Annotated in this window: 44 protein-coding genes and 1 pseudogene; 22 read left to right on the top strand and 23 right to left on the bottom strand. The window is 67.0% G+C overall.

Annotation, left to right across the window (positions count from 1 at the left end):
* Positions 1 to 1,022, top strand: a 1,022-nt coding sequence (locus MMB92_RS09795; protein ID WP_253602171.1) for a sigma 54-interacting transcriptional regulator, incomplete at its 5' end; no start/stop codon positions are given.
* 19 nt (positions 1,023 to 1,041) lie between these two features.
* Here MMB92_RS09795 and MMB92_RS09790 read toward each other — a convergent pair.
* Together MMB92_RS09790 and MMB92_RS09785 are read right to left on the bottom strand one after the other, a co-directional pair.
* On the bottom strand, positions 1,042 to 1,476 hold the full coding sequence (locus MMB92_RS09790; RefSeq protein ID WP_034201641.1) for a carboxymuconolactone decarboxylase family protein: 435 nt from the start codon (positions 1,474 to 1,476) through the stop codon (positions 1,042 to 1,044).
* A complete protein-coding gene (locus tag MMB92_RS09785) occupies positions 1,460 to 1,921 on the bottom strand; it encodes a MerR family transcriptional regulator (RefSeq protein WP_006484054.1) in 462 nt (153 codons plus the stop codon). Before MMB92_RS09785 ends, MMB92_RS09790 begins: the two co-directional genes overlap by 17 nt.
* A gap of 287 nt (positions 1,922 to 2,208) precedes the next feature.
* Between MMB92_RS09785 and MMB92_RS09780 the strand changes: the two genes are divergently transcribed.
* Together MMB92_RS09780 and MMB92_RS09775 are read left to right on the top strand one after the other, a co-directional pair.
* Positions 2,209 to 2,820 (top strand): helix-hairpin-helix domain-containing protein, encoded by a 612-nt coding sequence (locus MMB92_RS09780; RefSeq protein ID WP_006496393.1) that lies wholly within the window; start codon positions 2,209 to 2,211, stop codon positions 2,818 to 2,820.
* A gap of 88 nt (positions 2,821 to 2,908) precedes the next feature.
* Positions 2,909 to 3,340 (top strand): YidB family protein, encoded by a 432-nt coding sequence (locus tag MMB92_RS09775; protein ID WP_006484058.1) that lies wholly within the window; start codon positions 2,909 to 2,911, stop codon positions 3,338 to 3,340.
* 129 nt (positions 3,341 to 3,469) lie between these two features.
* On the opposite strand, the gene clpB is transcribed toward MMB92_RS09775, so the two are convergent.
* Positions 3,470 to 6,067, bottom strand: coding sequence for an ATP-dependent chaperone ClpB (gene clpB, locus MMB92_RS09770; protein WP_006496391.1), 2,598 nt, complete (start codon positions 6,065 to 6,067; stop codon positions 3,470 to 3,472).
* A 145-nt stretch (positions 6,068 to 6,212) separates the two neighbouring features.
* A complete protein-coding gene (locus MMB92_RS09765; protein WP_006484059.1) occupies positions 6,213 to 6,731 on the bottom strand; it encodes an Rrf2 family transcriptional regulator in 519 nt (172 codons plus the stop codon).
* 253 nt (positions 6,732 to 6,984) lie between these two features.
* On the opposite strand from MMB92_RS09765, the gene MMB92_RS09760 reads away from it, so the two are divergent.
* Complete coding sequence (locus tag MMB92_RS09760; protein WP_058901526.1) at positions 6,985 to 7,545, top strand: group III truncated hemoglobin; 561 nt, start codon at positions 6,985 to 6,987, stop codon at positions 7,543 to 7,545.
* Between the two features lie 62 nt (positions 7,546 to 7,607).
* Here the strand turns inward: MMB92_RS09760 and MMB92_RS09755 are convergent, their stop codons facing one another.
* The 6 genes from MMB92_RS09755 to MMB92_RS09730 form a co-directional block, all read right to left on the bottom strand.
* Positions 7,608 to 8,084 carry a molybdenum cofactor biosynthesis protein MoaE gene (locus MMB92_RS09755; RefSeq protein WP_006482862.1) on the bottom strand — a complete coding sequence of 159 codons (477 nt, stop codon included), beginning with the start codon at positions 8,082 to 8,084 and terminating at the stop codon, positions 7,608 to 7,610.
* Positions 8,085 to 8,094: 10 nt separating this feature from the next.
* A complete protein-coding gene (moaD, locus tag MMB92_RS09750) occupies positions 8,095 to 8,352 on the bottom strand; it encodes a molybdopterin converting factor subunit 1 (protein WP_034201638.1) in 258 nt (85 codons plus the stop codon).
* A 19-nt stretch (positions 8,353 to 8,371) separates the two neighbouring features.
* A complete protein-coding gene (gene glp / locus MMB92_RS09745) occupies positions 8,372 to 9,619 on the bottom strand; it encodes a gephyrin-like molybdotransferase Glp (RefSeq protein ID WP_212066855.1) in 1,248 nt (415 codons plus the stop codon).
* A 247-nt stretch (positions 9,620 to 9,866) separates the two neighbouring features.
* Positions 9,867 to 11,318 carry a threonine synthase gene (gene thrC, locus MMB92_RS09740; protein WP_006482856.1) on the bottom strand — a complete coding sequence of 484 codons (1,452 nt, stop codon included), beginning with the start codon at positions 11,316 to 11,318 and terminating at the stop codon, positions 9,867 to 9,869.
* A gap of 12 nt (positions 11,319 to 11,330) precedes the next feature.
* Positions 11,331 to 12,659 carry a homoserine dehydrogenase gene (locus MMB92_RS09735; RefSeq protein ID WP_006482858.1) on the bottom strand — a complete coding sequence of 443 codons (1,329 nt, stop codon included), beginning with the start codon at positions 12,657 to 12,659 and terminating at the stop codon, positions 11,331 to 11,333.
* A gap of 53 nt (positions 12,660 to 12,712) precedes the next feature.
* The gene (locus MMB92_RS09730; protein ID WP_006482871.1) at positions 12,713 to 13,951 is read right to left on the bottom strand and encodes a pyridoxal phosphate-dependent aminotransferase; all 1,239 of its coding nucleotides are present in this window, start codon (positions 13,949 to 13,951) and stop codon (positions 12,713 to 12,715) included.
* A gap of 316 nt (positions 13,952 to 14,267) precedes the next feature.
* On the opposite strand from MMB92_RS09730, the gene MMB92_RS09725 reads away from it, so the two are divergent.
* The 9 genes from MMB92_RS09725 (at position 14,268) to MMB92_RS09685 (ending at position 22,631) form a co-directional block, all read left to right on the top strand.
* Complete coding sequence (locus MMB92_RS09725; protein ID WP_006482859.1) at positions 14,268 to 14,642, top strand: Mth938-like domain-containing protein; 375 nt, start codon at positions 14,268 to 14,270, stop codon at positions 14,640 to 14,642.
* A 123-nt stretch (positions 14,643 to 14,765) separates the two neighbouring features.
* Positions 14,766 to 16,442 (top strand): glycosyltransferase family 39 protein, encoded by a 1,677-nt coding sequence (locus tag MMB92_RS09720; RefSeq protein WP_080331684.1) that lies wholly within the window; start codon positions 14,766 to 14,768, stop codon positions 16,440 to 16,442.
* A gap of 13 nt (positions 16,443 to 16,455) precedes the next feature.
* Positions 16,456 to 16,827 carry an EamA family transporter gene (locus MMB92_RS09715; RefSeq protein ID WP_011352303.1) on the top strand — a complete coding sequence of 124 codons (372 nt, stop codon included), beginning with the start codon at positions 16,456 to 16,458 and terminating at the stop codon, positions 16,825 to 16,827.
* A gap of 130 nt (positions 16,828 to 16,957) precedes the next feature.
* Positions 16,958 to 18,109 carry a DegT/DnrJ/EryC1/StrS aminotransferase family protein gene (locus MMB92_RS09710; protein ID WP_277562674.1) on the top strand — a complete coding sequence of 384 codons (1,152 nt, stop codon included), beginning with the start codon at positions 16,958 to 16,960 and terminating at the stop codon, positions 18,107 to 18,109.
* 6 nt (positions 18,110 to 18,115) lie between these two features.
* The gene (locus MMB92_RS09705; RefSeq protein WP_034201635.1) at positions 18,116 to 19,153 is read left to right on the top strand and encodes a glycosyltransferase; all 1,038 of its coding nucleotides are present in this window, start codon (positions 18,116 to 18,118) and stop codon (positions 19,151 to 19,153) included.
* Entirely contained in the window at positions 19,150 to 20,097 is a 948-nt protein-coding gene (locus MMB92_RS09700; RefSeq protein WP_058901529.1) for a formyltransferase, read from the top strand. Before MMB92_RS09705 ends, MMB92_RS09700 begins: the two co-directional genes overlap by 4 nt.
* Positions 20,094 to 21,149, top strand: a complete 1,056-nt coding sequence (locus MMB92_RS09695) for a bifunctional UDP-4-keto-pentose/UDP-xylose synthase (protein ID WP_006482864.1) — start codon at positions 20,094 to 20,096, stop codon at positions 21,147 to 21,149. The genes MMB92_RS09700 and MMB92_RS09695 overlap by 4 nt, the downstream gene beginning before the upstream one ends.
* A gap of 13 nt (positions 21,150 to 21,162) precedes the next feature.
* A complete protein-coding gene (locus tag MMB92_RS09690; RefSeq protein WP_264835301.1) occupies positions 21,163 to 22,059 on the top strand; it encodes a polysaccharide deacetylase family protein in 897 nt (298 codons plus the stop codon).
* Positions 22,060 to 22,169: 110 nt separating this feature from the next.
* Positions 22,170 to 22,631 carry a peroxiredoxin gene (locus MMB92_RS09685; protein ID WP_006482867.1) on the top strand — a complete coding sequence of 154 codons (462 nt, stop codon included), beginning with the start codon at positions 22,170 to 22,172 and terminating at the stop codon, positions 22,629 to 22,631.
* A gap of 213 nt (positions 22,632 to 22,844) precedes the next feature.
* On the opposite strand, the pseudogene MMB92_RS09680 reads toward MMB92_RS09685, so the two are convergent.
* A pseudogene (locus MMB92_RS09680) lies at positions 22,845 to 23,071 on the bottom strand (hypothetical protein); the annotation flags it as partial.
* Here MMB92_RS09680 and MMB92_RS09675 point away from each other — a divergent pair.
* Together MMB92_RS09675 and MMB92_RS09670 are read left to right on the top strand one after the other, a co-directional pair.
* Positions 22,967 to 24,769, top strand: a complete 1,803-nt coding sequence (locus MMB92_RS09675; RefSeq protein ID WP_034178519.1) for a PhoH family protein — start codon at positions 22,967 to 22,969, stop codon at positions 24,767 to 24,769. The pseudogene MMB92_RS09680 and the gene MMB92_RS09675 overlap by 105 nt on opposite strands.
* 236 nt (positions 24,770 to 25,005) lie before the next feature.
* A complete protein-coding gene (locus MMB92_RS09670; protein ID WP_212150848.1) occupies positions 25,006 to 26,091 on the top strand; it encodes a C40 family peptidase in 1,086 nt (361 codons plus the stop codon).
* A gap of 149 nt (positions 26,092 to 26,240) precedes the next feature.
* Here the strand turns inward: MMB92_RS09670 and MMB92_RS09665 are convergent, their stop codons facing one another.
* The 10 genes from MMB92_RS09665 to MMB92_RS09620 form a co-directional block, all read right to left on the bottom strand.
* Positions 26,241 to 27,251 (bottom strand): inorganic phosphate transporter, encoded by a 1,011-nt coding sequence (locus tag MMB92_RS09665; RefSeq protein ID WP_006486254.1) that lies wholly within the window; start codon positions 27,249 to 27,251, stop codon positions 26,241 to 26,243.
* Between the two features lie 10 nt (positions 27,252 to 27,261).
* On the bottom strand, positions 27,262 to 27,888 hold the full coding sequence (locus MMB92_RS09660; protein ID WP_006486252.1) for a DUF47 domain-containing protein: 627 nt from the start codon (positions 27,886 to 27,888) through the stop codon (positions 27,262 to 27,264).
* Positions 27,889 to 28,026: 138 nt separating this feature from the next.
* Positions 28,027 to 29,409: a replicative DNA helicase gene (locus tag MMB92_RS09655; RefSeq protein WP_006486249.1), complete on the bottom strand. Its 1,383-nt coding sequence runs from the start codon at positions 29,407 to 29,409 to the stop codon at positions 28,027 to 28,029.
* A 140-nt stretch (positions 29,410 to 29,549) separates the two neighbouring features.
* Positions 29,550 to 30,002, bottom strand: a complete 453-nt coding sequence (gene rplI, locus MMB92_RS09650; RefSeq protein WP_006486256.1) for a 50S ribosomal protein L9 — start codon at positions 30,000 to 30,002, stop codon at positions 29,550 to 29,552.
* 27 nt (positions 30,003 to 30,029) lie between these two features.
* Positions 30,030 to 30,305, bottom strand: a complete 276-nt coding sequence (rpsR, locus tag MMB92_RS09645; protein WP_006486248.1) for a 30S ribosomal protein S18 — start codon at positions 30,303 to 30,305, stop codon at positions 30,030 to 30,032.
* 4 nt (positions 30,306 to 30,309) lie between these two features.
* Positions 30,310 to 30,609 (bottom strand): primosomal replication protein N, encoded by a 300-nt coding sequence (priB, locus tag MMB92_RS09640; RefSeq protein WP_012328667.1) that lies wholly within the window; start codon positions 30,607 to 30,609, stop codon positions 30,310 to 30,312.
* Positions 30,610 to 30,649: 40 nt separating this feature from the next.
* Entirely contained in the window at positions 30,650 to 31,024 is a 375-nt protein-coding gene (rpsF, locus tag MMB92_RS09635) for a 30S ribosomal protein S6 (RefSeq protein WP_006486255.1), read from the bottom strand.
* Positions 31,025 to 31,255: 231 nt separating this feature from the next.
* The gene (locus tag MMB92_RS09630; RefSeq protein ID WP_062884486.1) at positions 31,256 to 32,152 is read right to left on the bottom strand and encodes a zf-HC2 domain-containing protein; all 897 of its coding nucleotides are present in this window, start codon (positions 32,150 to 32,152) and stop codon (positions 31,256 to 31,258) included.
* Positions 32,142 to 32,783 (bottom strand): RNA polymerase sigma factor, encoded by a 642-nt coding sequence (locus tag MMB92_RS09625; protein ID WP_277562673.1) that lies wholly within the window; start codon positions 32,781 to 32,783, stop codon positions 32,142 to 32,144. The genes MMB92_RS09630 and MMB92_RS09625 overlap by 11 nt, the downstream gene beginning before the upstream one ends.
* 167 nt (positions 32,784 to 32,950) lie before the next feature.
* Entirely contained in the window at positions 32,951 to 33,862 is a 912-nt protein-coding gene (locus MMB92_RS09620) for a LysR family transcriptional regulator (protein ID WP_006496376.1), read from the bottom strand.
* 171 nt (positions 33,863 to 34,033) lie between these two features.
* Between MMB92_RS09620 and gcl the strand changes: the two genes are divergently transcribed.
* The 4 genes from gcl to lysM all read left to right on the top strand — a co-directional run bounded on the left by gcl (position 34,034) and on the right by lysM (position 38,527).
* Positions 34,034 to 35,809 (top strand): glyoxylate carboligase, encoded by a 1,776-nt coding sequence (gene gcl / locus MMB92_RS09615; protein ID WP_006485953.1) that lies wholly within the window; start codon positions 34,034 to 34,036, stop codon positions 35,807 to 35,809.
* Positions 35,810 to 35,852: 43 nt separating this feature from the next.
* Positions 35,853 to 36,662 carry a hydroxypyruvate isomerase gene (gene hyi, locus MMB92_RS09610; protein ID WP_006485952.1) on the top strand — a complete coding sequence of 270 codons (810 nt, stop codon included), beginning with the start codon at positions 35,853 to 35,855 and terminating at the stop codon, positions 36,660 to 36,662.
* Positions 36,663 to 36,703: 41 nt separating this feature from the next.
* Positions 36,704 to 37,597: a 2-hydroxy-3-oxopropionate reductase gene (locus MMB92_RS09605; RefSeq protein WP_006485940.1), complete on the top strand. Its 894-nt coding sequence runs from the start codon at positions 36,704 to 36,706 to the stop codon at positions 37,595 to 37,597.
* A 459-nt stretch (positions 37,598 to 38,056) separates the two neighbouring features.
* Positions 38,057 to 38,527 carry a peptidoglycan-binding protein LysM gene (gene lysM / locus MMB92_RS09600; RefSeq protein ID WP_006478617.1) on the top strand — a complete coding sequence of 157 codons (471 nt, stop codon included), beginning with the start codon at positions 38,057 to 38,059 and terminating at the stop codon, positions 38,525 to 38,527.
* A 91-nt stretch (positions 38,528 to 38,618) separates the two neighbouring features.
* Here the strand turns inward: lysM and MMB92_RS09595 are convergent, their stop codons facing one another.
* Positions 38,619 to 39,641 carry an asparaginase gene (locus MMB92_RS09595; protein ID WP_069353271.1) on the bottom strand — a complete coding sequence of 341 codons (1,023 nt, stop codon included), beginning with the start codon at positions 39,639 to 39,641 and terminating at the stop codon, positions 38,619 to 38,621.
* Between the two features lie 271 nt (positions 39,642 to 39,912).
* Between MMB92_RS09595 and MMB92_RS09590 the strand changes: the two genes are divergently transcribed.
* The 3 genes from MMB92_RS09590 to MMB92_RS09580 all read left to right on the top strand — a co-directional run bounded on the left by MMB92_RS09590 (position 39,913) and on the right by MMB92_RS09580 (position 41,749).
* Complete coding sequence (locus MMB92_RS09590) at positions 39,913 to 40,203, top strand: PsiF family protein (protein WP_011549641.1); 291 nt, start codon at positions 39,913 to 39,915, stop codon at positions 40,201 to 40,203.
* A gap of 259 nt (positions 40,204 to 40,462) precedes the next feature.
* A complete protein-coding gene (locus MMB92_RS09585) occupies positions 40,463 to 40,912 on the top strand; it encodes a membrane protein (protein WP_006485938.1) in 450 nt (149 codons plus the stop codon).
* Positions 40,913 to 41,161: 249 nt separating this feature from the next.
* Entirely contained in the window at positions 41,162 to 41,749 is a 588-nt protein-coding gene (locus MMB92_RS09580; RefSeq protein ID WP_006496373.1) for a YSC84-related protein, read from the top strand.
* Between the two features lie 130 nt (positions 41,750 to 41,879).
* Here MMB92_RS09580 and MMB92_RS09575 read toward each other — a convergent pair whose 3' ends face one another.
* The gene (locus tag MMB92_RS09575) at positions 41,880 to 42,944 is read right to left on the bottom strand and encodes a glycosyltransferase family 4 protein (protein ID WP_006485945.1); all 1,065 of its coding nucleotides are present in this window, start codon (positions 42,942 to 42,944) and stop codon (positions 41,880 to 41,882) included.
* Between the last annotated feature and the right edge of the window lie 148 nt (positions 42,945 to 43,092).

The raw sequence follows: 43,092 nt of genomic DNA, 5'->3' as shown, positions 1-43,092 counted from the left end.
CGCGGCTGCGTGCGCCGCTACGGCGCGCCGGCCGCGAGCCCGGCGCGGCATCGCGCCGCCCGGGCAGCGCCGCGCCGCGTCACGTCGGCGCGCTGACGCCGTTCCTGCACAGCAGCGACCCGCGCATCGCGCAACAGGCCGAACTCGCGCTGCGCGTCGCGAGCAAGCGGCTGCCGATTCTCGTGCTCGGCGAGACCGGCGCCGGCAAGGAAGTATTCGCGCGCGCGATCCACGACGCCGGCGCGCGGCGCGCGCGGCCGTTCGTCGCCGTCAACTGCGGCGCGCTGCCCGAAGCGCTGATCGAGAGCGAACTGTTCGGTTACGCGGCCGGCGCATTCACCGGCGCACGCAAGCACGGCGCGCGCGGCAAGATCGCGCTCGCCGACGGCGGCACGCTGTTTCTCGATGAAATCGGCGACATGCCGCTCGCGCTGCAGACGCGCCTGTTGCGCGTGCTGGCCGACGGCGAGGTCGTGCCGCTCGGCAGCGATACGCCCGTGCGCGTCGATCTCGACGTGATCTGCGCGACGCACCGCGATCTCGCGCGGATGGTGGCCGACGGCACGTTCCGCGAGGATCTGTACTACCGGTTGAGCGGCGCGACGTTCGACCTGCCGCCGCTGCGCGAACGCGCGGACGTGCGCGACGTGATCGCCGCCGTGTTCGCCGAGGAAGCGCAGGCGACCGGCCACGTGCTCACGCTCGACGCGACGCTCGCCGAACAGCTCGCCGCCTACCCATGGCCGGGCAACGTGCGGCAACTGCGCAACGTGCTGCGCTATGCGTGCGCGGTGTGCGACGCCGCGCGCGTGACGCGGCGCGACCTGCCGGCCGACCTCGCCGCGCAACTCGGCGGCGCGCCGGCGGGCGCGCTGCCCGACGATGAACGCAGCCGCATCGTCGCCGCGCTCACCGCGCATCGCTGGCGGCCCGACGCGGCCGCCCGGGCGCTCGGCATCTCGCGCGCGACGCTGTACCGGCGCATCGCGAAGCACCGGATCGTCGCGCCGCACCGCGCGTGACGCACCGGCGCACGCGCCGTCATGCGGACTGCCCGGCCGCTTCGTTCGCGTCGTCTGCCACGCCGGCCGCTGCGTCGCGCCGCGTGAACACCTCGTGCGCGGCGAACAGCGCGTTGAGCGCAGCCGGCATCCCCGCATACACGGCCATCTGCATGAACACCTCGACGATCTCGTCGCGCGTGCAGCCGACGTTCAGCGCGGCCTCGATATGCACCTTCAGTTGCGGCTGTGCGTTGCCGAGCGCGGCCAGCGCCGCGATCGTCGCGATTTCGCGCGCCTTCAGGTCGAGCTGCGGCCGGCTGTAAATGTCGCCGAAGCTGAATTCGACCAGCAGCCGTCCGAAGTCCGGTGCGATCGGCGCAAGCGCCGCGATCACGCGCTCGCCCACTTCGCCGTCGATTTCCTTCAGCTTGTTCCAGCCGCGCGTGTAGCGATCCTCAACGAGTCGTTCCATCGTGTCCGTCCTGTTCCGGTAAAGAGTGAGAAGGATTCGCCCGTCGTTCCATTTCCCGTTCCTGCGCCTCGTAGTACGCGATCTTGTCGCCGATCGCGTCGAGGCTCGCCTGCAGTTCCGCGATATGCGCGCGCACCGCGTCGCGATGCGCGACCAGCAAGTCGCGCCGCGCGCCGAACGTCGACTCGCCCTGCTCGCGCAGCACCGCGAACGCCTGCATCTGCGCGATCGGCATGCCGGTCGCCTTCAGGCGCATCACGAAAGCCAGCCAGTCAAGGTCGGCCGGCGCATAGAGCCGGTGCCCGGCCGCAGTGCGCGAGATCGCGCGCAGCAGCCCGGCCTGCTCGTAATACCGCAACGTATGCGTCGACACGCCCGTCAGTTCGGCGACTTGCCCGATCGTCAGCGGACCGGCGGCGGAGGGTTGGGATACGGTTTTCGACATGGCAGGAACGAGGTTAGGAGTTAGAGTTCACTCTAAGTCAAGCCCTGTCTGACGGCCAGCGCGACGTTCTCCCGGGACACACCCTCGGACACCGTAAAGAATGGTCAAAATCGGCCCCCGGCACCGGTTTCGGCCTTTACAGCACCGCAAGCCTTCAGCAAGATTCGGTCAGCCTGTCTTAAAAAGGGCACGCATTTGTCCTATGCTTAACGGCGACGCCCGGCCACCTCGCGCGTCGTCATCCGTTGCAACAGCCATTCATCCGTCAGAACCAGGGAGCCTTTGCCATGCTGAAAAAGCTGCTGATGCTGTTCGTCGCGCTATCGCTGTCGCTCGCCGCCGGCCTTGCCGCGGCCGTCGAAGTCAACACGGCTGACCAGGCCGCGCTCGAATCCGTGAAGGGGCTCGGGCCCGTGAAGTCGAAGGCGATCATCGACGAACGCACCAAGAACGGCCCGTTCAAGGACGCCGACGATCTCGCGAACCGCGTGAAGGGCCTCGGCACGAAGTCGGTCGGGCATCTCGAGGAAAACGGCCTGACGATCGGCGGCGCATCGACGCCGCCGAAGGGCGTGAAGCTGTCGAAGCCGGCCGCGACGACGTCCGCGACCACGTCGACCACGACGTCGGCAGGCACCGCGTCGACGTCCACGACGGCGACGGCCGGCACGACGACCGCGGCGCCCGCGCCGACGGCAAGCGCACCGGAAGCGGCCGCCAAGCCGGCCAAGACCAAGCGTGCGTCGAAGAAGGAAAAAGCGGCAGCGGCGGCGGCGGCATCCGCCGACGCGGGTGCGAGCGCACCGGCGGCCGCGTCGTCCACGAAGGCGACGAAGGGTTCGAAGAAGAAGAGCAAGAAGGACAAGGCAGCCTCCGCCGCCGCGGCGTCGGGCGCCTGATGTGCGCCGCGCGCGCGACGGCGTGCGCGCGGCATTCGTTCAACGGGCGCCGTCGTCACGGCGCCCTTTTCAGTGAAGGTGAAGAACCATGGGTCTCCTCGACATCGTTGGCGGTCTGATCGGCGGCCAGGCCGGCGGCAACTCCCAAAGCGCGCTGATCACGACCGCGCTCGAATTCATCAACAACCAGCCGGGCGGCCTGAACGGGCTGATCGAGAAGTTCAAGGCCGGCGGCGCCGGCGAGATCATCGGTTCGTGGGTCGGCACCGGCGAAAACCAGCCGATCTCGGCCGATACGCTGCAGAACGTGCTCGGCTCGGACGTCGTCGGCTCGCTCGCGAGCAAGGTCGGCATCGATCCGTCGCAGGCGTCGTCGATCCTCGCGCAGGTGCTGCCGCACGTCGTCAACGGCGCGACGCCGAACGGCGAAGTGCCGGCCGGCGGCCAGGTCGACACGTCGAACGTGCTCGGCACGCTGACGCAACTCGCCGGCATGTTCGGCGGCAACAAGCAGGCGTAAGCCCGCCGCGCAGCGCGCCGACATCCCGCGCAGCGGTTTCGGTCGCTCCATATGCAAACACCCCGCCGAGGCGGGGTGTTTGTTTTTGCGCGCCCGGCGCGAACCGGGCACGCTGCCGATGGCAGGCGATCAGTGCACGACGCGGTCGAACACGAACTGGCCGTCGTTGACGTCGACCGGGATCACGTCCTTCGGACCGAAGCGGCCGGCGAGGATCAGCTTCGCGACCGGGTTCTCGATCTCCTGCTGGATCGCGCGCTTCAGCGGCCGCGCACCGAACACCGGATCGTAGCCGACCTTCGCGATCTGTTCGAGCGCAGCGGGCGACACGTCGAGCGCCATGTCCAGCTTCGCAAGCCGGTCGTGCAGGCGCGCCAACTGGATCTTCGCGATCGACTCGATGTTGCTGCGGTCGAGCGCATGGAACACGACGACGTCGTCGATCCGGTTCAGGAACTCGGGGCGGAAATGCTGCTTCACCTCGAGCCACACGGCGTCCTTGATCTCGTCCTGCGGCGAGCCGGTCATGGCCTGGATCACCTGCGAGCCGAGGTTCGACGTCATCACGATGACCGTGTTCTTGAAGTCGACCGTGCGCCCCTGCCCGTCCGTCATGCGGCCGTCGTCGAGCACCTGCAGCAGCACGTTGAACACGTCCGGATGCGCCTTCTCGATCTCGTCGAGCAGGATCACGCTGTACGGCTTGCGGCGCACGGCTTCCGTCAGGTAGCCGCCTTCCTCGTAGCCGACATAGCCGGGCGGCGCGCCGATCAGCCGCGCGACGCTGTGCTTCTCCATGAACTCGCTCATGTCGATGCGGATCAGGTGCTCTTCCGAATCGAACAGGAACGACGCCAGCGCCTTGCACAGCTCGGTCTTGCCGACCCCCGTCGGGCCGAGGAACAGGAACGAGCCGTACGGACGGTTCGGATCGGCGAGACCCGCGCGCGACCGACGGATCGCATCGGCCACCGCGCTGATCGCCTCGTCCTGGCCGACCACGCGCTCATGCAGCTTTTCCTCGATGTGCAGCAGCTTCTCGCGTTCGCCCTGCATCATCCGCGACACGGGAATCCCCGTCGAACGCGACACGACTTCCGCGATTTCCTCGGCGCCGACCTGCGTGCGCAGCAGGCGCGGGCGCGTCGGGTTGTGCTGCTCCTGCTCTTCGGCCTGCGTGACCTGCTTCAGTTGCGACTCGAGCTGCGGCAGCTTGCCGTACTGCAGCTCGGCGACCTTCTCGAGCTTGCCTTCACGCTGCAGGCGCGCGATGTCCGCCCGCACCTTCTCGATCTCTTCCTTGAGCTGCGCGCTGCCCTGCACCGCGGCCTTCTCGGCGGTCCAGATCTCTTCCAGGTCCGCATATTCGCGGCCGAGGCGTTCGATCTCTTCCTCGATCAGCTGCAGGCGCTTCTGCGACGCTTCGTCCTGCTCCTTCTTCACGGCTTCGCGCTCGATCTTCAGCTGGATCAGACGACGGTCGAGCTTGTCCATCTCTTCGGGCTTCGAATCGATTTCCATCTTGATCTTCGAAGCGGCTTCGTCGATCAGGTCGATCGCCTTGTCGGGCAGGAAGCGGTCGGTGATGTAGCGGTGCGACAGCTCGGCCGCGGCGACGATCGCCGGGTCGGTGATGTCGACGCCGTGGTGCAGTTCGTACTTCTCCTGCAGCCCGCGCAGGATCGCGATCGTCGCCTCGACGCTCGGCTCGTCGACGAGCACCTTCTGGAAGCGGCGCTCGAGCGCGGCGTCCTTCTCGATGTACTTGCGGTATTCGTCGAGCGTGGTCGCGCCGATGCAGTGCAGCTCGCCGCGCGACAGCGCCGGCTTCAGCATGTTGCCCGCGTCCATCGCGCCTTCGGCCTTGCCCGCGCCGACCATCGTGTGGATCTCGTCGATGAAGACGATCGTCTGGCCTTCGTCCTTCGCGATGTCGTTGAGCACCGCCTTCAGGCGCTCCTCGAACTCGCCGCGATACTTCGCGCCGGCGAGCAGCGCGGCCATGTCGAGCGACAGCACGCGCTTGCCCTTCAGCGTCTCGGGCACTTCGCCGTTGACGATCCGCTGCGCGAGCCCTTCGACGATCGCCGTCTTGCCGACGCCCGGCTCGCCGATCAGCACCGGGTTGTTCTTGGTGCGGCGCTGCAGGATCTGGATCGAGCGGCGGATTTCGTCGTCGCGGCCGATCACCGGATCGAGCTTGCCCGCGCGGGCGCGCTCGGTCAGGTCGACCGTGTATTTCTTCAGCGCCTCGCGCTGGCTTTCCGCATCCTGGCTGTGCACCTGCGAGCCGCCGCGCACCGCGGCGATCGCGGCTTCCAGCGCCTTGCGCGTGAGGCCGTGCTGACGCGCGAGCTTGCCGGCATCGCCCTTGTCGTCGGACACCGCGAGCAGGAACATCTCGCTCGCGATGAACGTGTCGTTGAGCTTCTGCGCTTCCTTGTCGGCCTGGTTCAGCAGCCCGGCCAACTCACGGCCGATCTGGATGTCGCCGCCCGTACCCGTCACCTGCGGCAGGCGCGAGATGGCTTCGTTCAGCGCGCCTTGCAGCGCCTGCACGTGCACGCCCGCACGCGACATCAGCGAGCGGGCCGAGCCGTCCTGTTGCGCGACCAGCGCCGCGAGGACGTGAACGGGTTCGATGTATTGATTGTCGCGGCCTGCCGCGAGGCTTTGCGCGTCCGCGAGTGCTTCCTGGAACTTGGTGGTGAGCTTGTCGATTCTCATTTAGTCGAGACCTCCAATTTTCGATTAACACCAAGATGAGGATGGTTATGCGGCTTTCAAGCGAAATTCGGGTTGATTCAGCGCAAAAAATGCCGGATCGCCTGAAAACGGCCGGCGGCGTGACGGGATGGGCGGCGCCCGCGTGTCAGTGGGCCTTGGACGACGGCTCGGCGGCCGCCGACACCTCGTCCGGCTCCGGCGCCGCACGCACGAGCGCGACCGGGCGAATGCCGAGCAGCGCCACGAGCGGCGACGCAGGCTCGGCCAGTTCGCCGATCGTGTGACGATCGAGCTCCGCGAAGAAGGCATCGCGCGCGGCCGCGAGCACGCCCTTCAGCCGGCACTGCGGCTCGATCACGCAGCCGCGCGACTCGCTGTCGTCGGGCGAAAAGCAACCGACCAGCGCGAAGTCGTTTTCGGTCGCCCGCACCACCTGGCCGACCGTCAGTTGCAGCGAATCGGCGAACAGCCGCAACCCGCCGTTACGGCCGCGAACGGTGTCGACCCAGCCCAGCTCGCCGAGCTGCTGCACCACTTTCATCAGATGGTTCTTCGAGATGCCGTAGGCGTCCGAGATCTCCTGGATCGTCGCGAGCCCCTCGCCGCGCACGGCCAGGTACAGCATCACGCGCAGCGAATAGTCGGTGTAGTCGGTGAGTCTCATGAGCGAATACGGAAAAGATCGATCGTGCCCCGATTACCTGAACCGAGCCGATCGCGATGCGTGCAGGGGCCGATCGATGGTGCCGTTGCGCGGCCCCGGGTTGCCGGGATCGCGTGCGCGCAATAAGATGCGTGACATCTACACGTTTTCCAGGGGTTATTGGACGCTATTTTGCGTCAAAATCCGGCCGGCGTCCTGCTCGTCACCCGTGCCGCCGCGCCGTCGCTGCCCCGATCCACCGGCCATTTTCGTCATGACTGCCCTGCCCACCTCGCCCGAATCCGCACCGGCCCGCCCCCGCGACGCCGAGCCGACCGAAGACAACATCCGCGATCTCGTCTACGCGTTCTACGACCGCGTGCGCGCCGATCCGCTGCTCGGACCCGTGTTCGACGCGAAGCTGGCCGGCCGCTGGGACGATCATCTGCCGAAGATGGTGACGTTCTGGTCGAGCCTCGTGCTCGGCACCAAGGGCTATCGCGGCAACGTGCAGCAGGCGCACCAGCCGCTCGACGGGATCGAGCCGGCCCACTTCAGCCGCTGGCTGTCGCTGTTCCTGAAAACCGTCGAAGCGCGCTACGCGCCGCCGGCGGCGCTCCGTTTCATGGAGCCCGCGCTGCGGATCGCGCAGAGCCTGCAGTTGAGCCGGTTCGGCTGGGATTACCAGATTCCGCCCGAGCAGCAGGCGCTGCTCGACGCGATCGCGCCGCGCCGTCGCGACGCGGGCGACGATCCGCACGCGTTGCCGTCGCGGGCCCGCGGCGAGCCGTTTCCGACCAAGATCATCGGGCGCAGCGTCGACCCGGACGCGTAACGCCCGTCACCCGCGGCGCTCGCGCGCATGCGGCACATCGCCGCATCGTTCGCGCGCCGCGCTCAGCGCCGCGTGTTGCCCGACTCGACGCCCCAGCGCGCGAGCGCGGCGTCGTCGGTGCTGCGCGCATCGACCCAGCGCTCGCCGTCGGGCGTCGTTTCCTTCTTCCAGAACGGCGCTTCGGTCTTCAGGTAATCCATCACGAATTCGCACGATGCAAACGCATCGCCGCGGTGCGACGCGACCGTCGCGACCATCACGATCTGGTCGAGCGGCAACAGCCTGCCGACGCGATGCACGATCGCGACGTCGATGCCCGGCCAGCGCCGGCCGGCCTCGGCCGCGATCTTCTCGAGCGCCTTCTCGGTCATTCCGGGATAGTGCTCGAGCTCCATCGCGGCGACCGACTCGCCTTCGTTCAGGTCGCGCACCGTGCCGACGAAGCACGCGACCGCACCGATCTTCGGGTTGCGCGCCCGCAATGCCGCCACTTCGGCATTCAGATCGAAATCGTCGGTCTGGACTCGTACCGTTGCCATCGCCCGGCCCTCAACCGCCCGTCACCGGCGGAAAGAACGCGACCTCGCAGCCTTCGGTGAGCCGCGTGTCGGGATCGGTCATCTCGTGGTTGCACGCCATGCGCAACGCGCGCCCTTCGGCGAGCGTGTCGGCCCACGCGCCGCCGCGCACGCGCAGCCACGCGCGCACGTCACCGACGGTCGTCACGCCGTCCGGTACGTTGGCTTCTTCATCGGCGACGCCCAGCGCTTCGCGCACGCTTGCAAAAAATTTCAGCTGAATCTTCATGGTTCGGGAAGCCGCCGCGTTACGACAGCAGTTCGGAAAACGGAATGAAACGCACGGTCTCGCCGGCGCTGATCGCGTGCTGCGGCGGATTGTCGATCAGGCCGTCGCCCCAGACCGTCGACGTGAGCACGGCCGAGCTCTGGTTCGGGAACAGGTCGAGGCCGCCGGCCGCATTCACGCGCGCACGCAGGAATTCGTTGCGCCGGTCGCCCTTGCTCTGCGAAAAATCGGCACGCAGCGACAACGCGCGCGGCGCGACGTCGCGCACGCCGGACAGGCGCAGCAGGAACGGCCGCACGAACAGCAGGAACGTGACGAAGCTCGAGACCGGGTTGCCGGGCAGCCCGATGAAATGCGCGTCGGCGCGCTCGTCGCCGCGGCGCACGGCACCATACGCGAGCGGCTTGCCGGGCTTCATCGCGATCTGCCACAGCGCGAGCCGCCCTTCCGCCTCGACGGCCGGCTTCACGTGATCCTCGTCGCCGACCGACACGCCGCCGCTCGTCAGGATCACGTCGTGATCGCGGGCGGCCTCCCGCAGCGTGTCGCGGGTCGCGGCCAGCGAGTCGGGCACGATGCCGTAGTCGGTCACGTGACAGCCCAGCCGCTCCAGCAGCCCGCGCAGCGTGAAGCGGTTCGAGTTGTAGATCGCGCCGGGTTTCAGCGGCTCGCCGGGCATCGTCAGTTCGTCGCCGGTGAAGAACACCGCCACGCGAATCCGCCGCGCGACCGACAGCTGCGCGCAGCCGACCGATGCGGCGAGACCCAGCGCCTGCGGCGTGAGCCGCGTGCCGGCCGGCAGGATCACCGCCCCCTGGCGGATGTCCGCGCCCTGCGCGGTGATCCATTCACCGGCCTTCGGCGTGTGCAGGATCTCGACCGCGTCGCCGTCGGCCGACGCCTGCTCCTGCATCACGACCGCGTCGGCGCCGGGCGGCACCGTCGCGCCGGTGAAGATCCGCGCGGCCGTGCCGGCCGCGAGCGGTTGCGCCGGATGGCCAGCCGGAATGCGCTGCGACACCGGCAACCGCCGATCGCCGTGCAGCAGGTCGGCGACGCGCACCGCATAGCCGTCCATCGCGCTCGTGTGCATCGGCGGCACGTCGAGCGGCGACCTGACGTCGGCCGCCAGCACGCGGCCGAGCGCGTCGAGCGTGGCGACGGTTTCGGCGCCGGACAGCGGCTTCGCGGCATCGAGCAGCGCGGCGAGCGCCTCGGCGGTCGACAGCATTGGCGCGCGCGGCGCCGCGGGATTCGGGTTCGACATCGATGGAATCGGGGATCGTTGGAATCAAACCGTCATTGTAGCGACGCCGTCACGCGCACGCGCGATATGGCGCGCATGCGAAGACTGTGATCGGCGCGAACGCGCGGGTCTGGCACTTGTTTCGCGCGGAGAACGATGCCCGGATGCCGAGCCCGCGAACCAAACGAAACGGCCGGAACCCCGATCCGTTCGACGAATCGGCGTTCCGGCCGTCCTGCGCCGCCGGGCCTGCGGGCCCGGCCGTGCGTCATGCGCCCGTATGGGCGGCGATGAAGTCCTTCACCTGCTGCGCGTCGGCCTTCACGACCTCGAAGCGCTGCGGCAGCGCCTCGAGCCCGTCGAATGCGGCCGGCCGCTCGGCTTCGCGGTCGAGCGCTTCGCGGATCGTCTCGCCGAACTTGATCGGCTGCGCCGTCTCGAGCACGACCATCGGCACGCCGGCTTCCAGGTGCTCGCGCGCGACCTTCACGCCGTCGGCCGTATGCGTGTCGATCATCGTGTCGTAGCGCGAGAACACGTCGCGGATCGTCGCGATGCGGTCGGTGTGGCTGCTGCGGCCCGACACGAAACCGAATTCGGCGACGCGCGCGAAATCGCCGCTCGCCGCGAGATCGAAGCCGCCCTTCTCCTCGACGTCGCGGAACAGCTGCATCACGCGGGCCGGATCGCGGCCGAGCAGGTCGAACACGAAGCGCTCGAAGTTCGACGCCTTCGAGATGTCCATGCTCGGGCTGCTCGTGTGATAGGTGTTCTCGGCGCTGCGCACGCGATACGCGCCCGTGCGGAAGAACTCGTCGAGCACGTCGTTTTCGTTGGTCGCGACCACCAGCTTCGCGATCGGCAGCCCCATCATCCGCGCGATGTGGCCCGCGCAGACGTTGCCGAAGTTGCCCGACGGCACCGTGAACGACACGCGCTCGTCGTTGGACTGCGTCGCCGCGAAGTAGCCCTTGAAGTAGTAGACGACCTGCGCGACGACACGCGCCCAGTTGATCGAGTTGACGGTGCCGATCTTCTGCTGCGCCTTGAATGCATGATCGTTCGACACGGCCTTCACGATGTCCTGGCAATCGTCGAACACGCCTTCGACCGCGAGGTTGAAGATGTTCGGATCCTGCAGGCTGAACATCTGCGCCGTCTGGAACGCGCTCATCTTCTTGTGCGGCGACAGCATGAACACGCGCACGCCGGCCTTGCCGCGCATCGCGTACTCGGCCGCGCTGCCGGTGTCGCCCGACGTCGCGCCGAGGATGTTCAGCGCTTCACCGTGCTTCGCGAGCGTGTACTCGAACAGGTTGCCGAGCAGCTGCATCGCCATGTCCTTGAACGCGAGCGTCGGGCCGTTCGACAGTTCGAGCAGCGACAGCGCCGCGCCGTGCTCGGTGCCGAGCGTCTTCAGCGGCGTGATGTCGGACGCGTTCTCGCCGTGGCGCGTGTTGCTGTACACGGCGGCCGTGTACGTGCGGCGCGTGATCGCGCGCAGGTCGTCGGCCGGCACGTCGTCGCAGAACTTCGACAGGATCTCGAACGCGAGATCCGCGTACGACAGCGTACGCCAGCGCGCGAGCTCGTCGGCCGACACCTTCGGATACTCGGCAGGCAGGTAGAGCCCGCCGTCCTTCGCGAGACCGCCGAGCAGGATGTCGGAGAACGTATGGCGCTCGCCGATGCCGGCGCCGCGCGTGGAAATGTAGTTCATGTCGTCCTCGGCTCAGTTCAGCGCTTCCATGCGCAGCTTCGTGACCTTCGAGACCACCGTCGCCAGGCTCTCGATCTGCGCGATCGCCGCGTTGACGTTCTTCTCGACCGTCTCGTGCGTGATCAGGATGATGTCGGTCTCGCCGTTCGCGCCGTCGATCTGCTCCGATTCCTTCTGCAGCAGCGCGTCGATCGAGATGCCCGATTCGGCGAGGATGCGCGTAATCGCGGCGAGCACGCCGGTCTGGTCGGCGACGCGCAGGCGCAGGTAGTAGCCGCTCGTCACTTCCTCGATCGGCAAGATCGGCGTGTTCGACAGGCTGTCCGGCTGGAACGCGAGATGCGGCACGCGATGCTCGGGGTCGGCCGTGTGCAGGCGCGTGACGTCGACGAGATCCGCGACGACGGCCGACGCGGTCGGCTCCGCGCCCGCGCCCTTGCCGTAGTACAGCGTCGTGCCGACTGCGTCGCCGTGCACGACGACCGCGTTCATCGCGCCCTCGACGTTCGCGAGCAGGCGCTTTTCCGGAATCAGCGTCGGGTGCACGCGCAGCTCGATGCCGTTTTCGGCGCGGCGCGTGATGCCGAGCAGCTTGATCCGGTAGCCGAGCTCCTCCGCGTAGCGGATGTCGGTCGCGTCGAGCTTGCTGATGCCCTCGACGTACGCGCGGTCGAACTGCACCGGCACGCCGAACGCGATCGCGCTCATGATCGTCGCCTTGTGCGCGGCGTCGACGCCTTCGATGTCGAAGGTCGGATCGGCTTCCGCGTAGCCGAGCTCCTGCGCGGCCTTCAGCGCGGTCGCGAAGTCGAGCCCGCGGTCGCGCATTTCCGACAGGATGTAGTTGGTCGTGCCGTTGATGATGCCGGCGATGTACTGGATGCGGTTCGCGGTCAGGCCTTCGCGCAGCGCCTTGATGATCGGGATGCCGCCGGCGACGGCCGCCTCGAACGCGACCATCACGCCCTTCTCGCGCGCGGCTTCGAAGATCTCGGTGCCGTGCACCGCGAGCAGCGCCTTGTTCGCCGTCACGACGTGCTTGCCGTTCGCGATCGCGCGCAGCACGAGCTCGCGCGCGATACCCGTGCCGCCGATCATCTCGGCGATGATCGCGATCGACGGATCGTCGACGACCGCGTTGAAATCGTCGGTGATCTGCGCGGCGGCGGCGTCACCGCCGAGCGCAGCCTGCGCCTTGGCCGGGTTGCGCACGGCAATGCGCGCCACCTCGATGCCGCGCCCCGCGCGTCGCTTGATTTCTTCCTGGTTGCGGCGCAGCACCGTGAAGGTGCCGCTGCCCACCGTGCCGAAGCCCAACAGGCCAACTTTGATCGGTTCCATGCTGCGTGTGATCGATGAGTAAGAAGTAGTGAGTTCCGTGTGGTCCTGCCCGCTCAGACCGAATGGCGCTTGCGGTAGCCGTCGAGGAAGCGTGCGATCCGGTTGATCGAATCGGTCAGGTCGTCGAGGTTCGGCAGGAAGACCACGCGGAAGTGGTCGGGCGTCGTCCAGTTGAAACCCGTGCCCTGGACGAGCAGCACGCGCTCCTCGAGCAACAGGTCGAGAATGAACTGCTGGTCGTTCTGGATCGGATAGAGCTTCGGGTCGAGGCGCGGGAACATGTACAGCGCGGCCTGCGGTTTCACGCAGGTCACGCCCGGGATCGACGTCAGCATGTCATACGCGAGTTCGCGCTGCTTGTACAGGCGCCCGCTCGGCACGATCAGCTCGTTGATGCTCTGGTAGCCGCCGAGCGCCGTCTGGATCGCGAACTGGCCGGGCACGTTCGCGCACAGGCGCATCGACGACAGGATGCCGAGCCCCTCGAGGTAATCCTTCGCGCGCCGGCGGTTGTCGCCGCCGAGGCCCGACACGGCCATCCAGCCCGCGCGGTAGCCGCACGAGCGATAGCTCTTCGACAGGCTGTTGAACGTGACGGTGATCACGTCCTCCGACAGCGCACCGAGCGCCGTGTGCTCGAGGCCGTCGTAGACGATCTTGTCGTAGACCTCGTCGGCGAACACGATCAGCCCGTGCTGGCGCGCGATCTCGAGCAGCTCCAGCAGCAATTCGTCGGAATAAAGCGCGCCGGTCGGATTGTTCGGGTTGATCACGACGATCGCCTTCGTGTTCGGCGTGATCTTGCGGCGGATGTCGTCGAGATCGGGCATCCACGCGTTCTGCTCGTCGCACACGTAGTGGACCGGCGTGCCGCCCGACAGGCTCACGGCCGCCGTCCACAGCGGGTAGTCGGGCGCGGGCAGCAGCACTTCGTCGCCGTCGTTCAGGAGCGCCTGGGTCGCCATCACGATCAGCTCGGACGCGCCGTTGCCGATGTAGATGTCGTCGAGGCCGACGCCGACGACGCCCTTTTCCTGCGTGTAGTGCATCACGGCCTTGCGCGCCGAGAACACGCCCTTCGAATCCGAATAGCCGGACGACGCCGGCAGGTTGCGGATCATGTCCTGGATGATCTCGTCGGGCGCGTCGAAACCGAACGGCGCGAGGTTGCCGATGTTCAGCTTGATGATGCGGTGGCCTTCTTCCTCGAGGCGCTTCGCGTGCTCGAGCACCGGGCCACGGATGTCGTAGCAGACGTTGAGCAGCTTGTTCGACTTCTGAATCGGTTTCACGACGACACGGTTCCTGGGTTGGCCTTGCGGCCGGGGGGACGGGATCAAAACTGGAAAGCGGCCGGTCTGTGCGCGCTGTCTAGACTGGGAAAAAGCGGCGGTCGGACGCGGCTTGTGGCGACGCACGACGCAAGTGGCGCCCGGGGGCGACCAAAAAGTTATAATTTAGCGGATTTTGGCCGACTTTCGCAATGCACCATAGCCGCGCCGGGCCCGCGCCGTCAGGCGTCCCCGCGTGCCCGGGCGCGCGAAACCGGCCAGCCGGGCCCGCACGGCCCGGCCAATCCATTCCCCTACGGAACCGCGGAATACCGATTTGAAACTGCACCAGGACGCGAGCGGCGCGCTCAACACCGTCACCGGCTACGGCCCCGATTATGTCGACGTCAATCTCGAACGCCACGAAACGAGCGTCATCGTGCTGCCCGGCGCGCCGGTCCAGGCCTGGCCCGTGTCGTCGTTCGACGCGCTCGCGCCCGAGCATTTCGCGATGCTGCTCGAGCCGACGCCCGAGCTCGTGATCTTCGGCAGCGGCGCGCGGCTGCGCTTCCCCCACCCGCGGCTCGTCGCGGCGCTCACCGCGCAGCGGATCGGCGTCGAAACGATGGATTTCCAGGCCGCCTGCCGCACCTACAACATCCTGATGGCCGAGGGCCGCAAAGTCGCCGCCGCGCTCTTAATTGAACGTTAATCCCCGATGCGGTAAAACTCGGGCCGGCGCAGCGGGTCGATCCCCCGATCGGCCCGGCCAGGCCGCCCGCCCCCGGCGCCACCCGCCGGCGGCCCGTCACAACAACCAACAGGCTGAAAACCCATGAACGATACGCCGTCGAGGCTACCGCTCAATCGCATCACGCTCGTCCTCCTGCTCGTCGCGCTCGCGATCGTCTGGTTCGCGCCGCTCGGGCTGCGCCACCTGATCCCGAGCGACGAAGGCCGCTACGCGGAAATGGCGCGCGAGATGTTCGTCACCGGCGACTGGATCACGCCGCGCTACAACGGTTACAAGTACTTCGAGAAGCCGCCGCTGCAGACCTGGCTGAACGCGCTGACGTTCGCGTGGTTCGGCATCGGCGAATGGCAGGCGCGCCTCTATACCGCCGTGGCCAGCTTCGCCGGCGTGCTGCTCGTCGGCTACACCGGCGCGCGCCTGTTCAACCCGCTGTCGGGCTTCCTCGCCGCCGTCGTGCTGGCCAGCTCGCCGTACTGGAACCTGATGGGCCACTTCAACGCGCTCGACATGGGGCTCGCGTTCTGGATGGCGCTGTCGCTCTGCTCGCTGCTGCTCGCGCAGCGGCCCGGGCTGCGCCCGGCCGCGGTGCGCGGCTGGATGTGGGCGTGCTGGGCCGCGATGGCGTTCGCGGTGCTGTCCAAGGGCCTCGTCGGCCTGATCCTGCCCGGCGCCGTGCTCGTGCTGTACACGCTGATCGCGCGCGACTGGGCGCTGTGGAAGCGCCTGTACCTGGTCAGCGGCCTCGTGATCTTCTTCGCGATCGTCACGCCGTGGTTCGTGCTCGTCCAGCAGCGCAACCCCGAGTTCTTCAACTTCTTCTTCATCGTCCAGCAGTTCCGCCGGTACCTGACCCCGGAACAGAACCGCCCGGGTCCGCTGTACTACTTCGTGCCCGTGCTGCTGGTCGGCTTCCTGCCGTGGCTGTCGGTCGCGTGGCAGAGCATCCGCCATGCGGTGCGGATGCCGCGCCAGCCGAACGGCTTCGCGCCGATGCTCGTGCTGCTGATCTGGAGCGCGTTCATCTTCCTGTTCTTCAGCGCGTCGCATTCGAAGCTGATCTCGTACGTGCTGCCGGTCGCGCCGGCGCTCGCGCTGATCATCGGCGCGTACCTGCCGCTGATGACGGCCGACCGCTTCCGTCGCCACCTGCTCGGCTACCTCGTGTTTTTCGTCGCCGCGGCGTTCGGGATCGTCTTCCTCGCGTACCAGGGCGACGCCCGCACGCCGAACGCGCTGTACCGGGCGTTCCAGATGTGGCTGTACGCCGGCCTCGCGGTCGCGGCCGCGCTGACGCTCGTGGCCGCGTGGCTGAACCGTCGCGCGGGCGTGGCCGCCGCGCTCGCCACGTTCGGCGCCGCATGGCTCGTGTTCGGCACGATCGGCGGCACCGGGCACGACGAGTTCGGCCGCTACAGCTCGGGCGCGCTGCTCGCGCCGGCCGTGCGCGCCGAACTGGCGAAGCTGCCGCCCGACACGCCGTTCTACTCGATCGAAATGCTCGACCACACGTTCCCGTTCTACATGGGTCACACGACGATCATGGTGCAGCGCCAGGACGAGCTCGCGTTCGGGATCTCGGTCGAGCCGAACAAGTGGATTCCGACCGTCGGCGAATGGATCACGCGCTGGAAGCAGGAAACCCACGCGCTCGCGATCATGCCGCCCGGCCAGTACGACGCGCTGGTCAAGGAAGGCGTGCCGATGCGCGTGATCGCGCGCGACAACCGGCGCGTGATCGTCGAGAAACCGCAATCGTAAGGACGCCTCCCGCATGAACCCCGTTTCGTTCGTCTGCATCATCACCGGCGTGATGCTCAACGCCTGTGCGCAACTTCTGCTGAAAGCCGGCGTCAACGCCGTAGGACACTTCGAATTCAGCCGTGCGAACATCATCCCGGTCGGCCTGAAGATCGCGACCCAGTTGCCGATCATCGGCGGCCTCGGCTGCTACGTGCTGAGCGTCGTCGTGTGGATCGTCGGGCTGTCGCGGGTCGACGTGTCGATCGCGTACCCGATGCTGTCGCTCGGCTACGTCGTCAACGCGTTCGCGGCGTGGTACCTGTTCGGCGAGGTGCTGTCGGTCCAGCGGCTCGTCGGCATCGGCATCATCCTGATCGGTGTGCTCGTGCTCGCGCGCAGTTGAGCACGGCGCGCGGCGTTAAGCGTCCGCCTACAAAAAATCACGGTACGAATCCGCCAACCGGTGTTTAATGCCGGTTTCGGGCGGATCGCCCGACCCTTTTATTACACGCCATTACAGGCCAAACGCGTTCATGAGCCAGACTACCGCCCCGTTTCTGCCGTTCACCCGCCCCGAGATCGACGAGGAAACCATCCAGGGCGTCGCCGAGGTGTTGCGCTCGGGCTGGATCACCACCGGCCCGCAGTGCCAGAAATTCGAGGCGGCGCTGTCCGAGTACTGCGGCGGCCGTCCGGTCCGCGTATTCAATTCGGGCACCTGCACGCTCGAGATCGGCCTGCGCATCGCGGGCGTCGGCCCCGGCGACGAGGTGATCACGACGCCGGCGTCGTGGGTCTCGACCAGCAACGTGATCATCGAAACGGGCGCGACGCCCGTGTTCGCGGACATCGATCCCGTCACGCGCAACATCGACCTCGACAAGCTCGAGCAGGCGATCACGCCGCGCACGAAGGCGATCATCCCCGTGTTCCTGTCCGGCCTGCCGGTCGACATGGACCGCCTGTACGCGATCGCCCGCGCGCACAAGCTGCGCGTGATCGAGGATGCCGCGCAGGCGTTCGGCTCGACGTGGCACGGCAGGCGCATCGGCGCGATCGGCGACCTCGTGTCGTTCAGCTTCCACGCGAACAAGAACCTGACGACGATCGAAGGCGGCGCGCTCGTGCTGAACAACGAGGACGAAGCGGTGCTCGCGCAGAAGTACCGACTGCAGGGCATCACGCGCACCGGCTTCGACGGAATGGACTGCGACGTGCTCGGCGGCAAGTACAACCTGACCGACGTCGCCGCGCGCGTCGGCCTCGGCCAGTTGCCGCACCTCGAGCGCTTCACCGCGCAGCGCCGCGCACTCGCGCGCGCGTATTTCGCCGCGTTCGACGGCGGCGCGGCCGCGAAGCTCGGCGTCGGCCTGCCCGTCGCCGAATTCGAGAACGGCAACTGGCACATGTTCCTGGTCACGCTGCCGCTCGAGCGGCTGACGATCACGCGCGCCGAATTCATGGCGCAGATGAAGGAACGCGGCATCGGCACGGGCATCCACTACCCGGCGATCCATCTTTTCACGCTGTACCGTGCGCGCGGTTTCAAGGAGGGCATGTTCCCCCACGCCGAACGGTACGGCGCGTCGACCGTCACGCTGCCGCTGTTTACGCAGATGACGGAAGGCGACGTGCGTCGCGTGGTCGACGCCGTCAATCAGATTTGCGAACAATACGGAAAATAAGCGTACATGAGTCACCTTGAAGCACGCGCCGGACATCCGGGCGCCGCGCATCTGGACACCGGCCGGCCCGAAGTCTCGGTCATCATCCCCGTGTACAACGAGGAAGACGGTCTCGCCGCGCTGTTCGCGCGGCTGTATCCGGCGCTCGACGCCCTCGACACGTCGTACGAAGTGATCCTGATCAACGACGGCAGCCGCGACCGCTCGGCCGCGATGCTCGCCGATCAGTTCCACGTCCGGCCCGACACGACGCGCGTCGTGCTGCTCAACGGCAACTACGGCCAGCACATGGCGATCCTCGCGGGCTTCGCGCAGTCGCGCGGCGAGATCGTCATCACGCTCGACGCGGACCTGCAGAACCCGCCCGAGGAAATCGGCAAGCTGATCGCGAAGATGCGCGAGGGCTACGACTACGTCGGCTCGATCCGCAAGCAGCGCCAGGACAGCCTGTGGCGGCGCAAGGCGTCGCAGATGATGAACCGGCTGCGCGAGCGCATCACGCGCATCAAGATGACCGACCAGGGCTGCATGCTGCGCGCGTACAGCCGCCGCATCATCGACACGATCAACGTGTGCGGCGAAGTCAACACGTTCATCCCCGCGCTCGCGTACACGTTCGCGCAGAACCCGACCGAAATCGAGGTCGCGCACGAGGAACGCTTCGCGGGCGAATCGAAGTACTCGCTGTACAGCCTGATCCGGCTGAACTTCGACCTCGTGACGGGCTTCTCGGTCGTGCCGCTGCAGTGGCTGTCGTTCATCGGCGTGATCCTGTCGCTCGGCTCCGCCGCGCTGTTCGTGCTGCTGCTCGTGCGCCGCTTCATCGTCGGCGCGGAAGTGCAAGGCGTGTTCACGCTGTTCGCGATCACGTTCTTCCTGCTCGGCGTGATCATCTTCGCGCTCGGCCTGCTCGGCGAATACGTCGGCCGCATCTACCAGCAGGTGCGCGCGCGTCCCCGCTACCTGATCCAGGCCGTGCTCGAGCAGCACGACGGCATGCCGCCGGTGCCGGCCGCCGCGAACCGCCCGGGAGCCGCGCAATGAAGCCGCGCGCGGTCGTCTTCGCATATCACAACGTCGGCGTGCGGTGCCTGCAGGTGCTGCTCGCGCGCGGCGTCGACGTCGCGCTGGTCGTCACGCACGAGGACAATCCGAACGAGAACATCTGGTTCGGCAGCGTCGCGTCCGTCGCGGCCGAGCACGGCATTCCGGTCGTCACGCCGGCCGATCCGGCCGATCCGGCGCTGCGCCGCGCGGTGGCCGACGCGCAGCCCGATTTCATCTTCTCGTTCTACTACCGCCACATGCTGCCGGTCGACCTGCTCGCGATCGCGCCGCGCGGCGCGTACAACATGCACGGTTCGCTGCTGCCGAAATACCGGGGTCGGGTACCGACCAACTGGGCCGTGCTGAACGGCGAGACCGAAACCGGCGCGACGCTGCACGAGATGGCCGCCAAGCCGGACGCGGGCGCGATCATCGGCCAGACCGCGGTGCCGATCCTGCCGGACGACACGGCCGCGCAGGTGTTCGACAAGGTCACGGTGGCCGCCGAGCAGACGCTGTGGCGCGTGCTGCCCGCGCTGCTCGCGGGCGAGGCGTCGCACCTGCCGAACGATCTCGCGACCGGCAGCTACTACGGCGGGCGCAAGCCCGAGGACGGCCGCGTCGACTGGTCGAAGCCGGCCGCGCAGGTCTACAACCTGGTGCGCGCGGTCGCGCCCCCGTATCCGGGCGCATTCACGGACATCGACGGCGCCCGCTTCGTGATCGCGCGCGCGCGCCTCGCGGCGCCCGGCAGCGCGGCAGCGGCCGCCGCGGCAGATTTGCCGCCCGGCCTGCACGTAAGCGATAATGCGCTATTCGGCGTCTGCGGCGACAGCCGCGCCCTATCCATTCTCGAGCTCCGGCAGCAGCGCGACGGCAGCGAAACCGTCGTGACGCCCGCGGAATTCGCGCAGTTCATTCATTCTTCCCGTCATTCATGAAAGCAAAAAAAGTCCTGATCCTGGGTGTGAACGGCTTCATCGGCCATCACCTGTCGAAGCGCATTCTTGAAACCACCGATTGGGAAGTGTTCGGCATGGACATGCAGACCGACCGGCTGGGCGACCTCGTCAACCACGAGCGGATGCATTTCTTCGAAGGCGACATCACGATCAACAAGGAGTGGGTCGAGTATCACGTGAAGAAGTGCGACGTGATCCTGCCGCTCGTCGCGATCGCCACGCCGGCCACCTACGTCCAGCAGCCGCTGCGCGTGTTCGAGCTCGACTTCGAGGCGAACCTGCCGATCGTCCGCTCGGCCGTCAAGTACGGCAAGCACCTCGTGTTCCCGTCGACCTCCGAGGTCTACGGGATGTGCTCGGACGAGCAGTTCGACCCGGACGCGTCGGCGCTCACCTACGGCCCGATCAACAAGCCGCGCTGGATCTACGCGTGCTCGAAGCAGCTGATGGACCGCGTGATCTGGGGCTACGGGATGGAAGGCCTGAACTTCACGCTGTTCCGCCCGTTCAACTGGATCGGCCCGGGCCTCGACTCGATCTACACGCCGAAGGAAGGCAGCTCGCGCGTGGTCACGCAGTTCCTCGGCCACATCGTGCGCGGCGAGAACATCAGCCTCGTCGACGGCGGCTCGCAAAAGCGCGCGTTCACCGATATCGGCGACGGCATCAGCGCGCTGATGAAGATCATCGAGAACAAGGACGGCGTCGCGTCGGGCAAGATCTACAACATCGGGAATCCGAAGAACAACTTCTCGGTTCGCGAACTCGCGCACAAGATGCTCGAACTGGCCGCGGAATTCCCCGAGTACGCCGATTCGGCCAAGCAGGTGAAGCTCGTCGAAACGACGTCCGGCGCCTACTACGGCAACGGCTACCAGGACGTGCAGAACCGCGTGCCGAAGATCGACAACACGATGCAGGAGCTCGGCTGGGCGCCGCAGGCGACGTTCGACGACGCGCTGCGCAACATCTTCGAAGCGTATCGCGGCCACGTCGCCGACGCGCGCGCGCTCGTCGAACAGCAAGGCTGACCGGGACGTTCGCTTGGCTCGTATCGTCCTCAAGATCGACGTCGACACGCTGCGCGGCACGCGCGAAGGCGTGCCGAACCTCGCGCGCATCTTCGACCGCTTCAATGCGCGCGCGACCTTCCTCTTCAGCCTCGGGCCGGATCACACCGGCTGGGCGTTGCGGCGCGTGTTCCGCCCGGGCTTCCTGAAGAAGGTGTCGCGCACGTCGGTGGTCGAGCACTACGGCGTGAAGCAGCTGATGTACGGCGTGCTGCTGCCCGGCCCGGACATCGGCCGCCGTGCGATCGCCGACATGCGCGCGATTCACGAGGTCGGCTTCGAATGCGGGATCCACACGTGGGATCACGTGTACTGGCAGGACAACGTGCGCGTCCGCGATCGCGACTGGACCGCGCGTGAAATGCAGAAGAGTCACGCGCGCTTCGTCGAGATCTTCGGCGCGCCGCCCGTCACGCACGGCGCGGCCGGCTGGCAGATGAACGATGCCGCGTTCGAGCAGATCGATGCATGGGGGATGCGCTACGCGTCCGACGGTCGCGGCCATTCGCCGTACCTGCCCGTCGTCGGCGGCCGCACGCTGTCGCACGTGCAGATGCCGACCACGCTGCCCACGCTCGACGAAGTGCTCGGCATCGACGGCGTCGACACGCACAACGTCGCCGCGCACATCCTCAAGTTCACCGAAACCAATCCGCACGACCAGGTGTTCACGCTGCATGCGGAACTGGAAGGGCAGAAACTCGCGCCCGTGTTCGAACAGCTGCTCGCCGGCTGGCGTGCGCAAGGCCACACGTTTGCGACGATGGGCGACTACCACGCGGCGCTGGACCGCGACTCGCTGCCATCGTACCCTGTCACGTGGGGCGAAATCCCCGGCCGCTCCGGCGAACTGATCGTCCAGCCCGACTGAAGTTCGCACGCGAGCCGGCGTCGCCGCTCCGCCCCCGCGGCGCGCTGCCGCGACGCCCCGCCGAACCGCGCCGCCGCAGCGGCGCCCTTCCATAACAACAGGAGAAACACGTGTCTGTCGAAGTTGACCGTCAAGTTCCCGATTTCACCGCACCGGCCACGGGCGGCGACATTTCGCTGTCCGACCTGAAGGGCAAGAAGCTCGTGCTGTACTTCTATCCGAAGGACAACACGCCGGGCTGCACGACCGAAGGGCTGCAGTTCCGCGATCTCTATCCGAAGTTCAAGAAGGCCGGTGCGGAAGTCATCGGCGTGTCGCGCGACAGCCTGCGCTCGCACGACAATTTCAAGGCCAAGCTCGAACTGCCGTTCCCGCTGATCTCCGATGCCGACGAAGCGCTGTGCGCGTTGTTCGATGTCATCAAGATGAAGAAAATGTATGGCAAGGAAGTGCGCGGAATCGAGCGTTCGACGTTCCTGCTCGACGCCGACGGCGTGCTTCGCCAGGCATGGCGCGGCATCAAGGTGCCGGGTCACGTGGACGACGTGCTAAAGGCTGTACAAGCGCTTTGAGGCGCGTTATATTGGGCCGCAATGAATGCCAGTTCGCCCCATATTTCTCGTAGCTGCGCCGGTGCCCGTTGCAATGCTTCCCGGCACCTGACGCGCATCACGACGGCATCAGCCGAGCCGCATGTCCCTGTCGACGGGGCAGCGGCTTTTTTTATGGAACGCGCGCCGGCCCTCCCCGGTCCGGCCCTTACCGCATCGAGGAGCTGATCGACACTTAGGCGAACCGGCTAGACGAAATTCCTGTGCGCCACCGCGCGCAAACTGCATGCGTCTACGTCACGCAGGATGCGATCAGCGGCGCACGCCATGCGACACGATTCCTCCCGAGGGACACCATGCCTTTGCCTACTCCCCCCAGCAAGCTCGGCAGCCTGCTGCCGCCCGACGAATACAAGGCGAAAGCGCGGCCCGCGAAAGCCGCGAAGAAATCCGCCGAAGGGGACGCATCCACAGCCGGTGACTATGGTCCGGCCAGCGTGGCCCAACCGATGATCGAAGCCGCGAACACGGCCGCGCCGCTGCGCGCCGTCGCGTCTTCGGCGCCCGACGCCGCGAGCGCACCCGCGCGCGGCCGCAAGACCAAACAGACGGCCGCGCTGCTGCAGCCGATGCCGGCGCCCGCCGAACCCGCGGCGCCGGTCGTGGCACGCCACGACAAGCCGGCCGCCGGGAAACCGGCCACGGCGCCCGCGCGCGATGCCGGCGCCGCGACGAAGTCGCGCAGCCGCAAGCCCGCCGAAGCCGAACTGCAGAAACTGTTCGTGCTCGACACCAACGTGTTGATGCACGACCCGAGCAGCCTCTTCCGCTTCGAGGAACACGACGTCTATCTGCCGATGATGACGCTCGAGGAACTCGACAACCACAAGAAGGGGATGTCCGAAGTCGCGCGTAACGCTCGCCAGGTCAGCCGCACGCTCGACGCGCTCGTCGCCGACGGCGGCCCGATCTCGGACGGCATCCCGCTGTCGCGCCTCGGCAGCCGCGAGGCGCTCGGCCGCCTGTACTTCCAGACGAAGCTCGCCGACATCGCGCCGGTCGAAGGCTTGCCCGAGGGCAAGGCCGACAACCAGATCCTCGGCGTCGTGCGCGCGCTGCAGCGCGACCGGCCCGACCGCCAGGTCGTGCTGGTGTCGAAAGACATCAACATGCGGATCAAGGCGCATGCGCTCGGCCTGCCCGCGGAAGACTACTTCAACGACCAGGTGCTCGAGGACAAGGATCTCCTCTACACCGGCGTGCGCGAACTGCCGCAGGACTTCTGGACCAAGCACGCGAAGGGCATGGAGAGCTGGCAGGACACGAAGACGGGCACCACGTACTACCGCGTGACCGGCCCGCTCGTCGCGTCGATGCTCGTCAACGAGTTCGTCTATCTCGAGCCGCAGAACGGCGAGCCGACGTTCCACGCGATCGTCCGCGAGCTGAACGGCAAGACGGCGCTGCTGCAGACGCTGCGCGACTACAGCCACCACAAGAACAACGTGTGGGGCATCACCGCGCGCAACCGCGAACAGAACTTCGCGCTGAACCTGCTGATGAACCCCGAGATCGACTTCGTCACGCTGCTCGGCCAGGCCGGCACCGGCAAGACGCTCGTCGCGCTCGCGGCCGGCCTCGCGCAAGTACTCGACGACAAGCGCTACAACGAGATCATCGTGACGCGCGCGACCGTGCCCGTCGGCGAGGACATCGGTTTCCTGCCCGGCACCGAGGAAGAGAAGATGCAGCCGTGGATGGGCGCATTCGACGACAACCTCGAAGTGCTGCAGAAGACCGACGATGCCGCCGGCGAATGGGGCCGTGCCGCAACGCAGGAGCTGATCCGTTCGCGCCTGAAGGTGAAGAGCATGAACTTCATGCGCGGCCGCACGTTCGTCGACAAGTATCTGATCATCGACGAGGCGCAGAACCTGACGCCGAAGCAGATGAAGACGCTCGTCACGCGCGCGGGCCCCGGCACGAAGATCGTGTGCCTCGGCAACATCGCACAGATCGACACGCCTTACCTGACCGAAGGCAGCTCGGGCCTGACCTACGTCGTCGACCGCTTCAAGGGCTGGGGCCACAGCGGCCACGTGACCCTCGCGCGCGGCGAACGCTCGCGGCTCGCCGATTACGCGTCGGACATTCTGTAACGCGCAGGCCGGCCGAGCGGCCGGCTGTCGACGCCACGCGGCGCTCCGTTTCCGGAGCGCCGTTTTTATTTGGGGTCGAAGACAAAGGTAACGCTTCGTCACGCAACAACGCAGTTTACGCGCGAAACTTCAAGTAAATTCTCAAGAATGGTTGCTTAAGCCCCGCCGGAGCGTCTACCATCGGGTCTGTCTGTTGTCATACGATTCGCGAGCGCGCCGCGCTCGCCCGCCTTGCCATGCTTCGAATCTGGGTTCCCGTCGCCGTCGTCTCCCTGCTTGCGGCCTGCTCCAGCGTGCCGCCGCAGTCGGCATCGCGCTCCGCTTCGGGGATGAAGATCACGACGCCGCGCGCCTTCCCGGCGCCGGCCAATTTCCCGAAATTCGTCGACCACAGCGTCGGCCAGGAAGAAATCTCGATCCAGGCGATGAGCCTCGTCGGCGTCCCGTATCGCTGGGGCGGCAACACGCCGACGAGCGGCTTCGACTGCAGCGGGCTCGTGCGCTACGTGATCGGCCGCGCGGCCGACGTGAACCTGCCGCGCACGACCGCCGACATGAGCGGCCGCGGCGTGTCGATCGAACCCGACCAGATCGCGCCGGGCGACCTGATTTTCTTCAATACGACCGGGCGGCCGCATTCGCACGTCGGCATCTACGTCGGCAAGCTGCGCTTCGTCAACGCACCGTCGACGGGCGGCACCGTGCGGCTCGACTACCTGACGAACCCGTACTGGGCCAAGCGTTTCGACGGCATTCGCCGCGTCGCGCCGCCGCGCTCGGCCCCGACGCCGTTCGATGGGCCGACCTACGAGGCCAAGCGCGACGAGCCGCGCAACCCGACCGCGGTCGCGGCCGCTCCGGTGGTCGTGACGGCCGCCGCCGCGCCGCGGCAGCCGACGTATGCACCGTCGCAAGCAAGCGTGACGCAGGCGCAGGCCATTCCGACCACGCCGGTCGTGACGACGGCCGCAGCGGCACCGCCGGCAACGGCCGCCGATCCGTACGAACCGCCGCCCTCGCGGATGCAGGCGGCGCAACAGCAAGCGACGTCGGCGAATGGCGCCGCGCCCGCGATGACGGCCAATGCAGCACCAGCCGCCCCGGCCGAGGTCGGTACGCAGATTCCGACGACCGCACTGACGGCCGCCCAGGCTGCCGCCTTCGATGCGGAGCCGCCGCCCGCCACCGCGTCGACGCCGACACGCAGTATCGAGCCCGCGCCCGTGCAGGTATTGCGTGCGTCGACGCAATCCGCACCCGTCAGCCCGCGCACCAGTACCGCGGACGATCCGATCGCGCGGTTTGCGACCGGCAGTTACTGACCCGTTGCTCGACCCCGACCGTCACGACGTGGGCGGCATTCGCCACCCGCCACCGCTTCGCCGCCCCCCTCTCCCGCGCCCCCAAAAGAAAATGCGCCGCAGCCTTTCGGCTTGCGGCGCATTTCGTGTCAACCGGAAAGCGTCGACGATCAGAAGATCTGGTGCCCGAGCCACCACCCGCCGGCCGCGAACAGCGCGGCCGCCGGCAGCGTCAGCACCCACGCCCACACGATATTGCCGGCGACGCCCCAGCGCACGGCCGACAACTTCTGCGTCGCGCCGACACCGACGATCGCGCCGGTAATCGTGTGCGTGGTCGACACGGGAATGCCGAGGAACGACGCGACGAACAGCGTGATCGCACCGCCGCTTTCCGCGCAGAAGCCGCCGACCGGCTTGAGCTTCGTGATCTTCTGGCCCATCGTCCGCACGATGCGCCAGCCGCCGAACAGCGTGCCGAGGCCCATCGACAGGTAGCACGCGCCGATCACCCATGCCGGCGGCGCATCGGCGGTGGCCGACGCGTAGCCGCTCGCGATCAGCAGCATCCAGATGATGCCGATCGTCTTCTGTGCATCGTTGCCGCCGTGGCCCAGGCTGTACAGGCCGGCGGACAGCAGTTGCAGCCGGCGGAAGCGCCGGTCGACCTTGCTGGGCGCGGTACGGAAATACAGCCACGACACGCCGAGCATGAACAGCGAACCGAGAATGAAACCGAGCAGCGGCGAAATGAAGATGAACGCGATCGTCTTCAGCAGCCCGTCGACGTTCAGCGAACTCCAGCCCGATTTCGCGAGCGCCGCGCCGACGAGACCGCCGATCAGCGCGTGCGACGAGCTCGACGGAATCCCGTAGTACCACGTGATCACGTTCCAGCCGATCGCGCCGACCAGCGCGCCGAACACGACGTAGTGGTCGACGATTTCGGGATCGATCGTGCCTTTACCGACGGTCTGCGCGACTTTCAGGTGGAAGATGAAGTACGCGATCACGTTGAACGCGGCCGCGAACACCACGGCCTGCTGGGGCTTCAGCACCCCGGTCGACACGACGGTGGCGATCGAGTTCGCCGCGTCGTGAAAGCCGTTCATGAAGTCGAATACGAGCGCGACGAGCACCAGCGTCGCGACCATCCATAGGGCGAGTTGTATCGAATGCATCGTGGTCCGCTCAGGCGTTTTCCAGCACGATGCCTTCGATGATGTTCGCGACGTCCTCGCACTTGTCGGTGATCTCTTCGAGCAGCTCGTAGATCGCCTTCAGCTTGATGAGCGTCTTCACGTCGTCTTCCTCGCGGAACAGCTTCGACATCGCCGCACGCAGCACGCGGTCGGCTTCCGATTCCCAGCGGTCGATTTCCTCGCATTGCTTGAGGATCTGCGCCGATTGTTTCATGTCGGACAGCAATCCGACGGCCTGCTGCACGTGCTGCGCCGACTGGGTGACGATGTGCGCGAGCTGGCTCGCCTCGGACGTGACGGACTGCACGTCGTACAGCGACACGGCCGTCGCGACGTCTTCCATCAGGTCGAGGATGTCGTCCATCGTCGTGATCAGCTTGTGGATCTCGTCGCGATCGAGCGGCGTGATGAAGGTCTTGTGCAGCAGATCGATCGCCTCGTGCGTGAGCTTGTCGGCGGCCTTCTCGGCGATTTGCACGTTTTGCTTGTGAATCTCGGCGTCGGCGAGATTGTCGATCAGCAGTTCGAGCTCGCGGCCACCGGAAACGATGTGCTTCGCGTGCGAGTTGAAGAGTTCAAAGAACTTGCCCTCGGTGGGCATGAATCGACCGAACATGGGATTCCTGAGAGATTGTCAAACTACTGTCACGAAAACGGGCGACATTGTACCGGTTCCGGTCGCGACGCGACGTGCGCATATGCGCACGCCGGGATTGGATACAACATTTGGCGAAATAGGTGTTTACAACCGGCTTTACTCGCCGTAGAAGGTCTGCGCCCCGGCAAAATTGTCGAACTTCGTGTATTGCCCCAGGAACGTGAGCCGAACGGGCCCGATCGGGCCGTTACGCTGCTTGCCGATGATGATTTCGGCCGTCCCCTTGTCAGGGCTGTCGGGATTGTAGACCTCATCGCGGTAAATGAACAGGATCACGTCCGCATCCTGTTCGATTGCGCCCGATTCGCGCAAATCCGACATCACCGGACGCTTGTTCGGGCGCTGTTCGAGGCCGCGGTTCAGCTGCGACAGCGCGATCACCGGCACGTCGAGCTCCTTCGCGAGGCTCTTCAGCGATCGCGAAATTTCCGAAATTTCGGTTGCCCGGTTCTCGCCCTGCGACGAACCCGACATCAGCTGCAGGTAGTCGACGATGATCAGGCCGAGCTTGCCGCATTGCCGCGCCAGACGCCGCGCGCGCGAGCGCAATTCCATCGGATTCAGGCCGCCCGTCTCGTCGATGAAGAGCTGCGCCTCGCTCATCTTCTGCACCGCGTGCGTCAGTTTCGGCCAGTCCTCGTCCGTCAGGCGGCCCGTACGCATCCGGTGCTGGTCGAGCCGGCCGATCGAGCCGAGCATACGCATCACGAGCTGGGTGCCCGGCATTTCCATCGAGAACACCGCGACCGGCAACCCGTACTCGACCGCGACGTATTCGCCGATGTTCATCGAGAACGCGGTCTTACCCATCGACGGGCGCCCCGCGACGATGATCAGTTCGCCGCCGTGCATCCCGGACGTCATCCGGTCGAGGTCGACGAAGCCGGTCGGCGTGCCGGTGACGTCGCTCGGGTTCGCGGTGTGGTACAGCGTGTCGATGCGCTCGACCACCTGCGTGAGCAGCGGGCCGATCTCGAGGAAGCCCTGGTTGCCGCGCGCGCCCTCCTCGGCGATCGAGAACACCTTCGATTCGGCTTCGTCGAGCAGCTGGCGGACTTCCTTGCCCTGCGGATTGAACGCGTCGGCCGAGATCTCGTCGGCGACCGACACGAGCCGGCGCAGCACCGCGCGGTCACGCACGATTTCCGCATAGCGGCGGATGTTCGCCGCGCTCGGCGTGTTCTGCGCGAGCGCGTTCAGGTATGCGAGCCCGCCGACATCGTCGGCCTTGCCGGACGTGGTCAGCGCTTCGTACACGGTCACGACGTCGGCCGGGCGCGTCGACGCGATCAGGCGGCCGATATGCTCGTAGATGATCCGGTGGTCGTAGCGGTAGAAGTCGCCCTGCGACAGGAAGTCGGCAATCCGGTCCCATGCCGCGTTGTCGAGCAACAGGCCGCCGAGCACCGACTGTTCGGCTTCGACCGAATGCGGCGGGACTTTCAGCGATTCGATTTGGGGATCTTGCGGCGCGTTCATGGGTTGGGATTATCGCGAATAGATGGCGGCAGCGCTACCACCGCTTGCCCGCGATCGGGCAATAAAAAAGGCAGGCCCCGGTTGCCCGGGCGCCTGCCCTTGTCCGGACGGCGGAAGCCGCCCGGCAAGCTTGCATACGCTTACGCGTGGTCGCCGATCACGTTGATCGTGACGTCGACGACGACGTCCGTGTGCAGCGCGACCTGGACGTTGTGCTCGCCGATCATCTTCAGCGGGCCTTCCGGCATGCGCACTTGCAGCTTCTCGACTTCGTAGCCTGCCTTCTTCAGCAGTTCCGCGACGTCGCCGTTCGTGACCGAGCCGAACAGACGGCCGTCGACGCCCGACTTCTGCGTGATTTCGAACGACTGGCCGTTCAGCTTCTCGCCGACTGCCTGCGATGCGGCCAGCTTTTCAGCGGCGATCTTTTCGAGTTCAGCGCGGCGCACTTCGAATTCGGCGATCGCTTCCTTCGTTGCACGGCGAGCCTTGCGGTTCGGGATCAGGAAGTTGCGAGCGTAACCGTCCTTGACCTTGACGATATCGCCGAGGTTACCCAGATTGGCGACTTTTTCCAACAGAATGATTTGCATTCGAATTCTCCTTATTGCGTCGCCTGATTACGCCTTGTGCTGATCGGTGTACGGCAGCAGCGCGAGGAAACGCGCACGCTTGATGGCCGTATCCAGCTGACGCTGATAGTGCGCCTTCGTACCCGTCAGACGAGCCGGCGTGATCTTGCCGTTTTCGCCGATGAAGTCCTTCAGCGTTTCCGTGTCCTTGTAGTCGATCTGCTCGACGCCTGCAGCCGTGAAACGGCAGAACTTCTTGCGCTTGAAGAGCGGGTTTTGTTGCTGACGACGCTTGTCGAATTTCTTACCAGTCGGGCGGGGCATGATTTCAGTCCTTTCCAATGTCCTGCAATGCTGTGATGTGAAACACCAAGGTTCTCGCGTTGCGGCTTTTCTTGGCCAGGAAGCCCGTGAACAGCGTTTCGACGCCCATTTCACGGCTTTCCAGCTTGCCGCTCGCCTCACCGGCCGCCACCGCCTCGATCGTCATTTCGACCTGACGGGGAATGCCTGCTTCGACGACTTCCGTGCGGTGATGCAACGTGGCGCTTGCGATCGGAACACCTGCCGGCGTATATCGCACCGGTGTGCGTTCGACGACGCTCGCCGTCAATTGCAACCTGTTCACGTGAGTGGCGCGCTCCTTGATGGCTTAATGAGTGACGAACTTAAGCCTGCGCTTCGGCCGGCTGAGCTGCAGCCGCCTTCTTGGCTTCTTCGCGCTGAACTTCCTTCATCATCGGCGACGGGCCGGTTTCGGCCTTCTTCATCTTGACGATGAGGTGGCGCAGCACGGCGTCGTTGAACTTGAACGCGTGTTCGAGTTCGTCGAGCGTCGTCTGGTCGCACTCGATGTTCATGCAGACGTAGTGAGCCTTCGCGAGTTTCTCGATCATGTAGGCCAGTTGGCGACGGCCCCAGTCTTCGACACGGTGGATCTGGCCGCCGTGCGACGTGATCGTGGACTTGTAACGCTCGATCATCGCGGGCACTTGCTCGCTTTGATCGGGGTGCACGATGAATACGATTTCGTAATGACGCATTACACACTCCTTGTGGATTAAAGCCACCCGGGCGTCTGAACCGGTGTGGCAAGTGAGAAGCCGAAGATTTTAACCCGGTTACGGAGCGCATGCAAGGCCAATCGACGATGCGCGGACGGATTCGGCCGTATTTTCAAAGACTTGAGCGCGTATGTCGGGCAAGCGGCCGCCGCTCGGCCCTTCTGCAGTCGGGGTCGGAGCGCAAGCACGCCGGTCCCGCGGCCGCAACGGTCACTCGTTATGCGTGCCGGCAAGTCGCGCGTCGAGCGCCGTCCGGAACGCCGCCAGCGCCGACGGCTCGGCGTCGGTCACGGCCCACCACGTCATCCCGGCCGCGTTCCAGCGGTCGAGCGCATAGCCCTGCGACACGGTCGTGTACGGGGCCGCCGGCCGCTCCCCGGCCGGCTGCACGTAGACGTCGACCACGTGCTGCCGGTGGCGGTAGACGAGCACCGCGACGCGGCGCCGCCCGACGTAGTCGAGCCGGCCGCCGACCAGCGCGAAGCCGCTCGCCGCGAGATCCTCGACCGGCGGCGCATAGTCGAGCCGGCCGTTGAACCACGGCTTGACCGTGTGCCGGTCGGTCGAGATCACGTCGATGTCGCGCGCCGACAGGTCGGCCCGCACGTGGCTCGCGACCAGTTCGTCGACCGTACGGGCGGTGTCGGCGTGGCGGGCCGACCATGCCATTCCGCCCGCCGCCGCGAGCGCCATCAGCAACGCGACGCCCCAGCCGAGGCCCGGCAGCGCGGCCACGCGCGGGCCGGTGCCGGTCGATACCGGGCGTGCCGCCCCGCCCCGCCCGGTCAGCCACGCGAACCAGTCGCGCCCGCGCGGCCGCCGGGGCGGCGGTGGCGGGGACTCCGGTCGCGGCTCGGCCCGCGACGGCGCATCGGCACGCGCGTCGGCCGCTGCCGGCAGGCTCGCGAGGAGGCTTGCCCGCAGCGCGTCCGGCGCGCGGTGATAATCGGCCTGCCGCACGGCCTGCACCAGCGTGACGATCCGCGCGCGTTCGCGGCGGCACGCATCGCACCCGTCGACATGCTGCTGGACCCGCAACGCATCGGGCGCCGACAGCTCGCGGTCGACGTCCGCGTCCAGCAACGCTCGCGCTTCGTTACAGTCCATCGATAGCCTCCGATGCGGTTCCGCCCGCCGGCGCACGGCCCGGCCGGCCTTCGGTCGCCGGCGCGGGCGCGCCGCCCAGCAGCGCGGCGAGCTTGCGCCGGCCGCGCGCGAGCCGCGACATCACCGTGCCGACCGGCACGTCCACGATCGCCGCGATCTCGCGGTAGCTCAGGTCCTCCATCTCGCGCAGCACGAGCACCTCGCGGTGTTCGGCCGGCAGCTTCGCGAGCGCCGCATTCACGAGCCGCACGTTCTCGCCGCGCAGCAGGTGCGCGAGCGGGTCCTCCGTCGCCGGCTGCCAGTCGTCCGGGACGTCGGCGTCGTCGAGCGTGTCGGGCAGCGCGACCTCGTGCGCCTGCGTGCGCCGCCGCCACTCGGTGTACCAGGTGTGGCGCACGATCGTCAGCAGCCACGGCCGCGCGTTGTCGCCGCGACACGAATCGACGAAGCGCAGCGCGCGCATGCACGCGTCCTGCACGACGTCGTCCGCATCGCCGGCGCTGCCGCTCAGCCAGCGCGCGAGGTTGTACGCGGCGTCGAGATTCGGCAGCACGAGCGCGCGAAACCGCTCGCCGCGCGCGCGCGCATCGTCCGCCGCCCGGTCATCGACCGCCTGTCCGGCTTGCCCCACATGGCCTCCCTGGTCCCGGCGGCCGACGCCGCGCCCGTTCCGCGCACGGCACCCGGACAGACCGGCAACGTGCGCGCTCGATGACCTTACCGCTGCTGCGTCGAGTTTATTCCCGCGCCGTGCGCATGAAGCGTAAAAAATCGCCGGACGGCCCAGCCGGCCGCCCGTTACGGCGTGGTGCTCCAGTAACCGGGGCGCGCGTACGCGGCGCGCAGATAGTCGATGAAATAGCGCACGCGCGCCGGCACGTAGCGCTGCTGCGGGTAGACCGCGAGGATGTCGTAGTCGGGCAGCGCGTATTCGTCGAGTACGGTCTCGAGCTCGCCCGTTTCGAGCTGCGCGGCGATTTCCCACGTCGAACGCCACCCGAGCCCGAGCCCCTCGGCCACCCAGCGGTGTAGCAGCTCGCCGTCGTTGCAGTCGAGATTGCCGGTCACGCGCATCGTCGCGATCTTGCCGTGACGCTGGAAGTACCAGCCGCGGTTCTGCCCGCCCTGCAGGTTGAACGCCAGGCAGTTGTGCTTCAGCAGGTCGTCGAGCGACTTCGGCCGCCCGTGCTTGCGGAAATAGTCGGGCGTGCCGCACACGACGCGCCGGTTCGACGCGAGCTTCACCGCGACGAAGTTCGGATCGACCGCGCCGCCGATCCGGATCGACAGGTCGTAGCCTTCGCGCACGAGATCGACGACACGGTCGGTCAGGTTGAACGACAGCTGCATCTCCGGCTTGTCGGCCAGGAAGCCGGGCGCGTGCGGCGCGACGTGCTTGCGCCCGAACGCGGCCGGCGCCGACACGATCAGGTGCCCGCTGACCGCGCGCCGGCCGGCGGCCAGCTCGTTCTCGGCCTGATCCCATTCGGACAGCAGCCCGCGGCAGCGCTCGAGGAACGCGGCGCCCTCCTCGCTGACGACCAGCCGCCGCGTCGAGCGGTACATCAGCTTCACGCCGAGGCGTTTCTCCAGCGCGTCGATGCGCCGCCCGAGCACCACCGGCGACACGCCCTCCTCGAGCGCCGCCGCCGCGAGGCTGCCCGCGTCCGCGACCCGCACGAACGTCTCGATCTGCTTGAAGCGATCCATCTCCCGTCTCCGTCTCCGTTCCGACACCGGCGGGAAGCCCCGTCCGGCCGTCATTCCATACTTTTAGTTTCGAAATAAGCGACTTCGGCTGATCTTATCAAACCTTTCCTGCATCCCTAAAGTGTCCTCAACAGACCGATTCGCAAGATTCCACTATCCAAGGAGACATTCATGGCCAAGATGAGAGCCGTCGACGCAGCCGTACTCGTGCTCGAGAAGGAAGGCATCCAGACCGCGTTCGGCGTGCCGGGCGCAGCGATCAACCCGTTCTACTCGGCCATGCGCAAGTCGGGCGGCATCAGCCACGTGCTGGCGCGCCACGTCGAAGGCGCGTCGCACATGGCCGAAGGCTTCACGCGTGCGGCACCGGGCAACATCGGCGTGTGCATCGGCACGTCGGGCCCCGCCGGCACCGACATGATCACCGGCCTCTATTCCGCGTCCGCCGATTCGATTCCGATCCTCGCGATCACCGGCCAGGCACCGCGCGCGCGCCTCTACAAGGAAGACTTCCAGGCCGTCGACATCGAATCGATCGCGAAGCCCGTCACGAAGTGGGCCGTCACCGTGCGCGAACCGGCGCTCGTGCCCCGCGTGTTCCAGCAGGCATTCCACCTGATGCGCTCCGGCCGTCCGGGCCCGGTGCTGGTCGACCTGCCGATCGACGTGCAGCTCGCCGAAATCGAATTCGACATCGACACGTACGAACCGCTGCCGGTCTACAAGCCCGCGGCCACCCGTGCGCAGATCGAGAAGGCGCTCACGATGCTCAACGACGCGGACAAGCCGCTGATCGTGTCGGGCGGCGGCGTGCTCAACGCGGCGGCCGAAGACCTGCTCGTACAGTTCGCCGAAACGGTCGGCGTGCCGGTGATCCCGACGCTGATGTCGTGGGGCGCGATTGCCGACGACCACCCGCTGATGGCCGGCATGGTCGGTCTGCAGACGTCGCACCGCTACGGCAACGCGACGATGCTCGCATCGGATTTCGTGCTCGGCATCGGCAACCGCTGGGCGAACCGCCACACGGGCAGCGTCGAGGTCTACACGAAGGGCCGCAAGTTCGTGCACGTCGACATCGAACCGACGCAGATCGGCCGCGTGTTCGGCCCGGATCTCGGCATCGTGTCCGACGCGAAGGCCGCACTCGAGCTGTTCGTCGCGGTCGCGCAGGAATGGAAGGCCGCCGGCAAGCTGAAGGACCGCAGCGCGTGGGTCGCCGACTGCCAGGAACGCAAGCGCACGCTGCAGCGCAAGACGCACTTCGACAACGTGCCGGTCAAGCCGCAGCGCGTGTACGAAGAGATGAACAAGGTGTTCGGCCGCGATACCTGCTACGTCAGCACGATCGGCCTGTCGCAGATCGCCGCCGCGCAGTTCCTGCACGTGTTCAAGGCACGCAACTGGATCAACTGCGGCCAGGCCGGCCCGCTCGGCTGGACGATCCCCGCCGCGCTCGGCGTGCGTGCGGCCGATCCGAGCCGCCCGATCGTCGCGCTGTCCGGCGACTACGACTTCCAGTTCATGATCGAGGAACTGGCGGCCGGCGCGCAATTCAAGCTGCCGTACGTGCACGTCGTCGTGAACAACTCGTACCTCGGGCTGATCCGCCAGGCGCAGCGCGCGTTCGACATGGACTACTGCGTGCAGCTCGCGTTCGACAACGTGAACGCGCCGGAACTGAACGGTTATGGCGTCGATCACGTGGCCGTCGCGGAAGGTCTCGGCTGCAAGGCGCTGCGCGTGTTCAAGCCGGAAGAGATCGAGCCGGCGCTGCGCCAGGCGCAGACGCTCGCGGAAGAGTTCAGCGTGCCGGTGGTCGTCGAAGTGATCCTCGAGCGCGTGACGAACATCTCGATGGGCACCGAAATCGATGCGATCAACGAATTCGAGGATCTCGCCGAAAAGGCCGAGCATGCCCCGACCGCGATCTCGATGCTCGACTGACCTGCAAGACTTTTTTGACTGACCGACCGAAGAGGCTTAGCTCATGCCGAAGTTTGCTGCAAACCTGACCATGCTGTTCAACGAAGTGCCGTTCCTCGACCGCTTCAAGGCGGCCGCGGACGCGGGCTTCGACGCCGTCGAGTTCCTGTTCCCGTACCCGTATGCGAAAGAGGAACTCGCCGAACGGCTCGAGACCAACCGTCTGCGCCTCGTGCTGCACAACCTGCCCGCCGGCAACTGGGATCAGGGCGAGCGCGGCATCGCGTGCCTGCCCGATCGCGTCGGCGAATTCCAGGAAGGCGTCGGCCGCGCGATCGAGTATGCGAAGGCGCTGAAGGTGCCGCAGCTGAACTGCCTCGTCGGCATCCCGTCGGCGAGCACGGCACGCGACAAGACGTTCGTCACGATCGTCGACAACCTGCGCTTCGCGGCCGACGCGCTCAAGCGTGAAGGCATCCGCCTGCTCGTCGAGCCGTGCAACAGCTTCGACATCCCGGGCTTCGCGCTGAACCGCTCGTCGGAAGGGCTCGACGTGATCCGCGCGGTCGGCTCGGACAACCTGTTCCTGCAGTACGACATCTATCACATGCAACGCATGGAAGGCGAACTGGCCGCGACGATCGAACGCAACCTCGCATCGATCGGCCACGTCCAGCTCGCGGACAACCCGGGCCGCAACGAGCCGGGCACCGGCGAGATCAACTATGCGTTCCTGTTCGCGCTGCTCGACCGGCTCGGCTATGCCGGCTACGTCGGCTGCGAATACAAGCCCCGTACCACCACGACGGAAGGCCTCGGCTGGCTGCAAAGCGTGGCCGGCTGCGCACCGGCCTCGGCGCGTCGCGCCGCCTGAGTCGCGCCCTTTCCGTTTTCAGCCCTATAGGAGACTTTCACATGGCAACCATCGGTTTCATCGGCCTCGGCATCATGGGCGCGCACATGGCGCGCAACCTGCTCAAGGGCGATCATCAACTCGTCGTGAACGGCGCGTTCCCGATCCCGGACGACCTGCGCGGCAGCGCGAAGGTCGTCGCGAACTCCACCGAAGTCGCGCAGCACGCCGACATCATCATCTCGATGGTGCCGGACACGCCGGACGTACGTAACGTGCTGTTCGCCGACGACGGCGTCGCGAAGGGCCTGACGGCCGGCAAGCTCGTGATCGACATGAGCTCGATCTCGCCGCTCGACACGCAGGCATTCGCGAAGCAGATCAACGCGCTCGGCTGCGACTACCTCGACGCGCCGGTGTCCGGCGGCGAAGTCGGCGCACGCGAAGCGACGCTGACGATCATGGTCGGCGGCCCGGAGAAGGCATTCGAGCGCGCGAAGCCGCTGTTCGAGAAGATGGGCAAGAACATCACGCTCGTCGGCGACAACGGCGCGGGCCAGACCTGCAAGGTCGCGAACCAGATCATCGTCGCGCTAAACATCGAGGCGGTCGGCGAGGCGCTGCTGTTCGCCGCCCGTTCGGGCGCCGATCCGGAGCGCGTGCGCCAGGCGCTGATGGGCGGCTTCGCCGCGTCGCGCATCCTCGAAGTGCACGGTGCGCGCATGACCAAGCGCACGTTCGATCCGGGCTTCCGCATCGAGCTGCACCAGAAGGACCTGAACCTCGCGCTCGACGGCGCGCGCAAGCTCGGCCTCGCGCTGCCGCACACCGCGAGCGCGCAGCAGTTGTTCAGCGTGTGCGCGTCGCACGGCGGCAAGGCATGGGATCACTCGGCACTCGTGCGCGCGCTCGAGATCATGTCGAACTTCGAGATCGGCCAGACGCCGGCCGCGTAACGCGGATGCCGCAACGCGCGTTTGTGCTGCGATGGCGCAGGCGCGCGACGAATACACGTGACTCGGCCGCGGCCGGTCGCATCGATGCGCGCCGCACGCGCGCATCACGGTGGGGCGCCCCGCCCTGCATCGCCAACGGCATGCGGGACGGGGCGAAAAACGCCGCTCTGGGCTGAGAGCGGCGTGGTGGGGTCCGCAGCGGCACCCGGCGGCGCCGGGGAAGCCTTGGTCGGTCAGACGTCGTCGTCGGGTGTCCGCCTGTCGGATTTCGCGTATTACATTTCTTTACGTTCGAGCGTGCGATTTTTCATGCAATCGTCGCGTTGAACGCCTACACTTTCGCCACGCCTTTCGAGAAAACCGCCGCGCTTGCGCGCCCTTCCGGGCCCGCCCCCAGCGCGGTGTTTTTTTCGCCACTTCACGGCGCGTTTTCTTTTCAACCACCTAAGGAGTGCAACGATGGGTCTTCTTTCGTTTATCAAGGAGGCGGGTGAAAAACTGCTGGGTCACGCCGATGCACAGGCAGCGGAAGATCCGAATGCCGCGAACCAGACTGCGGCCGATGCCATCAAGAACTACATCAGCTCGCAAGGCCTCGACACGTCGAACCTGACCGTCGCGTTCGACGGCGCATCGCGCACCGTCACGCTGTCGGGCAGCGTCGCCGATCTCGACACGAAGGCGAAGGTCAAGGTCGCGGCCGGCAACGTGCAGGGTGTCGCGGGCGTCAACGACGACGATCTGCAGCCGGACGATCCGGAAGTGCAGTACCACGACGTGAAGCCGGGCGACACGCTGTCGGCGATCGCCAAGGAAGTGTATGGCGACGCGAACAAGTATCCGGTGATCTTCGAGGCGAACAAGCCGATGCTGTCGAGCCCGGACCGGATCTACCCGGGCCAGAAGCTCGTGATTCCGCCGCAGTCCTGAGCGTTCGCGCAGCACTGACGCAAAAAATGGCAGGCCATTGGCCTGCCATTTTTTTATGCACGCTGCACGACGTCCGCGCGGCGACCGTCGGTCACAGCGTATCGAACGCGCGCTGCAGGGCGTCGCGATCGTGGATGCCGTTCGCGAGCGCGAGCATCAGCAGCACGCGCGCCTTGAACGGGTGCAGCGAGCCCGCGCTCACGAAACCGAGCGCATCGTCGCTCGCGGCGCCGTTGCGCATCACGTGCCCCGAACCCACGCGCGACGCGCGGACCACCGCCACGCCCGCGTTCACCGCATCGGCGAGCGCCGCCTGCAGCGTCGCATGGATCGAGCCATTGCCGGTACCCGCGACGACGAGGCCGCGCACGCCGGCCGCGACGAGCGCGTCGACGGCCGTGCGCGTCACGCCCGCATAGCTCGCGACGACTTCGACCAGCGGCCAGCTCGCCGCGATCGCCAGTTGCGTGTCGCGGGTACGCGTGACGCGGCGCGCGAATTCGACGCGGCCGTCCTGCACCCAGCCGAGCGCACCGAGCTCCGGCGACTGGAACGCGTCGACCGCATAAGTGCTCGTCTTGACGACATCGCGCGCGCCGTGGATCCGGTTGTTGAACGCGACCAGCACGCCCTGCCCGCGCGCGGCCGGATGGGCGGCCACCGTCACCGCGTTCAGCAGGTTCAGCGGGCCGTCGGACGACAGCGCGGTTGCCGGCCGCATCGCGGCCGTCAGCACGACCGGCTTGTCGCCTTTCACGACCAGATGCAGCGCATACGCGGTCTCCTCGAGCGTATCGGTGCCGTGGGTGATCACGATGCCGTCGATCGCCGGGTCGGCCATCAGCGCGTCGATCCGCGCGGCGAGCGTGTTCCACAGCGGCAGCGCGAGATCCTTGCTGTCGATGCTGGCGACCTGCTCCGCGTCGATGCGCGCGACGGACGCGAGCGCCGGCACGGCGTCGACCAGGAAACTGACGCCGAGCGCGCCGGCCTGGTAGCCGGCCGTGCTGGCCGCGTCGGGCGCGGCGCCGGCGATCGTGCCGCCGGTGGCGAGGACGGCGATGCGCGGCAGCGCCGGCGCGGACGAAGGGGATGCGGTGTTCGGTGTATTCATGGCCGCGATTGTAATGGCTCGCGGCCGCGAGCCGGCGGGTTCCGGCGCGGCAGCCGGCCGTTGCCGGCGCGCGTCATGGTTTGTCCCGATCCCCGCGCCGCACGCGCCGTCAACGGCCGTGGCGTCCGCAACGTTATAGGAAGTGCCGTTTTGGTGTTTTCACATTGATTTGCCGTAATCGGAACGCGTGGTGCGATGTGGCCCTGTCCTCATCGCGTCGTGCGTCGTGACGGCGTCGATCACGCGCAATTCACCCCATGGGAGTGTCGAAATGAAAATCCAATCGCTCGTAGCCGCAGTGCTTCTCGGCGGCATGCTGGCTTCCCCCGCATTCGCGGCGAACAGCCAGCAGGACAAGATGAAGGCCTGTAACACGCAGGCAGCCGGCAAGACGGGCGACGAACGCAAGGCGTTCATGAAGGACTGCCTGTCGGCGAAGCCCGCAAAGGCAATGACGCAGCAGGAGAAGATGAAGGCATGCAACACGCAGGCCACCGGCAAGAAGGGTGACGATCGCAAGGCGTTCATGAAGAGCTGCCTGAGCAACCAGCCGGCCGCCTGAGTCCCGGCGCTCCCGTCCCGAATGCCGCGCCCCGCTTCGGCGGGCGCGGCATTTTCGTTTTCGTTGCACGCGCATCGACGTGCGCCATTCGGCCTTTCCCGCCCCGTTTTTCCGGCCCGCCGTCACGACGCCGCCACATGGTGCGGCAATTCGCCGCGTTTTCTTCTATGATGGCTGCAACGCGGCCCACCCAAGACCAAGAAGCGCCATCGGGCCGCCCTCGAGACGGACGCGCACGCGCGTCAAACGGAGGCTTTGGATGGCATGGAGACAACACCGCTGGTTCCGCCGCTGGCTGATCGTGATCGTGTTCTGGGCGGTGCCCGTCGCGATCATCGCCGTGCGCGAGATCCGCGAGGAAATGGCCTACAACAAGGCGGACCTGCAGCTCGCGCTGACCACCTGGCAGCTCACCGATGCGCAGCAGGCCGCCGGCGCCGCCGCGAAGTGCCACGGGGATCCTGACGACGCGCGCGCGGCCGGCTGCCCGGCCGACGTGCTCGCCGCCAACGCGCCGCGCCAGCAGGCGGCCCGCGACGAATACGTGGTGCGCCGCAATACGCTCGCCGGCTACCTGTGGCATGCGTTCGTCGGCTACTGGGTCGTCCCGGCCGCGTTCCTGTTCGCCTGCGGCGTCGTGATCGCGCTGATCCGCCGCGCGCTGCGCCGCCCGCCGATCAAGCCGCCCGTTCCGCCTGTCACGCACTGACCCCGACACGCGCCGCGGGCGCCGCCGCCCCCCGCTCGACCACTGCGTTCCCCGCATGCCGCCCCCGCGCGAAGCGCGCCTGGCGCTCGGGCGCCGCTCCGTCCGTTGGCGCGCCGCGACACCCTCGCGCGATTTGACGCTTTTTCACGTGGCAACGAAAAGAGGCCGTAATCCGCTGTGATATAACTGCCGACGTGATCCGCTCCTTGAGCGAGACTCACTCCGAACATCATCCGATGGAGAACAACGATGCAAAAACGGAATCTTGTGCTGAAAGCCGCCGCTGCGCTCATCGTCGGTAGCCTCGCGCTCACCGGTTGCACCACCACCCCGGACAAGCCGGACAACGCCGCGACCAACGCGTCGAAGCGTCAGTCGATCGACGCGAGCGTCGACGCGACGCTGTCGCGCATGTACTCCACGGTCAAGGGCTCGCGCGAGCTCGTCGCGAAATCGCGCGGCGTGCTGGTGTTCCCCGAAGTGATCCAGGCCGGCTTCATCGTCGGCGGCCAGTCCGGCAATGGCGCGCTGCGCGTCGGCGGCAGCACGGTCGGCTACTACAACACGTCGTCGCTGTCGGTCGGCCTGCAGGCCGGCGCGCAGTCGAAGGCGATCGTGTTCCTGTTCATGACGCAGCAGGCGCTCGACGAATTCCGCGGCTCGGACGGCTGGGCAGCCGGCGCCGGCGCATCGGTCGCGCTCGTGAAGATGGGCGCGAACGGCGCGGTCGACTCCAACACGGCTACCGCGCCGATCCAGGTCGTCGTGCTGACCAACGCCGGCCTGATGGGCGACGTGTCGATCAACGGCACCAAGGTCACCAAGCTCAAGATCTGACGTTGACGCACTGCCCGCGCGTGCCGCGCGCGGGTCATGCGCAAACGGCGATGTCCTTGCGGGCATCGCCGTTTTTTTATCCGCCGGCGCGGCGCCGGGTCGGTCGGACTGCTCGGGCCGTTCAGGCCGCTCAGGTCGTCGAATCGATCACCTTGAAGCGCGAGCGCTTCTGCGCGCGGATCACCGACTGGTACACGTCGACGTACTGCTGCGCCATCCGGCGCGACGTGAAGCGCTCCTCGAAACGCTGCCGCACGCGCGCACGCGGCAGCAGGTGCAGCCGGTTCACGGCGGCCACCGCGCTGATTTCGTCCTCGACGATGAAACCAGACACGCCCTCGTCCACCACTTCGGGCACCGCGCCGCGGTTGAACGCGATCACCGGCGTGCCGCACGACATCGCCTCGATCATCACCAGGCCGAACGGCTCCGGCCAGTCGATCGGAAACAGCAGCGCATGCGCACCCGACAGGAATTCGGCCTTCTCGTGATCGGCGATCTCGCCGATGTATTCGACGTGCGGCAACGCGAAAAGCGGCTTGATCTCGCGGTCGAAGTATTCCTGGTCAGCCGCGTCGATCTTCGCGGCGATCCGGATTGGCAACCCGCACTGGCGGGCGATGCGGATCGCGGTATCGACGCGTTTTTCCGGCGAGATGCGGCCGAGGAACGCGAGATAGCGCGGCTCGACGGGCTGCGGCATGTACAGCGTATCGGGCAGCCCGTGATAGACGGTCGTCAGCCATTTCGCCTGCGGCAACGGCTGGCGCTGCGAATTGGAAATCGAGATCACCGGCGCCGTGTTGAACGTGTCGAACACCGGTTGCTGCTCGGGCAGGTCGAGCCGGCCGTGCAGCGTCGTCACGTAAGGCGTTTCCTGCCGGTTGAAGACCGAGAACGAGTAGTAGTCCATGTGGAAATGGAGCACGTCGAAATCCTTCGCGCGGCGCGCGACCGTCTCCATCAGCAGCATGTGCGGCGCGACCCGGTCGCGGATCGACGAATCGAGCCGCAGCGCGCGCGGCCACACGGGCTCGAGCTTCGCCCGCGTCGTCGAATCGCCGCTCGCGAACAGCGTCACGTCGTGGCCGAGGTCGACGAGCGCCTCGGTGATGTAGGACACGACGCGCTCCGTGCCGCCGTACAGCTTCGGCGGCACGGATTCGGTCAGCGGGGCGATCTGGGCAATTCTCATGGTCCACGTCTCCTGTGTCCTGTCCGTTGCGGTACGGCCGGCGGAGTCCGCGCTTGCGCGCGCCCCGCCCTGCGTCCATGCCGCGCCGGCCGGCATGGCGCCAGCCGGATATCTCATTATTATTCGCGATCCCGATGAGCGGAACCGC

The sequence above is a fragment of the Burkholderia sp. IO2 genome (assembly GCF_029522185.1).
In the GTDB taxonomy this organism is placed as follows: Bacteria; Pseudomonadota; Gammaproteobacteria; order Burkholderiales; family Burkholderiaceae; genus Burkholderia; species Burkholderia cenocepacia.
The sequence above is the reverse complement of the archived record's forward strand: the minus strand, read 5'-3'. Positions and strand labels throughout refer to the sequence as shown.

Bases quoted from the DNA above. Each gene is read 5' to 3' on its own strand.
- MMB92_RS09590 (WP_011549641.1), top strand. From the start codon at position 39,913: ATGAAAATCCAATCGCTCGTAGCCGCAGTGCTTCTCGGCGGCATGCTG.
- clpB (WP_006496391.1), bottom strand. From the start codon at position 6,067: ATGAGAATCGACAAGCTCACCACCAAGTTCCAGGAAGCACTCGCGGAC.
- moaD (WP_034201638.1), bottom strand. From the start codon at position 8,352: ATGAAGATTCAGCTGAAATTTTTTGCAAGCGTGCGCGAAGCGCTGGGC.
- MMB92_RS09585 (WP_006485938.1), top strand. From the start codon at position 40,463: ATGGCATGGAGACAACACCGCTGGTTCCGCCGCTGGCTGATCGTGATC.
- MMB92_RS09665 (WP_006486254.1), bottom strand. From the start codon at position 27,251: ATGCATTCGATACAACTCGCCCTATGGATGGTCGCGACGCTGGTGCTC.
- MMB92_RS09760 (WP_058901526.1), top strand. From the start codon at position 6,985: ATGACTGCCCTGCCCACCTCGCCCGAATCCGCACCGGCCCGCCCCCGC.
- MMB92_RS09720 (WP_080331684.1), top strand. From the start codon at position 14,766: ATGAACGATACGCCGTCGAGGCTACCGCTCAATCGCATCACGCTCGTC.
- rplI (WP_006486256.1), bottom strand. From the start codon at position 30,002: ATGCAAATCATTCTGTTGGAAAAAGTCGCCAATCTGGGTAACCTCGGC.
- MMB92_RS09660 (WP_006486252.1), bottom strand. From the start codon at position 27,888: ATGTTCGGTCGATTCATGCCCACCGAGGGCAAGTTCTTTGAACTCTTC.
- MMB92_RS09765 (WP_006484059.1), bottom strand. From the start codon at position 6,731: ATGAGACTCACCGACTACACCGACTATTCGCTGCGCGTGATGCTGTAC.
- rpsF (WP_006486255.1), bottom strand. From the start codon at position 31,024: ATGCGTCATTACGAAATCGTATTCATCGTGCACCCCGATCAAAGCGAG.
- MMB92_RS09695 (WP_006482864.1), top strand. From the start codon at position 20,094: ATGAAAGCAAAAAAAGTCCTGATCCTGGGTGTGAACGGCTTCATCGGC.
- MMB92_RS09735 (WP_006482858.1), bottom strand. From the start codon at position 12,659: ATGGAACCGATCAAAGTTGGCCTGTTGGGCTTCGGCACGGTGGGCAGC.
- MMB92_RS09710 (WP_277562674.1), top strand. From the start codon at position 16,958: ATGAGCCAGACTACCGCCCCGTTTCTGCCGTTCACCCGCCCCGAGATC.
- hyi (WP_006485952.1), top strand. From the start codon at position 35,853: ATGCCGAAGTTTGCTGCAAACCTGACCATGCTGTTCAACGAAGTGCCG.
- MMB92_RS09630 (WP_062884486.1), bottom strand. From the start codon at position 32,152: ATGGACTGTAACGAAGCGCGAGCGTTGCTGGACGCGGACGTCGACCGC.
- MMB92_RS09675 (WP_034178519.1), top strand. From the start codon at position 22,967: ATGCCTTTGCCTACTCCCCCCAGCAAGCTCGGCAGCCTGCTGCCGCCC.
- gcl (WP_006485953.1), top strand. From the start codon at position 34,034: ATGGCCAAGATGAGAGCCGTCGACGCAGCCGTACTCGTGCTCGAGAAG.
- MMB92_RS09575 (WP_006485945.1), bottom strand. From the start codon at position 42,944: ATGAGAATTGCCCAGATCGCCCCGCTGACCGAATCCGTGCCGCCGAAG.
- MMB92_RS09705 (WP_034201635.1), top strand. From the start codon at position 18,116: ATGAGTCACCTTGAAGCACGCGCCGGACATCCGGGCGCCGCGCATCTG.
- MMB92_RS09670 (WP_212150848.1), top strand. From the start codon at position 25,006: ATGCTTCGAATCTGGGTTCCCGTCGCCGTCGTCTCCCTGCTTGCGGCC.
- MMB92_RS09580 (WP_006496373.1), top strand. From the start codon at position 41,162: ATGCAAAAACGGAATCTTGTGCTGAAAGCCGCCGCTGCGCTCATCGTC.
- MMB92_RS09755 (WP_006482862.1), bottom strand. From the start codon at position 8,084: ATGGCAACGGTACGAGTCCAGACCGACGATTTCGATCTGAATGCCGAA.
- MMB92_RS09700 (WP_058901529.1), top strand. From the start codon at position 19,150: ATGAAGCCGCGCGCGGTCGTCTTCGCATATCACAACGTCGGCGTGCGG.
- MMB92_RS09780 (WP_006496393.1), top strand. From the start codon at position 2,209: ATGCTGAAAAAGCTGCTGATGCTGTTCGTCGCGCTATCGCTGTCGCTC.
- thrC (WP_006482856.1), bottom strand. From the start codon at position 11,318: ATGAACTACATTTCCACGCGCGGCGCCGGCATCGGCGAGCGCCATACG.
- lysM (WP_006478617.1), top strand. From the start codon at position 38,057: ATGGGTCTTCTTTCGTTTATCAAGGAGGCGGGTGAAAAACTGCTGGGT.
- MMB92_RS09620 (WP_006496376.1), bottom strand. From the start codon at position 33,862: ATGGATCGCTTCAAGCAGATCGAGACGTTCGTGCGGGTCGCGGACGCG.
- MMB92_RS09655 (WP_006486249.1), bottom strand. From the start codon at position 29,409: ATGAACGCGCCGCAAGATCCCCAAATCGAATCGCTGAAAGTCCCGCCG.
- MMB92_RS09790 (WP_034201641.1), bottom strand. From the start codon at position 1,476: ATGGAACGACTCGTTGAGGATCGCTACACGCGCGGCTGGAACAAGCTG.
- glp (WP_212066855.1), bottom strand. From the start codon at position 9,619: ATGTCGAACCCGAATCCCGCGGCGCCGCGCGCGCCAATGCTGTCGACC.
- MMB92_RS09715 (WP_011352303.1), top strand. From the start codon at position 16,456: ATGAACCCCGTTTCGTTCGTCTGCATCATCACCGGCGTGATGCTCAAC.
- rpsR (WP_006486248.1), bottom strand. From the start codon at position 30,305: ATGCCCCGCCCGACTGGTAAGAAATTCGACAAGCGTCGTCAGCAACAA.
- MMB92_RS09785 (WP_006484054.1), bottom strand. From the start codon at position 1,921: ATGTCGAAAACCGTATCCCAACCCTCCGCCGCCGGTCCGCTGACGATC.
- MMB92_RS09605 (WP_006485940.1), top strand. From the start codon at position 36,704: ATGGCAACCATCGGTTTCATCGGCCTCGGCATCATGGGCGCGCACATG.
- MMB92_RS09595 (WP_069353271.1), bottom strand. From the start codon at position 39,641: ATGAATACACCGAACACCGCATCCCCTTCGTCCGCGCCGGCGCTGCCG.
- MMB92_RS09775 (WP_006484058.1), top strand. From the start codon at position 2,909: ATGGGTCTCCTCGACATCGTTGGCGGTCTGATCGGCGGCCAGGCCGGC.